General features: G+C 73.4%; 52 protein-coding genes (2 of these 52 only partly in view). 34 read left to right on the plus strand and 18 right to left on the minus strand.

From position 1 onward, the window contains the following. The 5 genes in view from A8711_RS03705 to A8711_RS03725 are tightly spaced (at most 40 nt apart) and all read left to right on the plus strand, a layout consistent with a single transcriptional unit that may run on beyond the window. Nucleotides 1–729 carry the 3' portion of an FAD-binding oxidoreductase gene (locus A8711_RS03705; RefSeq protein WP_069087440.1) on the plus strand. It extends 693 nt beyond the left edge of the window, so the window shows 729 of its 1,422 coding nt (coding positions 694–1,422); its start codon lies beyond the left edge, outside the window; it ends in the stop codon at nucleotides 727–729. Further along, nucleotides 729–1,931 carry a saccharopine dehydrogenase family protein gene (locus A8711_RS03710; protein ID WP_069087441.1) on the plus strand — a complete coding sequence of 401 codons (1,203 nt, stop codon included), beginning with the start codon at nucleotides 729–731 and terminating at the stop codon, nucleotides 1,929–1,931. The genes A8711_RS03705 and A8711_RS03710 overlap by 1 nt, the downstream gene beginning before the upstream one ends. Further along, a complete protein-coding gene (gene speB / locus A8711_RS03715; RefSeq protein ID WP_043326451.1) occupies nucleotides 1,928–2,941 on the plus strand; it encodes an agmatinase in 1,014 nt (337 codons plus the stop codon). The genes A8711_RS03710 and speB overlap by 4 nt, the downstream gene beginning before the upstream one ends. A 40-nt stretch (nucleotides 2,942–2,981) precedes the next feature. After that, nucleotides 2,982–3,374, plus strand: coding sequence for a type II toxin-antitoxin system RelE/ParE family toxin (locus A8711_RS03720; protein WP_043326449.1), 393 nt, complete (start codon nucleotides 2,982–2,984; stop codon nucleotides 3,372–3,374). Further along, a complete protein-coding gene (locus A8711_RS03725) occupies nucleotides 3,371–3,682 on the plus strand; it encodes a helix-turn-helix domain-containing protein (RefSeq protein WP_013284175.1) in 312 nt (103 codons plus the stop codon). Before A8711_RS03720 ends, A8711_RS03725 begins: the two co-directional genes overlap by 4 nt. A gap of 19 nt (nucleotides 3,683–3,701) precedes the next feature. Here the strand turns inward: A8711_RS03725 and A8711_RS03730 are convergent, their stop codons facing one another. From A8711_RS03730 to A8711_RS03745, 4 genes are all read right to left on the minus strand, one after another. Beyond that, nucleotides 3,702–4,145, minus strand: a complete 444-nt coding sequence (locus A8711_RS03730) for a hypothetical protein (RefSeq protein ID WP_069087442.1) — start codon at nucleotides 4,143–4,145, stop codon at nucleotides 3,702–3,704. A 97-nt stretch (nucleotides 4,146–4,242) separates the two neighbouring features. Continuing rightward, a complete protein-coding gene (locus tag A8711_RS03735) occupies nucleotides 4,243–4,590 on the minus strand; it encodes a DUF779 domain-containing protein (protein ID WP_069087443.1) in 348 nt (115 codons plus the stop codon). Further along, entirely contained in the window at nucleotides 4,590–6,095 is a 1,506-nt protein-coding gene (gene adh, locus A8711_RS03740; protein ID WP_043326441.1) for an aldehyde dehydrogenase, read from the minus strand. The genes A8711_RS03735 and adh overlap by 1 nt, the downstream gene beginning before the upstream one ends. A 40-nt stretch (nucleotides 6,096–6,135) precedes the next feature. Beyond that, the gene (locus tag A8711_RS03745) at nucleotides 6,136–7,419 is read right to left on the minus strand and encodes a hypothetical protein (protein WP_064447716.1); all 1,284 of its coding nucleotides are present in this window, start codon (nucleotides 7,417–7,419) and stop codon (nucleotides 6,136–6,138) included. A 235-nt stretch (nucleotides 7,420–7,654) separates the two neighbouring features. Between A8711_RS03745 and A8711_RS03750 the strand changes: the two genes are divergently transcribed. The 6 genes from A8711_RS03750 (at nucleotide 7,655) to A8711_RS03775 (ending at nucleotide 14,085) form a co-directional block, all read left to right on the plus strand. After that, nucleotides 7,655–8,320, plus strand: coding sequence for a response regulator transcription factor (locus A8711_RS03750; protein WP_069087485.1), 666 nt, complete (start codon nucleotides 7,655–7,657; stop codon nucleotides 8,318–8,320). After that, complete coding sequence (locus A8711_RS03755; protein WP_069087444.1) at nucleotides 8,317–9,369, plus strand: HAMP domain-containing sensor histidine kinase; 1,053 nt, start codon at nucleotides 8,317–8,319, stop codon at nucleotides 9,367–9,369. Before A8711_RS03750 ends, A8711_RS03755 begins: the two co-directional genes overlap by 4 nt. A 116-nt stretch (nucleotides 9,370–9,485) precedes the next feature. Next, on the plus strand, nucleotides 9,486–11,588 hold the full coding sequence (locus A8711_RS03760; protein ID WP_069087445.1) for a pyridoxal-phosphate dependent enzyme: 2,103 nt from the start codon (nucleotides 9,486–9,488) through the stop codon (nucleotides 11,586–11,588). After that, nucleotides 11,585–12,718: a D-alanine--D-alanine ligase family protein gene (locus tag A8711_RS03765; protein ID WP_069087446.1), complete on the plus strand. Its 1,134-nt coding sequence runs from the start codon at nucleotides 11,585–11,587 to the stop codon at nucleotides 12,716–12,718. The genes A8711_RS03760 and A8711_RS03765 overlap by 4 nt, the downstream gene beginning before the upstream one ends. Beyond that, entirely contained in the window at nucleotides 12,715–13,350 is a 636-nt protein-coding gene (locus tag A8711_RS03770; protein WP_069087447.1) for a M15 family metallopeptidase, read from the plus strand. The genes A8711_RS03765 and A8711_RS03770 overlap by 4 nt, the downstream gene beginning before the upstream one ends. Before the next feature lie 75 nt (nucleotides 13,351–13,425). Continuing rightward, nucleotides 13,426–14,085, plus strand: a complete 660-nt coding sequence (locus A8711_RS03775; protein ID WP_064447721.1) for a hypothetical protein — start codon at nucleotides 13,426–13,428, stop codon at nucleotides 14,083–14,085. Nucleotides 14,086–14,151: 66 nt separating this feature from the next. Here the strand turns inward: A8711_RS03775 and gabT are convergent, their stop codons facing one another. Both gabT and A8711_RS03785 read right to left on the minus strand, forming a co-directional pair. Further along, on the minus strand, nucleotides 14,152–15,423 hold the full coding sequence (gabT, locus tag A8711_RS03780) for a 4-aminobutyrate--2-oxoglutarate transaminase (protein ID WP_069087448.1): 1,272 nt from the start codon (nucleotides 15,421–15,423) through the stop codon (nucleotides 14,152–14,154). 5 nt (nucleotides 15,424–15,428) lie between these two features. Then, the gene (locus tag A8711_RS03785; RefSeq protein WP_069087449.1) at nucleotides 15,429–16,865 is read right to left on the minus strand and encodes a gamma-aminobutyraldehyde dehydrogenase; all 1,437 of its coding nucleotides are present in this window, start codon (nucleotides 16,863–16,865) and stop codon (nucleotides 15,429–15,431) included. A gap of 142 nt (nucleotides 16,866–17,007) precedes the next feature. Here A8711_RS03785 and A8711_RS03790 point away from each other — a divergent pair, with 142 nt between their 5' ends. Beyond that, nucleotides 17,008–18,447 carry an aldehyde dehydrogenase family protein gene (locus A8711_RS03790; protein ID WP_069087450.1) on the plus strand — a complete coding sequence of 480 codons (1,440 nt, stop codon included), beginning with the start codon at nucleotides 17,008–17,010 and terminating at the stop codon, nucleotides 18,445–18,447. Nucleotides 18,448–18,457: 10 nt separating this feature from the next. Here A8711_RS03790 and A8711_RS03795 read toward each other — a convergent pair whose 3' ends face one another. Then, nucleotides 18,458–19,693, minus strand: coding sequence for an SUKH-3 domain-containing protein (locus A8711_RS03795; protein WP_069087451.1), 1,236 nt, complete (start codon nucleotides 19,691–19,693; stop codon nucleotides 18,458–18,460). A gap of 78 nt (nucleotides 19,694–19,771) precedes the next feature. Between A8711_RS03795 and A8711_RS03800 the strand changes: the two genes are divergently transcribed. From A8711_RS03800 to efeB, 14 genes are all read left to right on the plus strand, one after another. Further along, nucleotides 19,772–20,185: a YbaB/EbfC family nucleoid-associated protein gene (locus tag A8711_RS03800; protein WP_043326418.1), complete on the plus strand. Its 414-nt coding sequence runs from the start codon at nucleotides 19,772–19,774 to the stop codon at nucleotides 20,183–20,185. A 3-nt stretch (nucleotides 20,186–20,188) separates the two neighbouring features. After that, nucleotides 20,189–20,545 (plus strand): hypothetical protein, encoded by a 357-nt coding sequence (locus A8711_RS03805; protein WP_069087452.1) that lies wholly within the window; start codon nucleotides 20,189–20,191, stop codon nucleotides 20,543–20,545. A 24-nt stretch (nucleotides 20,546–20,569) separates the two neighbouring features. Then, nucleotides 20,570–24,790 (plus strand): toxin glutamine deamidase domain-containing protein, encoded by a 4,221-nt coding sequence (locus A8711_RS03810; RefSeq protein WP_233607682.1) that lies wholly within the window; start codon nucleotides 20,570–20,572, stop codon nucleotides 24,788–24,790. After that, on the plus strand, nucleotides 24,787–25,230 hold the full coding sequence (locus A8711_RS03815) for a hypothetical protein (protein WP_069087454.1): 444 nt from the start codon (nucleotides 24,787–24,789) through the stop codon (nucleotides 25,228–25,230). The genes A8711_RS03810 and A8711_RS03815 overlap by 4 nt, the downstream gene beginning before the upstream one ends. Before the next feature lie 6 nt (nucleotides 25,231–25,236). Then, nucleotides 25,237–25,956, plus strand: a complete 720-nt coding sequence (nfi, locus tag A8711_RS03820; protein WP_069087455.1) for a deoxyribonuclease V — start codon at nucleotides 25,237–25,239, stop codon at nucleotides 25,954–25,956. A gap of 105 nt (nucleotides 25,957–26,061) precedes the next feature. Then, nucleotides 26,062–27,033, plus strand: coding sequence for a hypothetical protein (locus tag A8711_RS03825; protein WP_069087456.1), 972 nt, complete (start codon nucleotides 26,062–26,064; stop codon nucleotides 27,031–27,033). Between the two features lie 199 nt (nucleotides 27,034–27,232). Then, entirely contained in the window at nucleotides 27,233–27,439 is a 207-nt protein-coding gene (locus tag A8711_RS03830; RefSeq protein WP_030501390.1) for a Trm112 family protein, read from the plus strand. After that, nucleotides 27,436–28,632 carry an SIS domain-containing protein gene (locus tag A8711_RS03835; RefSeq protein WP_043326408.1) on the plus strand — a complete coding sequence of 399 codons (1,197 nt, stop codon included), beginning with the start codon at nucleotides 27,436–27,438 and terminating at the stop codon, nucleotides 28,630–28,632. The genes A8711_RS03830 and A8711_RS03835 overlap by 4 nt, the downstream gene beginning before the upstream one ends. A 28-nt stretch (nucleotides 28,633–28,660) precedes the next feature. Next, entirely contained in the window at nucleotides 28,661–29,683 is a 1,023-nt protein-coding gene (locus A8711_RS03840) for a cation diffusion facilitator family transporter (protein WP_069087457.1), read from the plus strand. 3 nt (nucleotides 29,684–29,686) lie between these two features. Beyond that, nucleotides 29,687–30,847 (plus strand): mannose-6-phosphate isomerase, class I, encoded by a 1,161-nt coding sequence (manA, locus tag A8711_RS03845; protein ID WP_043326406.1) that lies wholly within the window; start codon nucleotides 29,687–29,689, stop codon nucleotides 30,845–30,847. Between the two features lie 299 nt (nucleotides 30,848–31,146). Beyond that, nucleotides 31,147–32,646 carry an adenosylhomocysteinase gene (gene ahcY / locus A8711_RS03850; RefSeq protein ID WP_043326405.1) on the plus strand — a complete coding sequence of 500 codons (1,500 nt, stop codon included), beginning with the start codon at nucleotides 31,147–31,149 and terminating at the stop codon, nucleotides 32,644–32,646. A gap of 175 nt (nucleotides 32,647–32,821) precedes the next feature. Then, nucleotides 32,822–33,709 carry an iron uptake transporter permease EfeU gene (gene efeU / locus A8711_RS03855; protein ID WP_069087458.1) on the plus strand — a complete coding sequence of 296 codons (888 nt, stop codon included), beginning with the start codon at nucleotides 32,822–32,824 and terminating at the stop codon, nucleotides 33,707–33,709. Between the two features lie 27 nt (nucleotides 33,710–33,736). Continuing rightward, entirely contained in the window at nucleotides 33,737–34,867 is a 1,131-nt protein-coding gene (gene efeO, locus A8711_RS03860; RefSeq protein WP_069087459.1) for an iron uptake system protein EfeO, read from the plus strand. Then, entirely contained in the window at nucleotides 34,864–36,186 is a 1,323-nt protein-coding gene (efeB, locus tag A8711_RS03865) for an iron uptake transporter deferrochelatase/peroxidase subunit (RefSeq protein WP_069087460.1), read from the plus strand. Before efeO ends, efeB begins: the two co-directional genes overlap by 4 nt. A 26-nt stretch (nucleotides 36,187–36,212) precedes the next feature. Here the strand turns inward: efeB and A8711_RS03870 are convergent, their stop codons facing one another. Continuing rightward, nucleotides 36,213–37,205 carry an RDD family protein gene (locus tag A8711_RS03870; RefSeq protein WP_069087461.1) on the minus strand — a complete coding sequence of 331 codons (993 nt, stop codon included), beginning with the start codon at nucleotides 37,203–37,205 and terminating at the stop codon, nucleotides 36,213–36,215. Between the two features lie 23 nt (nucleotides 37,206–37,228). Here A8711_RS03870 and A8711_RS03875 point away from each other — a divergent pair, with 23 nt between their 5' ends. Continuing rightward, nucleotides 37,229–38,182, plus strand: a complete 954-nt coding sequence (locus A8711_RS03875; RefSeq protein WP_064447730.1) for a stage II sporulation protein M — start codon at nucleotides 37,229–37,231, stop codon at nucleotides 38,180–38,182. Here A8711_RS03875 and A8711_RS03880 read toward each other — a convergent pair. Genes A8711_RS03880 through A8711_RS03900 form a run of 5 tightly spaced genes read right to left on the minus strand, consistent with a single transcriptional unit; the run spans nucleotide 38,160 to nucleotide 43,177 of the window. Further along, nucleotides 38,160–39,470: a DUF58 domain-containing protein gene (locus A8711_RS03880; protein ID WP_069087462.1), complete on the minus strand. Its 1,311-nt coding sequence runs from the start codon at nucleotides 39,468–39,470 to the stop codon at nucleotides 38,160–38,162. The genes A8711_RS03875 and A8711_RS03880 overlap by 23 nt on opposite strands. Continuing rightward, complete coding sequence (locus tag A8711_RS03885; RefSeq protein WP_030501401.1) at nucleotides 39,467–40,444, minus strand: MoxR family ATPase; 978 nt, start codon at nucleotides 40,442–40,444, stop codon at nucleotides 39,467–39,469. The genes A8711_RS03880 and A8711_RS03885 overlap by 4 nt, the downstream gene beginning before the upstream one ends. Next, complete coding sequence (locus A8711_RS03890) at nucleotides 40,441–41,739, minus strand: DUF4350 domain-containing protein (protein ID WP_069087463.1); 1,299 nt, start codon at nucleotides 41,737–41,739, stop codon at nucleotides 40,441–40,443. The genes A8711_RS03885 and A8711_RS03890 overlap by 4 nt, the downstream gene beginning before the upstream one ends. Beyond that, entirely contained in the window at nucleotides 41,736–42,335 is a 600-nt protein-coding gene (locus A8711_RS03895) for a DUF4129 domain-containing protein (RefSeq protein ID WP_064447734.1), read from the minus strand. Before A8711_RS03895 ends, A8711_RS03890 begins: the two co-directional genes overlap by 4 nt. Further along, a complete protein-coding gene (locus A8711_RS03900; RefSeq protein ID WP_069087464.1) occupies nucleotides 42,332–43,177 on the minus strand; it encodes a hypothetical protein in 846 nt (281 codons plus the stop codon). The genes A8711_RS03895 and A8711_RS03900 overlap by 4 nt, the downstream gene beginning before the upstream one ends. Nucleotides 43,178–43,391: 214 nt before the next feature. On the opposite strand from A8711_RS03900, the gene mtrA reads away from it, so the two are divergent. The 5 genes from mtrA to hpf all read left to right on the plus strand — a co-directional run bounded on the left by mtrA (nucleotide 43,392) and on the right by hpf (nucleotide 49,251). After that, complete coding sequence (gene mtrA / locus A8711_RS03905; RefSeq protein ID WP_030501405.1) at nucleotides 43,392–44,081, plus strand: MtrAB system response regulator MtrA; 690 nt, start codon at nucleotides 43,392–43,394, stop codon at nucleotides 44,079–44,081. Nucleotides 44,082–44,097: 16 nt separating this feature from the next. Continuing rightward, nucleotides 44,098–45,849, plus strand: a complete 1,752-nt coding sequence (mtrB, locus tag A8711_RS03910) for an MtrAB system histidine kinase MtrB (protein ID WP_369830099.1) — start codon at nucleotides 44,098–44,100, stop codon at nucleotides 45,847–45,849. Next, entirely contained in the window at nucleotides 45,846–47,645 is a 1,800-nt protein-coding gene (locus A8711_RS03915; protein ID WP_069087465.1) for an LpqB family beta-propeller domain-containing protein, read from the plus strand. The genes mtrB and A8711_RS03915 overlap by 4 nt, the downstream gene beginning before the upstream one ends. A 6-nt stretch (nucleotides 47,646–47,651) precedes the next feature. Then, nucleotides 47,652–48,356 carry a ComF family protein gene (locus A8711_RS03920; protein ID WP_043326388.1) on the plus strand — a complete coding sequence of 235 codons (705 nt, stop codon included), beginning with the start codon at nucleotides 47,652–47,654 and terminating at the stop codon, nucleotides 48,354–48,356. A gap of 250 nt (nucleotides 48,357–48,606) precedes the next feature. Next, complete coding sequence (gene hpf, locus A8711_RS03925) at nucleotides 48,607–49,251, plus strand: ribosome hibernation-promoting factor, HPF/YfiA family (protein ID WP_043326386.1); 645 nt, start codon at nucleotides 48,607–48,609, stop codon at nucleotides 49,249–49,251. 45 nt (nucleotides 49,252–49,296) lie between these two features. On the opposite strand, the gene A8711_RS03930 is transcribed toward hpf, so the two are convergent. Together A8711_RS03930 and A8711_RS03935 are read right to left on the minus strand one after the other, a co-directional pair. Next, nucleotides 49,297–50,403 carry a GNAT family N-acetyltransferase gene (locus tag A8711_RS03930; RefSeq protein ID WP_069087466.1) on the minus strand — a complete coding sequence of 369 codons (1,107 nt, stop codon included), beginning with the start codon at nucleotides 50,401–50,403 and terminating at the stop codon, nucleotides 49,297–49,299. Next, on the minus strand, nucleotides 50,400–51,557 hold the full coding sequence (locus tag A8711_RS03935; RefSeq protein WP_069087467.1) for a GNAT family N-acetyltransferase: 1,158 nt from the start codon (nucleotides 51,555–51,557) through the stop codon (nucleotides 50,400–50,402). Before A8711_RS03935 ends, A8711_RS03930 begins: the two co-directional genes overlap by 4 nt. 169 nt (nucleotides 51,558–51,726) lie before the next feature. On the opposite strand from A8711_RS03935, the gene secA reads away from it, so the two are divergent. Beyond that, complete coding sequence (gene secA, locus A8711_RS03940; protein WP_069087468.1) at nucleotides 51,727–54,624, plus strand: preprotein translocase subunit SecA; 2,898 nt, start codon at nucleotides 51,727–51,729, stop codon at nucleotides 54,622–54,624. 219 nt (nucleotides 54,625–54,843) lie between these two features. On the opposite strand, the gene A8711_RS03945 is transcribed toward secA, so the two are convergent. Both A8711_RS03945 and A8711_RS03950 read right to left on the minus strand, forming a co-directional pair. Next, nucleotides 54,844–55,422: an Rv3235 family protein gene (locus tag A8711_RS03945; protein WP_043326379.1), complete on the minus strand. Its 579-nt coding sequence runs from the start codon at nucleotides 55,420–55,422 to the stop codon at nucleotides 54,844–54,846. A gap of 95 nt (nucleotides 55,423–55,517) precedes the next feature. After that, entirely contained in the window at nucleotides 55,518–55,745 is a 228-nt protein-coding gene (locus A8711_RS03950; RefSeq protein WP_030501414.1) for a helix-turn-helix domain-containing protein, read from the minus strand. A 195-nt stretch (nucleotides 55,746–55,940) separates the two neighbouring features. Here A8711_RS03950 and A8711_RS03955 point away from each other — a divergent pair, with 195 nt between their 5' ends. Further along, nucleotides 55,941–56,450, plus strand: a complete 510-nt coding sequence (locus tag A8711_RS03955) for a hypothetical protein (RefSeq protein ID WP_043326377.1) — start codon at nucleotides 55,941–55,943, stop codon at nucleotides 56,448–56,450. A 9-nt stretch (nucleotides 56,451–56,459) separates the two neighbouring features. On the opposite strand, the gene A8711_RS03960 is transcribed toward A8711_RS03955, so the two are convergent. After that, nucleotides 56,460–57,325 carry the 3' portion of a hypothetical protein gene (locus A8711_RS03960; RefSeq protein ID WP_069087469.1) on the minus strand. The gene runs 268 nt beyond the window's last position, so the window shows 866 of its 1,134 coding nt (coding positions 269–1,134); the start codon falls outside the window, past its right edge — the gene reads right to left on this strand; its stop codon occupies nucleotides 56,460–56,462.

The raw sequence follows: 57,325 nt of genomic DNA on the forward strand, positions 1-57,325 counted from the left end.
AGCACGGCGGGCGGCGCGGACGCGGCGCCCGGCGCGGTACGGGCGCGGCAGGTCGTGCTCGCCACGAACGCGTTCCCGCCGCTGCTGCGCCGGCTGCGCTCCTGGATCGTGCCGGTCTACGACTACGCGCTGATGACCGAGCCGCTGACCGCCGCGCAGCGCGACGCGATCGGCTGGCGGCACCGGCAGGGGCTCGCCGACACCGGCAACCAGTTCCACTACTACCGGCTCACCGCCGACAACCGGATCCTGTTCGGCGGCTACGACGCGATCTACCACTACGGCAACCGGGTGGCGCCCGCGCTGGAGCAGCGCGAGGCCACCTTCACCACGCTCGCCTCGCACTTCTTCACGACGTTCCCGCAGCTCGCCGATGTGCGCTTCAGTCACCGCTGGGGTGGCGTCATCGACACCTGCACCCGGTTCTGCGCGTTCTTCGGCACCGCGTACTCCGGACGCCTGGCGTACGCGGCCGGGTTCACCGGGCTCGGCGTGGGCGCGACGCGATTCGGCGCCCGCGTGACGCTCGACCTGCTCTCCGGCACCGACACCCCGCTGACCCGGCTCGACCTGGTGCGCCGCAAGCCGCTGCCGTTCCCGCCGGAACCGGTCCGGTCCGTGGGCATCAACCTCACCCGCTGGTCGCTCGCCCGCGCCGACGCGCGCGACGGACGGCGCAACCTCTGGCTCCGTACTCTCGACCGTCTTGGACTGGGGTTCGACTCCTGATGCGTATCCTCCTCGTCGGCGCCGGTGGCGTCGGCTCCGCAGCCGTATCCATCGCCGCCCGCCGTACCTTCTTCGAGCTCATGGTGGTCGCCGACCACGACCCGGCGCGGGCGGCGCGGGCCGTCGCCGGGCACGGCGACCGGTTCGTCGCCGCCACTGTGGACGCGTCCTCCGCCGACGCTGTGGCCGCGCTGTGCCGGGAACACCGGATCACGCACGTCCTCAACGCGGTCGACCCGCGTTTCGTCATGCCGATCTTCGACGGCGCGTTCGCCGCCGGGGCCGACTACCTGGACATGGCGATGTCGCTGTCCCGGCCGCACCCCGAGCGTCCCTACGCCCAGACCGGGGTCAAGCTCGGCGACGAGCAGTTCGCCGTCGCGGAGCGGTGGGCCGCCGCGGGGCGGCTCGCGCTCTGCGGCATCGGCGTCGAACCGGGCCTGTCCGACGTCTTCGCCCGCTACGCCGCCGACGAACTCTTCGCCGAGATCGACGAGATCGGGGTACGCGACGGCGCGAACCTGACGGTCGCCGGCTACGACTTCGCGCCCTCGTTCTCCATCTGGACCACCATCGAGGAGTGCCTCAACCCGCCGGTGATCTGGGAGGCCGGGCGCGGCTGGTTCACCACCGAACCGTTCAGCGAGCCGGAGGTCTTCGACTTCCCGGCCGGGATCGGCCCGGTCGAGTGCGTCAACGTCGAGCACGAGGAGGTGCTGCTCATCCCGCGCTGGGTCCAGGCGAAGCGGGTCACCTTCAAGTACGGCCTCGGCGCCGAGTTCATCGAGGTGCTGCGCACGCTGCACAAGCTCGGGCTCGACTCGACCGAGCCGGTGCGGGTACGCGGCGTCGACGTGTCGCCGCGCGACCTGGTGGCCGCCGCGCTGCCCGACCCGGCCACGCTCGGCGACCGGATGAGCGGCAAGACCTGCGCCGGCACGTACGTCACCGGCACCGGCCCGGACGGGCAGCCGCGCCGGGTCTACCTGTACCACGTGGTCGACAACGAGTGGTCGATGGCCGAGTACGGCCACCAGGCGGTGGTCTGGCAGACCGCAGTCAACCCGGTCGTCGCGCTGGAGCTGCTCGCCACCGGCGCCTGGTCCGGCACGGGCGTGCTCGGTCCCGAGGCGTTCCCGCCGACCCCCTTCCTGGATCTGCTCACCGGCTACGGTTCGCCGTGGGGGATGGAGGAACGATGACCCGGTACGGCCCGATGTACGGCCCCGACATCACGTTCCTCGGCGTGCCGCCGTGCACGGTCGAGGAGCCGGTCACGTACGCCGACGCGGACGTGGTGATCATCGGGGCGCCGTTCGACGGTGGCACCTCGCACCGGCCCGGCACCCGGTTCGGGCCGTCCGCCATCCGGCAGGCCTGCTACCTGCCGCACGACGGCTCCCGCCCGTCGCTGGCGCTGCGCGTGGACGGGCTGAAGGACCTGTGCGTCTACGACGCCGGCGACGTGGAGATGTTCAGCGGCGACATCGAGCGTTCGCTCGCCGCGCTGGAGACCGCCGTGCACGCGGTCGCCGCCGCCGGGGCGATCCCGGTGGTCCTCGGCGGCGACCACTCCATCGCGCTGCCCGACGCCACCGGCGTGGCCCGGCACCACGGGCTCGGCCGGGTGTCGCTGGTGCACTTCGACGCGCACGCCGACACCGGGGACGTCGAGTTCGGCTCGCTGCACGGTCACGGCCAGCCGATGCGCCGGCTCATCGAGTCCGGTGCGGTACGCGGCGACCGCTTCCTCCAGATCGGGCTGCGCGGCTACTGGCCCGGCCCGGACACGCTGGCGTGGATGGCCGAGCAGCGGATGCGCTCGTACGAGATGACCGAGATCGTGGCGCGCGGCCTGGACACCTGTCTGACCGAGGCGTTCGGGATCGCGACCGACGAGTGCGAGGGCGTGTTCCTCTCCGTCGACGTGGACGTGGTCGACCCCGGCATGGCCCCCGGCACCGGCACGCCCGAGCCGGGCGGGTTCACCTCCCGGCAACTGCTCGACGCGGTCCGCCGGGTCTGTTACGAGCTGCCGGTGGTCGGGTTGGACGTGGTCGAGGTCGCCCCGCCGTACGACCACGCCGACATCACCGCGTACCTGGGCAACCGGGTGGTGCTGGAGGCGCTCTCAGCGATAGCCCGCCGCCGCCACGACGCCGAAACCGGAACCCCGTGGAACCCCACCCAGCCGCTCCTGGATGACCGCTGACTGGTAGGCCGGGATGTTTAGCCCGGGCTATAGTCAGGGCATGGGTGCGGACGGGAAGCGCTGGTCGGTCCGGGTCACCGGAGAGGTCCGGCACTGGCTGCGCGACCTGCGGGACCACGACCCGGCGTCGTACGAGAGCGTCCGGGTGGCGGTGGACAAGCTGGCCGAGGTCGGGCCGGGGCTGGGCCGCCCGCTCGTGGACACGCTGCGCGGAAGCAGTCTCCGTAATCTCAAGGAGTTGCGGCCCCGCTCCGGTCGGGACGTGGCTATCCGGGTGCTGTTCGTCTTCGATCCGTGGTCGCAGGCGGTCCTGCTGGTCGCCGGCAACAAGGCGGGCGACTGGAGTCGCTGGTACCGGCAGCACATCCCGGCGGCGGAGGTTGCCTACAAGGCTTGGCTCGACAGCGAGCGCGAGCGAAGGGGGGAGTCGTGACGGAGTTCTATCACTGGGACGAGGTCCGCGCCGAACTCGGCGGCGACGACGAGGCCTACGAGGCGGAGCGCGCCCGGACCGACGCCTGGGTGAGCGCGTTCCACCTGGCCGAGGAGCGCAAGCGGCTGGGCCTGACCCAGCGGCAGGTCGCCGAGATCATGGGGGTCACGCCCGGCCGGGTGAGCCAGATCGAGAACGGCGACCTCGACGTCAACGAGGTGGCAACGCTGAGCCGGTACGCCAATGCCCTCGGAGCCCGGCTGCGGATCATCTTCGACTACGGCGACGACCTCCGGCAGATCGCCTGACCGGAGGCCGCCGAGACGGTCAGGGGCGGGCGCAGCGGGGGCGCAGGCGTACGGGCTCGGTGGTTTCGGTGATCGAGTTGGGCTCGATCACCAGGCGGGCGATCGTGGTGGCCGGGCCGGGGCGGAACCTGCCCTGGTCGGCGGGGATGGTCGCGGTCCAGGTGCCGGCGGTGCGCTCGTCGGTGCACGCGCCGATCACGCCGAACCCGAAGCCGTTGACCGAGCCGCGCCGCTGCTCCAGGTGCACCTCGATGTACGCGAGGCCGCGCTCGGCGCCGCAGTCGAACCGGCCGCCGACGGTGGCGGTGTGCGCCCGCCCGTCGGCCGTGCCGAACCAGTTGACGGAGATGCTCGGAGAGGCCGCCGGGGCGGCGACGGCGGCGCCGGGTGAGAGCCCGAGCGTGGCGGCGGTGGCCAAGGCGGTGAGGCCGGCGGCGAGCACTGGCTGTCGGACCGGGTGCATGGGCGGTCTCCTGTCGGGCGGTGGGATGCGACTCCGAAGTGGACGGCGTCAGCATCCCACCGCCGCGATGCCCGCGAGCTGCAAGATCTCGGACAGATCAGCGGTTCAGGTGGGACCGGATGAGGAACCGGACGCCCTCCGGGGCCTCCAGGGAGAAGCCGCTGCCCCGGCCGGGCACCACGTCGACGGTGAGCCGGGTGTGCTTCCACAGCTCCCACTGGGCCTTCGACATCCAGAACTCCACCGGCTCGGGCACGCCGTCGACGGCCAGCGAGGCGAGCAGCACGTCCGAGCCGCCGGTGCGGAACTCACCGGCCGGGTAGCACATCGGGGCGCTGCCGTCGCAGCAGCCGCCGGACTGGTGGAACATCAGCGGGCCGTGCTGCCCCCGCAGCGACCGGATCAGGTCGGCCGCCGCGGGGGTCACTGTCACGGTGTCGCCCATCAGAAGAAGCCGAGCTTCTTCGGCGAGTAGCTGACCAGGAGGTTCTTGGTCTGCTGGTAGTGCTCCAGCATCATCTTGTGGTTCTCCCGGCCGATGCCTGACTGCTTGTAGCCGCCGAACGCCGCGTGCGCCGGGTAGGCGTGGTAGCAGTTCGTCCAGACCCGGCCGGCCTGGATGGCGCGCCCGGCCCGGTACGCGGTGTTGAGGTCCCGGGTCCACACGCCCGCGCCGAGCCCGTACAGCGTGTCGTTGGCGATCTTCACGGCGTCGTCCAGGTCGGCGAAGGAGGTCACGGACACCACCGGGCCGAAGATCTCCTCCTGGAAGATCCGCATCGAGTTGTCGCCCTCGAAGATCGTCGGCTGGACGTAGTAGCCGCCGGACAGCTCGCCGCCGAGGTCGGCCCGCTCGCCGCCGGCCAGGACGCGAGCGCCCTCCTGCCGCCCGATGTCCAGGTAGGACAGGATCTTCTCCAACTGGTCGTTGGAGGCCTGCGCGCCGACCATCGTGTCGGTGTCCAGCGGGTGCCCCTGCTTGACCGCCTTCGTCCGCTCGACGGCGGCGGCGAGGAAGTCGGAGTAGTGGCCCTGCTGGATGAGCGCCCGGGACGGGCAGGTGCACACCTCGCCCTGGTTGAGGGCGAACATGGTGAAGCCTTCGAGAGCCTTGTCCAGGAAGTCGTCGGAGGCGGCGCTGACGTCGTCGAAGAATATGTTCGGGCTCTTGCCACCGAGTTCCAGCGTGACCGGCTTGATGTTCTCGCTGGCGTACTGCATGATCAGCCGCCCGGTGGTGGTCTCGCCGGTGAACGCCACCTTCGCCACCCGCGGCGAGGACGCCAGCGGCTTGCCCGCCTCGACGCCGAAGCCGTTCACCACGTTGATCACGCCCGGCGGCAGCAGGTCGCCGATCAGCGAGAGCAGGTAGTGGATCGAGGCGGGCGTCTGCTCGGCCGGCTTGAGCACCACCGCGTTGCCGGCGGCCAGCGCCGGGGCGAGCTTCCACACCGCCATGAGGATCGGGAAGTTCCACGGGATGATCTGCCCGACCACGCCGAGCGGCTCGTGGAAGTGGTAGGCGACGGTGTCGTCGTCGAGTTCGCCGAGCGAGCCCTCCTGCGCCCGGATCGCCCCGGCGAAATAGCGGAAGTGGTCGATCGCGAGCGGGATGTCGGCGGCGAGCGTCTCGCGTACCGGCTTGCCGTTCTCCCACGTCTCGGCGATCGCCAGGGACTCCAGGTTGTCCTGCATGCGGTCGGCGATCCGGTTGAGGATCAGCGAGCGTTCGGCGACCGACGTGCGGCCCCACGCGTCGGCCGCGCCGTGTGCCGCGTCCAGCGCCTTCTCCACGTCCTCGGCGGTGCCCCGGGCCACCTCGCAGAAGGTCTGCCCGGTCACCGGGGTCGGGTTCTCGAAGTACTTGCCACCGTGCGGCTTCACGTACTCGCCGCCGATGTAGTGGTCGTAGCGGGACTGCCAGTGGGTGGGGGCGTCGTAGCGCGTCATGGGTACCTCCGCCGTCCGTCTGGGGTGGATGGCGGGCAGGCTAGTTTCCAGGACGTTGCAGGAACGTTGCGCGCGGCAGCGCGTACTCCTCGGCGAGCTGGCGGGCCCGCGCGAGCGCGAGCGGCCGGCGGGGCGCGCCCGGCGGCAGCGCCCGCGCCAGGGCCTGCCAAGCGGCCAGGTCGTCGGCGCCGGCCGCCGTCGCGGTCCAGGCCGCGAGCAGCCCCGGGTCGCCGCCGGCCAGCACGGCGGCGCGCAACTGGCCGTCGACCAGGCGGCGCAGTCGCGCGACTCCCGGTGCGTCCGACAGGGGCAGCAGGGGCCCACGGTACGCGCGCAGCGCCGCCGCCGGATCGCCACGTTCCAGCAGTTCGGTGACGGTACGGAAGTCGGCGCGCACGGTCGGGCGCAGCCGGTACGGGCGGGAGTCGAGCAGCTCCTCGCCGAGCACGCGGCGCAGCCGGGACAGCTCGGCGCGCAGCGTGACCGGGTGCCGCCTGTCGTCGCCGTAGAGGTCGAGGCCGAGCTGTTCCCCGGTGCGCCCCTCGGGATGGTCGACGAGCAGCACCAGCAGCTCGCTGTGCCGGCGACCGAGCCGGATGCGCCGGCCGCCGACGCGCAGCTCCGCCTCGTCGCGGCCGAGCGCCGACACGTACGCGACGTCCGGCGCGGCGGGCGCGACGCCGGCCAGGAACGCCTCGGCGGCCCGGGCGGTGGCCCGGACCAGAGCCAGGCTCTGCGGGTTGGCCAGGTGGTCCCCGCCGGTGATGTCGACGGCGCCCAGCAGCGCGCCGCTGACCGGGTCGTGGATCGGCGCGGCGGCGCAGGTCCAGCGCTGCACCGGCCGCACGAAGTGCTCGGTGGCGAAGATCTGCACGCCGTGGTCGACGGCGAGGGCGGTGCCGGGCGCGTTCGTGCCGGCGTGCGCCTCGTCCCAGCGTGCGCCCGGTACGAAGTTCATCCGCTCGGCGTGCCGCAGCACCCCGGGGTGGCCCTCCACCCAGAGCAGCCGCCCGGCGGCGTCGCAGACCGCCATCAGGTGCGCGCCGTCCTGCGCGATGCCGCCGAGCAGGTCGCGGAAGAGCGGCATCACCCGGGCGAGCGGGTGCGCGGCGCGGTACGTCTCCAGCGCGTCGTCGGTGAGGTCGACCGGCGCGGTGGCCTCCGGGTCGAGCAGCGCGGACCGCTCCCAGGAACGGGCCACCACCTCCCGGACCCGGCCGGATGTGGTGCCGGCGGTGAGGAACGCCTCGTGGGCGGCACCGACCTGCGCGATCCGCTCCGCCGGATCCGCGCCGAACTCCAGGGCGAGCCACGGGTCAGCCACCAGCGCCTCCTTCCACCCATCGTGACCCACCTCACGCCCGAGCGCCAATGCGTGATCCGGGTCACTTCAGCGGTGCTCGCGCCGCCCGCGGACCGGACGAACGGCCCAGACGGCCCGACGCCGGTTGTCGCAGCGTGGCCCGCGTGGAGGATGGCTGCTGCGGACGCTTACAGAACCCTTAACTCCGGCCTGCGAAGGTGTGCCGGACGACGAGGGAAGACACGGGGAGCGCAAGGTGCGGGTGCTGGTGGCGGACGACGAGCGGCTCTTGGCGGACACGGTCGCCGAGGGGCTGCGACGGTTCTCCATGGCTGTCGACGTCTGCTACGACGGCGACGGCGCGCTGGAACGGATCGGGGTCAACCGGTACGACGTGGCGGTGCTGGACCGGGACATGCCCGGCGCCACCGGCGACGAGGTGTGCCGGAGCCTGGCCGGGTCCGACGCCGGCACCCGGGTGCTGCTGCTGACCGCAGCCGCCGGCATCCGGGACCGGGTCGCCGGCCTCGGGCTGGGCGCCGACGACTACCTGACCAAGCCGTTCGCGTTCGCCGAGCTGGTGGCGCGGGTCCAGGCGCTGGGCCGCCGGTCCACGCCGGCGCTGCCGCCGGTGCTGGAACGGCACGGCGTGGTACTCGACGTGGCCCAGCACACCGCTACCCGGGACGGCCGCCCGCTCGGGCTGAGCCCGAAGGAGTTCGCCGTCCTGCACGTGCTGATGCGGGCCGGCGGCCGGGTGGTCAGCGCCGAGGAGCTGCTGGAACAGGCGTGGGACGAGTTCGCCGACCCGTTCACCAACGCGGTCCGGGTGACGGTGATGACCCTGCGCAAGAAGCTCGGCCAGCCGTCGGTCGTCCACACCGTGCCGAAGGCCGGCTACCGGATCGGCGAGCCGGAATGAGCCCCCGTCGCCGCATCCTGCTGGTCGGGCTGCTCGCCCTGCTCGCCGGGTTCTTCGTGCCCAACATGGTCAAGTCGCTGCTCGAACTGGTGTGGGGGCAGGCCCAGTGGTTCTGCGGCCTGGCCACCATCGGCGCGGTGTGCGAACCGGGCCGCCCGTTCGTCCCGCTGTTGCCGCTGCTGGTCCAACTGCTGGTGCTGGTGGCCGCCGGATTCGCGGTGTGGGGAGCGGCCCGCTGGTGCCTGCGCCCGGTGCGCGACCTGGCCGCCCCGATCGCGAACCTGGGCCCGCAGAACCTCGGTTACCGCATCCGGCATCGCGGCCGGGACGAGCTGGCCGGGCTCGCCCGCGCGATCGACGCGATGCTGGACCGGGTCACCGCCGGGTACGAAGGGCAGCGGCGGTTCGCCGCGAACGCCTCCCACGAACTGCGTACGCCGCTCGCGGTGCAACGCACGCTGATCGAGGTCGGCATGGCGCAGTCGCTCACCGGTGAGCAACTGGAGCTGCTGACCGCGCAACTGCTCGCCACGAACGAACGCAACGAGCGGCTCATCGAAGGGCTGCTGGCGCTCAGCGAGAGCGACCAGGGCCTGCGGTCCTCCACCCCGCAACGCCTCGAACAGATCGTCAGCGGCGTGCTGGCCGCGTACGCCGACCGGGCCGCCGAGGCCGGCGTGACGGTCGAGACCCGGCTGTCGCCCCGGATCGTGACCGGCGAACGGGTGTTGCTGGAACGCCTGGTCACCAACCTGGTGGAGAACGGCATCAAGTACAACCGCCCGGGCGGCCGGCTCGTCGTCACCGTCGGCGGCGACCCCGCGCTGACCGTCACCAACAGCGGGCAGGCCGTGCCCGCCGAAGCGGTCGACGGGCTGTTCGAACCGTTCCGGCGCCTCGCCCGGGACCGGACCAACCAGGGCGGCGGCGCCGGGCTCGGCCTGGCCATCGCCCGCTCCATCACCCAGGCGCACGGCGGCATCATCGCTGCCCGCCCAGGTGACGACGGCGGCCTGCGGGTCGACGTCCACCTGCCCCACGTGGGCTGACCACCCCACATACGACTCCGGGAGCCGCCGTCGCGGCATCCCGCGATGACACCTGCCCGAGGACCGGACCGGCGGCACCGCCGCCTGCCCCGGAGAGGGCCGGAGAGGAGACCGCAGTGCCGACGCGTACCGAGGGGAGCGCACCACCCGGTGACCGGGTGGCCTGGGCCGACGTGGCGAAGGGCGCCTGCATCGTGCTCGTGGTGCTGTGGCACGTCGTCGTCAAGGACTACCTGCGCATCGACTGGCGGGCCGGCCTGCCGGTGCCGGGCGCGTGGGGGCTGCTCGGCGAGCAGCTGCTGCCGCTGCGGATGCCGTTGTTCTTCGCGATCTCCGGCATCTTCGCGGCGAACGCGGTGGCCCGCCCGTGGCGGGTGTCCGGACGGCCCCGGATCGCGCGGAACCTCTACCTGTACGCGATCTGGCTGCTGATCCACACCGCGCTGCTGGCGCTGGCGCCCGGCTTCCCGACCGACCGGGCCACCGACCCGGGTGAGCTGCTGGCCCAGCTCACCGTGACGCCCTCGAACCTGTGGTACCTGTACGCGCTGGCGCTCTACTTCGTGCTCGCCAAGGCGCTGCGCCGGGTCCACCCGGCGGTGCTGCTGACCGCCGCGGGCGCGCTGTCCGCCGTGGCGGCCACCGGGCTGCTGGACAGCCCCGGCAACCGGGGGCAGGTCTACCAGAACCTGGTGTTCTTCCTGGCCGGGGTGCGCCTGAAGCCGTACCTCACGCGGTGGGCGGACGGCGCGAGCACCCGGCGGCTCGCCGGCACCGGCGCGGCGTACGCGATCGGGCTGGCCGCCATGGGCCTGGCCGGCGTGCAGAGCTGGCCCGGCGCGTACCTGTTCGTCTCGGTGCTCGCTGTGGCGTTCGGGCTGACCGCCGCCGCCCGGCTGGCCCGGCACCGCCTGGCCGGTCCGGCGCTGGCCCGGCTGGGCCGCCGCACGCTTGGTGTCTACGTGATCCACATGCCGGTGCTGGCGCTGCTGGACCGGCTCCTCGCCGCGCCGGTGGCCGGTCTGGGCGGACCCGGCCGGGCGCTGCTGGTGACCGTCTACCCGGTCGTGCTCACCGCGCTCGTGTTGGCGCTCAGCCTCGCCGCGCACCGCGGCCTCACCGTGCTCGGCGCGCGCTGGCTGTTCGACCTGCCGCGCCGCCGCGTCCACTCGAATCCCGAAGGAGAGACCATGCCCCGAATCGACGGGCCGGCGCTGCCGGACCGCACACATGTCGAGGAGGCCGCCCGCGCGCTGTCCGGCCGGGTGGTGCGTACCCCGGTGCTGCACAGCCCGGTGATCGACCGCCTGGCCGGCGCCCGGATCCTGCTCAAGGCGGAGAACCTGCAGGACGGGGGCTCGTACAAGATGCGCGGCGCGATGCTGGCGGTGGGCCGGCTCGCCGCCGCCGGGCACACCGGCGTGGTCGCGCAGAGCACCGGCAACCACGCCGTCGCGGTGGCGCTGGCCGCGCGTCGGCACGGGCTGGCCGCGACCGTCGTGCTGCCGGTGGACGCCGCGCCGGTCAAGGTGGACCGGGCGCGGGCGGCGGGCGCCCGGGTGGTCCGGGCGGGCACCACGGTCGAGGAGCGCCTCGCCGTCGCCCGGCGGATCGCCGAGGTGGAGGGCCACCCGCTGGTCGACGCGTACGACCACCCGGACGTGGTGGCCGGGCAGGGCAGCGCGAGCCTGGAGCTGATCGAGGAGGCGGCGCGGCGCGGCACACCGCTGGATGCGCTGGTGGTGCCGGTGGGCGGGGGCGGCGGCATCGCCGGTGCCTGCCTGGCGGCGGCCGGAACGCCGATCCAGGTGTACGGCGTGGAGCCGGTCGGGTGCGACTCGCTGGCCCGCAGCCTGGCCGCCGGACGGCCCACACCCGTCGCCCCGGCGCCGAGCCTCGCCGACGGGCTGCGCCCCGGGTGCGTCGGCGACCTGCCGTTCGCGGTGGCCCGCACCGGTGTGCGGGGCGTGGTCCGGGTCGACGACGACGCGATCGTCGAGGCGTTCCGGCTGCTCCTGCTGGAGCTGAAGGTGCTCGTCGAGCCGTCCGGCGCGGCTGGGCTGGCCGGCGCGCTGCGGCTGGACGGGGTGACCGGTCCCGGCGGCTCGGGCGCCGGACGGCGGCGGACGGTCGGCGTGGTGCTGACCGGCGGAAACGTGGAAGCGGACCTGGTGGCCCGGTTGGCGGGCGACCCGATGACTGTGGGAGTGGCGGCATGAGGTCGACAGTGCGGATCGGTGTCCTGTTCGGAGGCCCGTCGGCGGAACACGAGGTCTCCTGCGCCTCGGCGCTGGGCGTGGCCCGGGCCCTGGCCGGGCAGGGGCACCGGGTGGTGGCGCTCGGCCTCACCCGTACCGGCGGAATCCGGCTGCTGCCGGAGCCGGTGCTCGCGCAGCACCTCGGCACGGTGGCGGCCGGACGGGCGATCGACGACCGGCTGCCGGTCACCGGCCCGGCGGTGGAGCTGCGACGCGGGGCAGCCGCCGGCACGGTCGCGGTCACCGCCGCCGACTCCCCGGCCACTGTGCACGCCGAACTGGACGTGGTGTTCCCGGTGCTGCACGGCCCGTACGGCGAGGACGGCGTGGTGCAGGGGCTGCTGGAATCACTCGGCGTGCCGTACGTCGGGTGCGGCATCCTCGCCTCCGCCGTCGGCATGGACAAGGTGGCGATGAAGCGGGCGCTGCGCGCCGAGGACGTGCCGACGACGCCGTACGTCTGGTTCGACGAGCCGACCTGGCGGGCCGCGGCGGACCCGGAGAAGCTGGTCGTCGGGCTGCGCGGGCCGCTGTTCGTCAAGCCGGCCCGGATGGGCTCCTCGATCGGCATCTCCCGGGTCGCAGGCGGCGACGACCTGGTCGCGGCCGTGGAGGAGGCGTTCCGGCACGACCACGTGGTGCTGGTCGAGCAGGGCGTGACCGGCCGGGAACTGGAGTGCGGCGTGCTCGGCGGCTGGCAGCCCGAGGCGTCTGCGGTCGGCGAGGTCCGGGTCGCGGGCGGCTGGTTCGACTACCGGCAGAAGTACTTCGGCGACGCCGACCCGATGATCGTCCCGGCCCCGCTGCCGGACGAGGTCACCGAGCGGATCCGCGAGCTGTCGGTACGGGCATTCACCGCGATCGGCGGCTGGGGCCTGGCCCGGGTCGACTTCCTCTACGACGAGACCGCCGGCGACCTTTACGTCAACGAGCTGAACACGCTGCCCGGCTTCACCGCGCACTCGATGTACCCGAAGGTGTGGGCCGAGTCCGGCGTCGCGTACCCCGAGGTGGTGGACCGGCTGGTCGCGCTCGCCTTCACCCGGCACGCGGCCCGGCCGTCCACCGCACACCCCGGGGGTACGCCGTGATCCTCCTCTCCGACCCCCGCGTCGCCGCCGTGTCCAGCCGGGACGACGGCGAACCCCTGGTGGACCTGCGCGAGGTGCCCGGGCTGCGGGTGGACGAGCGGGCCGCCGACCCCGCCGGGGCGTACGCGCGGGTGCGGCGCGGTGTCGCGGACCGCCTGCTGGCCGCGCAGCGCGCGCTGCCGGCCGGGCTGCGCCTGCTCGTGGTCGAGGGCTACCGGCCGTACCGGGCGCAGCTCGACATCTTCACCGGCTACCGGGACGAGCTGCGGCGGCGGCACCCGGACTGGCCGGCGGACCGGCTGCACCGGGAGACCACCAAGTTCGTGTCGCCGGTCGAGGTGGCCCCGCACAGCACCGGCGGAGCAGTCGACCTCACGTTGTGTGACGCCGACGGGGTGGAGTTGGACATGGGCACGGCGCTCGACGCCACCCCCGAGGAGAGCGCCGACGCCTGCTTCACCGCGGCCCGGCACATCCCGGTGAGCGCGTGGCGCAACCGGAACGTGCTGGTGGCGGCGTTGAGCGGCGCGGGGATGGTGAACTACCCGACGGAGTGGTGGCACTGGTCCTACGGCGACAGGTACTGGGCGCTGATGACCGGGGCGCCGCACACCCGTTACGGTCCGTTGTAGCCCGTCGGTTCAGGTGAACGTTCCGGCCCTCCCGTCCGTACCACGCGGGGAACGACAGCGACGACGGGAGAGAACGTGAGGGTGCAGCGTAAGCACGCGATGGCGGCAATCGTGGCGGTGACCGCCACGGTGGCGGTCTCGGTGGGAACCGGACTGGGATTCGCGGACACCGCGCCGGTCGGGCGGTCGGCCTGCGCCGGGTCGGTGACCTTCTCGGCCGAGAGCGGCCCGCCGGCCGCGACGAGCGACAGGTTCCCGGTGGGCACACGCCTGCGGGTGACGAACCTCGACAACCGCAAGGTGGCCACGGTGACGGTCACCGGGCCGTCCGGTAGCTGCGTGCTGCTCAACGCCGCCGCCATGGACCTGGTACGCGAGCCGGGCAAGAACGTCATCCGCCGCAACGTGGTGGAACGCCTCGACGGCGGCGCCGCTCCGGCCCCGGGCGCGCAGCCGGGCGAGACCCGGCCCGGCGCCGCGCAGCCGATCGGCGGCAGCGTCTGCTCCGGCGCGCTCACGTTCTTCGCCGAAGGTGGGGCGCCAGCCGCCACCAGCGGTCAGTTTCCGCTCGGCACCCGGCTGCGGGTGACGAACCTGGACAACAACAAGGCGGTGACCGTGACTGTCACCGGGCCGTCCGGTAGCTGCGTGCTGCTCAACACCGCCGCCATGGACGCCATCCGGGAACCGGGCAAGAACCTGGTCCGGCGCAACACCGTCGAGCTGATTCGCTGAATTCCGGGGTGGGACACCATGGGCCGGTCCTGGGGATGATCGGCCCATGGTGTTCCACGTCCGGGGTCAGCCGAAGGCGGCCGCCAGGATGTCCAGCCCTCGGCCCAGCTCGTCGTCGGAGATGACCAGCGGCGGCAGGAACCGCAGCACGTTGCCGTAGGTGCCGCAGGTCAGCGTGAGCAGCCCGGCCGCGTGGCAGGCCGCCGAGATCGCCGCCGTGGCGGCCGGGTCGGGGGTCAGCGTGCCCGGTACGACGATCTCCACGGCGAGCATCGCGCCCCGGCCGCGTACCTCGGCCACGCGCGGGTCACCGGCGGCGATCGCGCGCAGCCGCTCACCCATCACCGCGCCGATCCGGCGCGCGGCGGCGGCCAGGTCCAGCTCCCGCATCGTCTCGATCGACGCGAGCGCGGCGGCGCAGGCGATCGGGTTGCCGCCGTACGTGCCGCCCAGACCGCCGACGTGCACCGCGTCCATCAGCTCCGCCCGGCCGGTCACCGCCGCCAGCGGCAGCCCGCCCGCGATGCCCTTGGCCAGCGTGATCAGGTCCGGCTCGACGCCCTCGTGCTCGCAGGCGAACCAGTCGCCGGTGCGGCAGAAACCGGTCTGGATCTCGTCGGCGACGAACACCACCCCGGCCGCCGTCGCCCACTCGCGCAGCGCCGGCAGGAAACCCTCAGCGGGTACGACGAAACCGCCCTCGCCCTGGATCGGCTCGATCAGCAGCGCCGCAACGTTCTCCGCGCCCACCTGCTTCTCGATCATCTCGATCGAGCGGGCCGCCGCGGTGGCGCCGTCCAGCCCGCCGTCGCGCAGCGGGTACGACATCGGCACCCGGTAGACCTCACCGGCGAACGGCCCGAACCGGTGCTTGTACGGCATGTTCTTCGCGGTCAGCGCCATGGTCAGGTTGGTCCGGCCGTGGTACGCGTGGTCGAACACCACCACCGCCGGCCGCCCGGTCGCGTGCCGGGCGATCTTCACCGCGTTCTCCACCGCCTCGGCGCCGGAGTTGAACAACGCCGAGCGCTTCCCGAAACCACCCGGGGTCAGCGCGTTGAGCTGCTCGCAGACCGCCACGTACGACTCGTACGGCGCGACCATGAAGCAGGTGTGGGTGAACCGCTCGACCTGCGCGCGTACCGCCTCGACCACACGCGGCGCGGAGTTGCCCACGTTGGTGACGGCGATGCCGGCGGCGAAGTCGATCCACTCCCGCCCGTCCACGTCGGTGATCGTGCCGCCGCCCGCCCGGTCCACGTACGCGGGAATGGTGCTGCCGACGCCCCGCGCCACCGCCTCGACCCGGCGCTTGTGCAGCTCCTCGCTGGTGGCCATCGCGATCAGCCCTCGATGTTGTGCATGACGTGCTTGACCCGGGTGTAGTCCTCCAGGCTGTAGACCGACAGGTCCTTGCCGTGGCCGGAGTGCTTGAAGCCGCCGTGCGGCATCTCCGAGACGAACGGGATGTGCGTGTTCACCCAGACGCAGCCGAAGTCCAGCCGCCGCGTCATCCGCATGGCCCGGCCGTGGTCGCGCGTCCACACCGAGGCGGACAGGCCGTAGTCCACGCCGTTGGCCCAGCGCACCGCCTCGTCCTCGTCGGAGAAACGCTGCACGGTGATGACCGGCCCGAACACCTCGTCCTGGATGATCTCGTCGGCCTGGCGTACGCCGGAGACCACGGTCGGGGCGTAGAAGAAGCCGCGCTCGCCGACCCGCGACCCGCCGGTGGTGACGTTCGCGTGGTCCGGCAGGCGGTCCACGAACCCGCTCACCCGGGCGAGCTGGTTGGCGTTGTTCAGCGGGCCGTAGAGCACGTCGGCGTCGTCCGGCGCGCCGGTACGGGTGTTGCGGGCCTGCTGGGTCAGCGCGGCCACGAAGTCCTCGTGGATGCCCGGCCCGGTCAGCACCCGGGTGGCCGCCGTGCAGTCCTGACCGGCGTTGAAGTAGCCGCCCATCGCGATCGCCTCGGCCGCCGCCGCCACGTCGGCGTCGTCGAAGATCACCACCGGGGCCTTGCCGCCCAGCTCCAGGTGCGTCCGCTTCAGGTCCGGCGCCGCCGCGGCGGCGACCTCCATGCCCGCGCGGGTCGAGCCGGTGATCGACACGAGCTGCGGGGTCGGGTGGGAGACCAGCGTACGGCCGGTGTCGCGGTCGCCGCAGACCACGTTGAACACACCCGGGGGCAGGTGCTCGGCGGCGATCTCGGCCAGCAGCAGCGTCGACACCGGCGTGGTGTCCGACGGCTTCAGCACCACCGCGTTACCCGCCGCCAGCGCCGGGGCGATCTTCCAGACCGCCATCATCAGCGGGTAGTTCCACGGCGTCACCTGGGCGCAGACGCCGATCGGCTCGCGCCGCACGTACGAGGTGTGCCCGGCCATGTACTCACCGGCCGAGCGGCCCTCCAGCAGACGCGCGGCGCCGGCGAAGAAGCGCAGCTCGTCCACCGCCGGCGGCAGCTCCTCCTCGGTGGTGAGCTGCCGGGGCTTGCCGGTGTTGCGGACCTCGGCGTCGACCAGCTCGGCGGCCCGCGCCTCCACCGCGTCGGCGAACTTCAGCAGCGCCCGCTGCCGCTCGGCCGGGGTGGTGTCGCGCCAGGTCTCGAACGCGGCGGAGGCGGCCTTCATCGCCGCGTCCACGTCCGCCGCGCCGGAGACCGGGGCCTGGGCGAAGACCTCGCCGGTGCACGGGTCGATCAGGTCGGCGTAGCCGCCGTCCACCGGGTCGACGTACTCGCCGTTGACGAAGTTGCGCAGCTGCTGCTGGTCGCTCATCAGAAGTCTCCGTGAAGGTGGCCGGGGAGAGGGTCAGCGGAGGTTATCGCAATCTGACTGCCATCTTGGCTACTAAATCCGAGGCAGACAAGGGTTTGAGCAACTGTTTCCGCGTGGGCACCTGTGGTCTAGGCTGCCGGTCGTGGAGCCGAGAGCCTTCTACGTCGCCGGTCGCCCCGCCCACGGCGAGGACGAGCTGACAGTCACCCACCCGTACGACGGGCAGCCGGTGGGGCGTACCACGCTCGCCACGGCCGACCAGGTCGAAGCCGCAGTCGCGGGGGCCGCCCGGGTAGCAGCGGAGGCCGCGACCCTGCCCGCGCACGCCCGCGCGGCCGCCCTCGACCACGTCTCCCGCCGGCTCGCCGAGCGGGCCGACGAGGTCGCCGCGCTGATCACCGCCGAGAACGGCAAGCCGGTCAAGTGGGCCAAGGCCGAGGTGGGGCGCGCGGTCTCCACGTTCCGCTGGGCCGCCGAGGAGGCCCGGCGCTTCTCCGGCGACCTGCAACGACTCGACACCGACCCCGCCGCCACCGGCCGGATCGCCCTGGTCCGGCGGGTGCCGCGCGGGCCGGTGCTCGGCATCACGCCGTTCAATTTCCCGCTCAACCTGGTCGCCCACAAGGTCGCCCCGGCGCTCGCCGTCGGTACGCCGATCGTGGTCAAGCCGGCCCCGGCCACCCCGCTCACCGCGCTGCTGCTCGGCGAGATCCTGGCCGAGACCGACCTGCCCGAGGGCATGTTCTCGGTGCTGCCGCTACCGAACGAGCGCGCCGCCGAACTGGTCGCCGACCCGCGCCTGCCGGTCGTGTCGTTCACCGGCTCCGGGCCGGTCGGCGCGGCCATCCGCCGGGCCGCCCCGGACAAACACGTCACGCTGGAACTCGGTGGCAACGCCGCAGCGGTCATCTGCGCGGACTGGTCGGCGGACGACGACCTGACGTTCGCCGCACAGCGCATCGCCACGTTCTCCAACTACCAGGCCGGGCAGTCGTGCATCGCCGTGCAGCGCGTCTACGTGCACGAACGGCTCTACGACAGCTTCCTGCCCCGGCTCGTCGCGGCGGTGCGGGCCCTGCGTACCGGCGACCCGCGCGCCGAGCTGACCGACGTCGGCCCGCTGGTGTCGGTCGAGGCGGCGCAGCGCGTCGAGACCTGGGTGGACGAGGCGGTCGCCGCCGGCGCCGTTGTCGAGACCGGCGGGCGGCGCGACGGCGCGACCTACCCGCCCACAGTGCTCAGCGGCGTACCGGCCGACGCGAAGGTGTGCGCCGAGGAGGTGTTCGGACCGGTGCTGGTGGTCGCCCCGGTCGCGGACGACCGGGCCGCGTTCGCCGCCGTCAACGACTCCGCGTACGGCCTGCAGGCCGGCGTCTTCACCCACCGGCTCGACGTGGCGTTCGACGCCGCCCGCACGCTCGAAGTGGGCGGTGTGATCGTCGGGGACGTGCCGTCGTACCGGGCCGACCAGATGCCGTACGGCGGGATGAAGGGCTCCGGCGTCGGGCGCGAAGGGCTGCGCAGCGCCATGGACGACTACACCGAGCCGCGGGTGATGGTGCTGACCGGCGTGCCTCTCTGATCGCTCGGCCTCACCAGGTGCCGTCGTCGCGGACCCGGGCGGGGGCGCGGCCGAGCAGCAGGGTGGTGAGGGCGGCGTCGATGTCGGCGCCGAGGAACCACTCGCCGGCCTGGTCGAGGGCGAAGATCCGGCCGTGCTCGTCGACGGCGAGGATGCTCTCCTGACGTTCGCTGCCGAGCGGGAAGAGGCGCGCGCCGATGACCGCGCCGAAGTCGGCGAGAGAGTCGGCGCTGTGCGCGGCCCGGAGCGGATTCGTGGTGAAACGACTGATCCAGACCTGCTCCCCGGGGCCGCGTCGCCGGCTCAGGACGGCCGGGAACGCGGTGAGCGCCGCCTCGGCGGCAGGGAAGGGCTCATGCCGGTGATGCTGCCCCGCGATCTCTCTCGTCTCCGTCATCGCGCCCATCGCGAGCGCCTCGTTGAACATGCTGATCTGCCAGCCGCCGTCCATGAGCGTGTGGGCCACCTCGTCGGGAAACCTCCCGGGTTGAATGACCTCGCGTGGTTCCGGGCGCCATTCCTCGACGAAGGCGAGGTCAGGCCACGGCAGTACCCCGAAGCGCACCAGGAACTTGACGCACGAGTCGCAGGGAAGGTCGGCGAGTCCGCCAAGCGGATCACCCGGCTCGCGGCTGCGGTAGACCTCGATCCGGCTGGTGCCGAGCAGGTCGCGGGCGTCCTCGATGGTCAGTGGTGGCAGACCTTCGGCGGTCCGGCAGTGGTCGTGCTCGTACAGCGCGTCGGAGACCACGATCATCTCGGCGTGCCGCTCGCCGCCCCGCACCAGATGGCCCGGGGTCAGGTCGTCCAGGTAGGACTGCACCAGCGGATGGTGCCGGACCTCGACATCTCCTTTGGCACCCTGCGCGACGTGCCGGCGGCCGTCGAGCGTGAGGTGCGCCGCCGCGCCCGGCGTGGGCAGCCGGGTCAACTCGCGCAGCAGTTGGGCGGCCGGGTCGACGGCGCGCGGCGCACGGGGCGCACCGGGCCGCTGCTGCCGGTACAACGCCTCGACCGCCGGCGCCGGAATCCGCGGCCAGGTGGAGACCTCGCCGGTCTCCTTGTCGATGACTGTGGTCGGCAGGTCGCCGGGCAGCGCCCGGGCATCGGCGGACACGGTGGACAACACCACGTAGCCCAGGTCGAACTCCTCGACCACCGGCGTGCAGGGAAAACCGAGGCGGTCGGAGTCCCGCCGGGCCCATACCGAGGCGATCTGCTCGGCCTGCTGTCGCTCGATCACCACTTGAAATTACCGGACCCCACGGATTTCGTGGCACCCGGTATGGTCGGGCCTACCCACGGTGACGGAAGGGGTGCGGCGGTGGCCGAGAGTGCGGACCGGGATGCGAACCGTGCACTACGCGCGCGATTCGACGAGGTGTACGGCCAGTACCAGCGGTTGCGGTCCGGTCTGGACGAACTTCAGGTCAAACTGGCCGAGCTGCGGGTCACCGAACGCTCCGACGACGGTCAGGTGACCGCTGTGGTCGGCGCGCGAGGCGAGCTGATCAGCGTCGAGGTGAGCCCTGCCGTCTTCCGGGACCGGGATGCCGGAGGGCTGAGCCGGAAGATCACCGAGACCGTGCTGCGCGCCTCCACGGCCGCTGTCACCGCCACCCGCGAGCTGGTCTCCGGCTATCTGCCCCCGGGCTCGCCGTCGGTCGAGTTCCTGCGTACCAATGACTTCGGCGCGCTGCTCGGCCGGGCCGACGCCGTGCTGGCACGCGGCGAGTGACAGGTGGCCGGGGGAGAGATCTGGCTGGACCCGGACCGGGCCCGGCGCGGCGGCGCCGACCTGACCCTGTCCGGTAAGGCGATGAGCGCGGCCCGGCGGGAGACAGGCGACCCGATCGCGACTGCGAGCGCCCAACGACCCTGGGGCCGCGACGACATCGGCGCCGCCTTCGACAAGCACTACCAGGGCTACGCCGAGACGCTGCTGCGGGCGTGGGAACAACTCGGCCGGTCGCTGGAGGTCCTCGGGTCGGATGTCGTCCGCTCGGTCGCGGCCACCTTGGAGACGGACCTGAGCAACGCCCGTGACCTCGGAAAGATCCCCCAGCAGGGCCACAACCCGCGTCGGCCCTGGCGCTGACCACCGGAGGATCCGCGCGTGAGCATGCTGCCCAGCCCGATCCCGCACCCGCTCGACTTCTGCCCGTGGGACGTGCCCGGCTGGATCTACGAAGCGCTCGACTGGGTCGTGGGCGTCGAGTGGCCGGAGGGCAACGAGCGCTCCGTCTGGGACCTGGCCGACCAGTGGTACGGCGTCGCGGGCGTCCTGACCGGTCCGCGCGACGACGCCACCGCCGCCGCCGGTGAGGTGAAGAGCGGATACGGCGGCGTCGGCCTGGTCGCCGGCGCGTTCGACAGGGCATGGCACAAGCTCGCCGAAGGTGAGGATGCGCCGCTGCACGTCCTCGTGGCGGCCACCGACGAGTTGGGCCGGCTGGTCGACTCCTGCGGCTGCGACATCGAGGGCGCGAAGCTCGAAGCCTGGATCGAGCTGGGCATCCTGGTGGTGGAACTGCTGGCCCTGGCGGTGGCCGCCGTGCTCACCCTGGGCGCCGCCTCCCCGGCGGCCGCCGCCGCGATCACCGCGACGAGGGTCGTCGTCCAGCAGATCTTCAAGCGCCTGGTGGCCCAGCTCGCCCGCAAGGCGGTCAAGCAGGGGCTCAAGGAGGCGGGTGAGCGGGCCGCGAAGGAGGCGGCGAAGGCCGGTGCCCGTGGACTGGCCCGACGGGCGGCGCTCGGCGGCCTGGTGGAGGCCGGTCAGGAAGCGGGCACCAGCCTCGCGACGCAGGCGTATCAGAACACCACCGGCCGACGTGACGGCCTGGACCTGACCGACGTGAGCACGTCGGCTCTCGGCGGCTTCGCCGGTGGGGCGGTCGCGCCGCTCGCGGGTCTGGGCCGTCATGCGAGCGGGCGGTTCGCCGAGATCGGCGAGCGGTTCGGCCGGGAGATGGCCGGGGAGACTCTGGCCGAGACCGCGGCCGGATTGGCCACCGGTCACGGCCCGTCGCTGGAGGATCTCGCGCGCGCCGCGGCGTCCGGCGCGACCGGCTCCGCCACCGGCCAGACCGACTCCGCGCTGCAACGCCGCCTCGACGGGCAGTTGAGCGGGCTGACCGTTCCGCCGGTCGGGCTGGACGTGCCACCCGTCGGCGACCCCGTCGGGCTCATCCCGGCCCAGCGGGTCGCCGAGCCGGTCGTCCAGGGCGGCGATGCGATCGCGGGCGCCGTTCCCGTGACATCGACGCACGTCTCGCCCCAGGTCGTCGGCCCGCACCCGCTCGCCGTGGACCTGCCCCGCTCCGCGCCGGAACCCCCAACGACGCCGCTCGGCGATGCCGTCCCGCACGACGTGGCACGTCCGACGGTCGCCGCGAGCCCCACGTTGTCCTCGGTGATCACGGACGCGCCCGTCGCCACGCCCTCGTCGACCGCGCCCGGCGTCCACAGCGGCGCGGGTCCGGTGGCGGCGCCGATCGACCACCCCACGCCGTCCCCGACCAACTCGATTCACACAGCAGCAGTGCCGACGACACTGCCAGCATCCCCTGCCGACCACCCGCAGGTCGCGACGCCACCCGCGGTGGACCGGGCCGTTCCCACCAGCAATGGAGGTCAGGCAGGACCGCCTCCGGCCTCACCGGTCAGCGCTCAGCCGGGACCGCATCCGGGAGCGCCGGCCGTGGGGCCCGACCCCCGGCCGGGGCCGAATCCCCGTTTCCCGCTGCTGGAGTCCTTGGCTCCGCATCGCCCTCCCACCGACTCCCCAACGCCCCATCCCGGCCCGTTCGATGTCCAGCCGCGGCTCCGCGAGACCGCCGAGCAGCGTGCCGCGCGGCTGAAAGCTGATCGGGAGGGCCTCGACCGGCGGCGCTACCAGGGCTATCTGCAGTCTCAGCGTGCCCTGCACGAGGAGAACCGGCAGCAGGCGCAGATCAAGGAACTGCGTGACCTCGCCGAACAGCATTACGAGGCGGCGCGTTGGCTCCTCACGCAGGCACACGAGCTGCGCCAAGCCGGGCAACACGACCTCGCTGACCGGCACGTGCGGGAAGGGCGGCGGCGAGAGCGCCTGCACTACCGGGCCGTCGACGAGGTGGAGGCGGTGCGTGCAGGCCAGCGTCTGCCGCGCGAGGTGATGGTCGAGGACGACCTCGACTTCTACCGGATCAACGACGACGTGGCGGACCTGGCCGTCGGCGCGGTCGAGACGGCCGACCATTCCGCGCTCACCGGCCACGGCCACCCCGAACCGGTCGACAGGTCCCGGCCCTACGGCCGCCGGGGAGGGCTCCGGCCACCGCTCGCACTGCATCAGACCGACCTGGAACGGCAGATGCCCCGCAACCCGGACGGCAGCGTCGCGCGTACCGCCGATCCCCGGCGTGGCGGATGGTTCCGCCTGGCGAACGACGGCGGACCGGCGGCGGACGCGACCCGGGGCATCAACTGCCTCGACTGCACCCTGTCGCTGTTCGAGACATGGGTCCACGGACGGCCGCGGGTCGCCGCTCCGCGTACGTTCGACGGCTACCTCGGCGGTGACGTGCTCCGCCCGGTGGGCGGCGAGGCGGACGGACCGCTGCGGGTCGAGCAGACCACTGGCGGCCGGTTCCAGAACCTGTGCCCGGTCGACCGGCCCGGCATCACCGGCCCGCAGCGCCAGTGGCTGGTGGATTGCGGCTACCGCGACCTCTATGCGCAGCTGGCGTCGGGCGGCCACGGCAGCTACGCCTTCCTCATCACCAGCTTCGAGGGTGGCGGATCGCATGCCTGGGTGGCGTTGAACCAGAACGGCACGGTCCTCTTCCTCGACCCGCAGTCGGGCGCCGTCGCCGACCGGCCGCTCTACCACCACAGCGGTCGCCCGTTCGAGGGCAACGTGGTCGGCGTCGACGCGCTGGTGCTCGGCCCTGACGGACGGCCGATGCCGCTCACCGGCCGCCCGCCCGGCACGTTCAACGTCCTGCCCGAGCCCTTACCCCGCCCGGCGCCGCCACGCCTGTCCGAGCCGCCGCCGGCCGACGACGGGAACGCGCCGGACTTCAATCACGTCCACCTGCTCGGCGAGTCCACCACTTTCCACACCCGGGCGGACGCACCCCCGCCGGGCAGCGCGCCGCCCGTCGAGCCGCAACCCGACCGGGTACGCGAGGAACACCGGCAGGCGCACGCCGACCGGATAGCCGGCGGGCTCTACGTACGCGACGTGCTCGCCGAGAGCGGAAGCCTCGACGCGGCCTTCGCCGCCGGAGTGACACCCGTCGAGCTGGCGCAGGCCGCCGACGCGCCGACGCTGCGGCGGCTCGCACCCGGGCTGGACGATGCCGCAGCGGCCGACCTCAGCCGGTTGTTCGCCGACCCGCGCGTGCAACGGATGCTCGACCAGAGCTGGGAGGCGCCGCCGCGACGGGAGGAGTTGCTGGCCGAGACGCTGGTACGGCAGCTCGCCGAGCGGCCCGACCTGGTCCGGATGATCCTGGCGACACCGGAACTCGCGAACTCGCTGACCGCGCGACCGCTGACCCTGCATCACCTGGCCAGCCACCAGCAGGCCATCGACGTGCTCGGCGAGGTCATCAACGACATAGCCGTCCGCGGGGCGGAGGCGGTGATCGCGCCAGAGCCGCTGAAACCCCACCCGACGCCTGTCAGCGAAGAGCAGCGGGAACTCGGCGAGCGGGTCGCGAGGCGCGGCCAACGGCGGTTGCAGCTCGGATTCGATAGGGCCCGCCGAAATGACGAGGTGTATCGGCTCGCTTACGTGGACCGGCTGTACGCGGATGCGGCGGTAGCCCAACAGGAGCTGAACACGCTTGCTGTTGTGCTGGCCGCTGATCAAGGCAGGCCTGGTTGGAGGAAGGAGCCCAAGAATCGCGAACGCGTACTCGACAAGTTGGTCGAGTACGAGAACGACGCGTCAAAGCTCAAGGATTTGGCGGGCGCAAAGGTGCAATTCGACACTCTTGACGCTGTTTACCATGCGCTCGGACGACTGGCAGCCGACCCGAAGGTAGTGATCCTGCATGTCAAGGACCGGTTCCTCGATCCGCAGGACAGCGGTTACCGGGATATCTTGCTCAACCTTCGAATGTCGAACGGCCACATGGCGGAACTGCGACTGCAGCTCGCGGCGATCGAGGGGGTCGCGGAATGGGAACATGCGCTGTACGAAGTCCGACGCGACCTGGAAGCGGTCTCAGAGAGTGAAGGCAGGTCGTTGACACACACAGAACGCGCCATCCTCGACGGACTCCTCCGGCGAGCGCAAGGCACTTACTGGAGCAAGGTGCGGGAGGACATCGGAGAGGTGCCGCCGCAGTGAGGCCGGCAGAGGGTTTGACGCTCCCCAAGTTCTTCAACTACTACGACTCCCCGGTGAAGTTGGTCGCCACCGCTGACGGTGGCATGGCTGGCTGGAGGCTGTCGAAGGACACCGGGGGTTGGCGTGAGGCCAACAACCTCATCAACAAGGTGCTGTTCGTGGGCGGTGACGAGGTCTATGAGATTTCGCCTGAAGAGTTCGTGCAGCTCACGGAGCTTGAGAGGAGCCTCTACCTTCGTGGCGACGGGCCGATCTTTGCCCTCTACGAAACCGTCCGGGCTATTGAGGACACGCTCCAGGTGGAACGCCGATATCCGACGCCGCAGGAGCAGGCGCTGATCAGGGGAGTCAGGCGGCGGACCTTCGTGATGTTCGAGGAGCAGCTCCAGCAGGCCGGTGACCCCGCCGCCGACCCCACCATCGCCGCCACCCCCTCCTGACACGCCATGTCCGTCGACGAAGATCCGGCCGTGCCGTACGTGCCGCCCGCCGACGCGACGGAGGCGAGGCGCGTACAGGAGGAGCTGCGGTCGCGGGTGGACCTGGTGGGGCCCGGTCCCGCCGCGCCCGCGACGGTGGCCGGCCTGGACGTGGCGTACGCGCAGGACGGTGTTTTACTCGCCGCCGCCGTCACGGTGCTGGACGCAGTCAGCCTCGCCGTGGTGGACGAGGCGGTGTGCGTGGGGCGGCCCGCCTTTCCGTACGTGCCGGGGCTGTTCGCCTTCCGGGAGATGCCGGCGCTGCTGGCCGCGTTGGACCGGCTGACCGTCCGCCCGGAACTGCTGGTGTGCGACGGGCACGGGCTGGCGCACCCGCGCCGGTTCGGGCTGGCCTGCCATCTGGGTCTGGTGACCGGGCTGCCCGCGATCGGCGTGGGCAAGACGCCGCTCGTCGGCTCGTGGACCGGGCCGGGCCCCGAGCGTGGTGACAGCGCCGACCTGTGTGACGAGGGCGACGTGGTCGGGCGGGTGCTGCGTACCCGGGAGGGCGTCCGGCCGGTCTTCGTCAGCGTCGGGCACCGGATGGGGTTGGACAACGCGGTCGAACGGGTACTGGCACTGACGCCCCGGTACCGGCTGCCGGAGACGACCCGGACGGCCGACCAACTGTGCCGCCGGGCGCTCGCCTCGGCCGTCGTCTCCGGCGGTGACCTGGACCGGCGGTGATCGCGTGGCGCGGCACACATGTGGCGTGGTCGATGCGAAGGTGCCCTGCGGGCCCGGTAGTAACCTGACCGGCGGATCCGGTCCGGACGCAACGGTGAGGTGGGGATGTCGGTGGGGCGGCACGCGGCGCGGTGGGCCATGGTCGGCGCGCTGCTGGGTGGCCTGATCGCCGTCCCGGCGTCGCCGGCGTCGGCCCGGGACGACCGGGTCGGGCTGCGCTCGGCGGGCAGCTTCACCGCCGGGGGTTCGCCGGGTGGCGTGACTGTCGAGGTGCGCAAGCGCACCGACGGCTGCGTGCAGCTGCGCACCGCGATCGGGCTCCGGTTGGAGGGCCTTCGGGCGGACCAGGTGCGGGTGCAGGTGGCCGCCGGGGACGGCTGGACGCCGGTGCCGGTCTCCGGTGGTGACGGCGCGGTCGCCACCGCCCAGGTCGCGCCGGTCGACCGGCCGCTGTGCAAGGGCAAGGGCGCCACCGTGCGCTACCGGGTGTCCTTCCTGGCCGGCGTCGTCGGCGGGCGGTTGGAACTGGCGGGCGAGGCGAGCGCCGCGAACGGTGACGTGCTCGGCCGGGCCGGTGGGTCGGCCCGGCTGGTGGGCGCGCCGCGTACGCCGAGCCCGAGTCCGTCCCGTAAGCCCTCGCCGACGCCCAGCGCGAGCGAGACCACACCGGCCGAGGCGACTGACACGTCGCCGGTCGCCGCTGCCGTCGCCCCGGCCACCGCCGCGGCCGACGACTCGTCGTTCGGAGGTTCCATGATCATGTGGTTCGGTATCGGGCTGGTGCTCGTCGGCGCCGCGCTCATCGTCCTGCTGCTGCGCCGCAGTCGCGCCGACCGCAGCGGCGGCGGGCCGGTCGCCGACCAGCCGCCGGTCCCGCTGCCACGCAGCACCACCACCTACCGCTCCGGCGCCACCGGGCCGGCCCCCACGGTGTACGGCGGCACGCCGGCGCCCCGTCCGGCGGGCAGCGTGTACGGCGCGCCTTCGTCCGGTCCGACCCCGCCCGTCTCCGGGTCGACGCCGCCCGCGCCCGCGGGCGGGGACGCGACGAGCCTCCTGCCCCGCTTGCCGGACTGAGGCCGAACCCGACCGGCTCCCGGGGTTACCGTGACGGTGGGTGGTCACGCCGTGACCCGGTGGCCGCCACCTGCCCGGCCGGAGGACCGGACACCGGGGCCGAACGGGGCCCGGTGCCGGGGCTGGTTGGCCGATAAGATCGCGTGCGCCGATCGGCACCGCCGACCGGTGAGACCGCATACGTGGAAGGAGCCGCGCCGTGGCCCTGGACCCGCAGTTGCTCGAGATCCTCGCCTGCCCGGACACGCATCACGCCCCGCTCGACTACGACGCGCAGGCGCAGACGCTCACCTGCACCGAGTGCGGTCGCATCTTCGAGGTCCGCGACGACGTACCGGTGCTCCTGCTGGACGAGGCGCGCGGTGGACCCGCCGCCGACGAGGCGCGGGGCGGGTCGTCGCGGTGATGGAGGGTACGGCCGGGGTCAGCGGGCACCGGCACGCCGATGAGGCCCTGCTCGACGACGCGGCGCTGCTGGCCGAGCGGGACCCGGGCGGCATGCTCCGGCACACCGCGTCCGCCGGCGCGCAGGTGCGTGAGTCGGCGGCGCTGGCCGCCGAGGCCAACCTGTCAGTGCTCGCCGACGACGGCCGGCCGCGCGCGGTGGTCATCGCCGGCATCGGCACCGCCGGGCGTACCGGTGACGTGCTGGCCACTGTCGCCGGGCCGCGCTGCCCGGTGCCGGTCATCCCGCACCGCAGCGCCGGCGTGCCGGGCTGGGTGGGCGCGGCGGACGTGGTCATCGCGGTGAGCGCGTCCGGGCGCAGCCCCGAGGCGCTGGGCGCGGCCGAGGCGGCGCACCGCCGTGGCGCCCGGCTGGTGGCGGTGGGCGCGCCCGACTCGCAACTCCAGTCGGTGGCGGAGCGGGCCCGGGCGCCGTTCATCCCGGTGCCCCGGCGCGCGCCGGCGAGGGCCAGCCTCTGGGCGCTCACCGTGCCGGTTCTGCTCGCCGCCCGTACCCTCGGGCTGGTGAAGGTCAACGAGGCCGACCTGGCGGAGACGGCGGCCCGGCTCGACGCGGACGCCGATCGATGCCGGCCGACCGCGGAGTCCTTCGTCAACCCGGCGAAGTCGCTGGCGCTGGGGCTGTCCGGCTCGATCCCGATCGTCTGGGGCTCGTCCCCGCTGGCGACCGTCGCGGCCCGGCGGTTCGGCGACACGTTGTCCGCCAACGCCCGCTACCCGGTGGTCGCCGGCGCGCTGGGCGAGGCGGGCCGGGGTCGTGTCGGCCTGCTCGACGGCGTGTTCGGCGGCCTGGCCGAGGGCGAGCGGGACATCTTCGCCGACCCGGGCGACGACGAGTCCGACGGCACCCGGCTGCGGCTGGTGCTGCTGCGCGACGGCGGGCTCAACGCCGACGACGACACCGACGAGCCGCTGGCGGTCGAGGAGCGCCGCGCGGACGCGGTGCAGACGCTCGCCGAGCGCCGTGGGGTGCGCTGCGACGTGGTGACCGCCGAGGGCGGCTCCGCGCTGGAGCGGCTCGCGTCGCTGGTGGCGGTCCCCGACTTCGCCTCGATCTACCTCGCCCTGGCACACGGCCTGGACCCGATGGCGGTACCGGCCATCACGGAGATGAAGGAGCTGGCGAACCAGTGAGCACACGGGGCATCGAGCGAGGCGGGGAATGAGCGCGAACGGGGGCACGAAGGCGATCGTCGCCGCCCTGGCGGCGAACCTCGGTATCGCCGTCACCAAGTTCGTCGCGTTCGCCCTCACCGGCTCGTCGTCGATGCTGGCCGAGTCGATCCACTCGGTGGCCGACTCGGGCAACCAGGGCCTGCTGCTGCTCGGTGGCCGGCGGGCCAAGCGGCAGGCCACGCCGCAGCACCCGTTCGGGTACGGCCGGGAGCGCTACATCTACGCGTTCATCGTGGCGATCGTGCTGTTCAGCCTCGGTGGCCTGTTCGCGCTCTACGAGGCGTACCACAAGGCGTCCGATCCGCACCCGATCGAGAGCTGGCAGTGGGTGCCGGTGGCGGTGCTGGTGGCCGCGATCGTGATGGAGGGCTTCTCCTTCCGTACCGCGATCAAGGAGTCCAACCTGATCCGGGGCAACCAGACCTGGGTGCGGTTCATCCGCCGGGCCAAGGCCCCGGAGCTGCCGGTGGTGCTGCTGGAGGACTTCGGCGCGCTCGTCGGTCTGGTCTTCGCGCTGTTCGGCGTCGGCATGACGCTGATCACCGGAAACGGCATGTGGGACGCGGCGGGCACCGCGATGATCGGTGTGCTGCTCGTGGTCATCGCGGTCACGCTGGCGATCGAGACCAAGAGCCTGCTGCTCGGCGAGGGCGCGGAGCAGGGCGAGCTGGCCAAGATCGAGCAGGCCGTCACGAACGGTCCCGAGGTCGAGCGGATCATCCACATGAAGACGCTCTACCTGGGCCCCGAGGAGCTGATGGTGGCCGCGAAGATCGCGGTGCCGGCCTGGGAGACCGCCGAGGACCTGGCCCGCGACATCAACGCGGTCGAGGCCCGGATCCGGCGTGAGGTGCCGACCGCCCGGGTGATCTACCTGGAGCCGGACATCTACTCGCCGGAGGCGGAGCGGGCGGGCACCGGGCAGGCGGCGGCGACCGCCGTCCCGGAGGCCGCGACCACCGGCGAGGCGCACGCGGCCGACGAGGTGGCCGGGCGGCCCGGGAGCTGACCGATGGAGCTGTTGCAGGGCCGGATCCGTGACTACGCCTGGGGCTCGCGCACCGCGATCGCCGAGTTGCAGGGGCGGCCGGTGCCGAGCAACGGGCCGGAGGCGGAGCTGTGGCTGGGCGCCCACCCGGGCGCCCCGGGCACCGTTCAGCGGGACGGCCGTCCGGTCAGCCTCACGGAGCTGCTGGTGGCCGAGCCGGGCCACTGGCTGGGTGAGCGGCTGGTCGGCCGGTTCGGCACCCGGCTGCCGTTCCTGCTGAAGGTGCTGGCCGCCGACTCCCCGCTGAGCCTCCAGGCCCATCCGGACGCCGAGCAGGCCCGCGCCGGGCACGCCGCCGACGTGGAGCGGATCAACTACGTGGACCCGTACCACAAGCCGGAGCTGCTGGTGGCGCTCTCGGAGTTCGACGCGCTGTGCGGCTTCCGCGATCCGGGGGAGTCGGCGGCGGCGATCGCCGCGTTCGGCGTACCCGCGCTGGAACCTGTGGTGGCGGCGTTGCGCGCCGGGCCGGCGGGGCTGCGGGAGGCGGTACGCCTGCTGTTGAGCTGGCCGCGGGCGGAGCGCGCCGGGCTGGTGGCGGCCGTGCTGGCGGCGGCGGACGCCGGTCCCGGGTCGGCGGACGCCGAGCTGGTACGCACGCTGGCGGCCGGCTATCCGGAGGATCCGGGCGTGGTGGTGGCGTTGCTGTTGCACCACGTCCGGCTGGCGCCCGGCGAGGGCATCTGGATGCCGGCCGGGAACCTGCACGCCTACCTGCGCGGCACCGGCGTGGAGATCATGGCGGCCAGCGACAACGTGCTGCGTGGCGGGCTGACCCCGAAGCGGGTGGACGTGGACGAGCTGCTGCGGGTGCTCCGGTTCGAGGTGCTGACCGAGCCGGTGCTGCGGCCGGAGACGGTGGCGCCCGGGGTGCTGACGTGGCCGGTGCCGGTGGAGGACTTCGCGCTGCACCGGGTCGAGGTCGCCACCGGGTCGCCGGGGGCGCGGTTGACGCTGCCCGGGCCGCGGGTGGTGCTCTGCCGGACCGGGAAGCTCACCGTTGACGACGGGGTGGGCGTGGTCACGCTCGGCGCGGGACAGGCCGCTGTGGGCACGGCGGCGGGAGGTCCGCTGACGCTGAGCGGGGACGGCGAGGCGTTCGTCGCCACCTGTGGCCTGCGCTGAGCGCTCAGCAAAAAGCCGCAAGTCCGACTTTCCCGAAATAGCTTGACGGTCCACTGGCGTGGTGTGACCCTATGGGTACGCAGCGTTGTCGCGACGAAGGTCCGATGACGTGCGGGGGAACCAAACCGGGGGGATGCACGGGGCGGCCGGGCCGTGGACGGAAAGTCCGTCCACGACCGACCGCCCCGTGCGCTGTCCGCCGACCGGCCGATTGTGTGCTCGGTCAACCGGGCACCGGCCGGGTGGGTCGCGCGCGTAAGGTGGAAGGCTGCGCACCACATCGTTCGACAGGAGCTTCCATGACCAGCACCCTCCCCGCGGCCTCCAGCGGCGCGTCGTCGCAGGCTCGGCCGAGCACCCTCGCCGAGGGCGACTACAAGGTGGCGGATCTGTCGCTCGCCGCGTTCGGTCGCAAGGAGATCCGGCTCGCCGAGCACGAGATGCCCGGCCTGATGGCGATCCGGCGTGAGTTCGCCGAGGCCCAGCCGCTGGCCGGCGCCCGCATCACCGGCTCGCTGCACATGACCGTCCAGACCGCCGTCCTGATCGAGACCCTTGTCGCGCTCGGCGCGCAGGTCCGCTGGGCGTCCTGCAACATCTTCTCCACCCAGGACCACGCCGCCGCGGCGATCGTGGTCGGCCCCGAGGGCACCCCGGAGGCCCCGGCCGGCGTGCCGGTCTACGCCTGGAAGGGCGAGACGCTGCCGGAGTACTGGTGGTGCACCGAGCAGGTGCTCGCCTGGCCGGACGGGCAGGGCCCGAACATGATCCTGGACGACGGCGGCGACGCCACCCTGCTCGTCCACAAGGGCGCCGAGTTCGAGAAGGCGGGCGCCGTACCGCCGGTCGAGTCCGCCGACTCCGAGGAGTACGCGGTCATCCTCGAACTGCTGCACCGCTCGCTGGCCGAGGACAACCAGCGCTGGACCCGGATCGCCGCCGGCATCAAGGGCGTCACCGAGGAGACCACCACCGGTGTGCACCGGCTCTACGAGATGCACCGCGCCGGCACGCTGCTCTTCCCGGCCATCAACGTCAACGACTCGGTGACCAAGAGCAAGTTCGACAACAAGTACGGCTGCCGCCACTCGCTCATCGACGGCATCAACCGGGCCACCGACGTGCTGATCGGCGGCAAGATGGCAGTGGTCATGGGCTACGGCGACGTGGGCAAGGGCTGCGCCGAGTCGCTGCGCGGCCAGGGCGCCCGGGTCGTGGTGACCGAGGTCGACCCGATCTGCGCGCTCCAGGCGGCGATGGACGGCTACCAGGTCGCCACGCTGGACGACGTGGTCGAGCAGGCGGACATCTTCATCACCGCGACCGGCTGCTTCGACGTCATCACCAACGAGCACATGGCCCGGATGAAGCACCAGGCCATCGTGGGCAACATCGGCCACTTCGACAACGAGATCGACATGGCTGGCCTGGCCAAGCGCAGCGACGTGACCCGGGAGAACATCAAGCCGCAGGTCGACGTGTGGCGCTTCGACGACGGCCACGCGATCATCGTGCTCTCCGAGGGCCGCCTGCTGAACCTGGGCAACGCCACCGGCCACCCGAGCTTCGTGATGTCGAACTCGTTCGCCAACCAGACGATCGCCCAGATCGAGCTGTTCACCAAGACCGAGGAATACCCGATCGGCGTCTACGTGCTGCCCAAGCACCTGGACGAGAAGGTTGCCCGGCTGCACCTGGACGCGCTCGGCGCGAAGCTGACCACGCTCACCAAGGAGCAGGCCGCCTACCTGGGCGTCTCCACGGAGGGCCCGTTCAAGCCCGACCACTACCGCTACTGAGTTCACACTCCGGAAGGGACCGGGGTCGGCCGCCGCGCGGCCGTCCCGGTCCCTTTTCGCGTACGGGGTGGGCCGGCGGGTGCCGAACCGGGTGACGTTACCGCGATCAGCTTGACGTTTGCTGTGAACAGGAGGAAGGTATGCCTGCCCTAAGTTAGCGACCACGGAGCAGCTGATGTTCGCCACGTACCTGATCGGCCTGCGCGAGGGCCTGGAAGCGACACTTGTGGTCAGCATCCTCGTCGCGTTCCTGGTGAAGTCGCAGCGCCGGGACCGGCTGCCGCAGGTGTGGACCGGCGTCGGCCTGGCCGTGGCGCTCTCCGTCGGCTTCGGCTCGCTCATCCAGTACACCTCGACCTCGCTGCTGCGCACGTCGGAGTCGCGCGAGCTGTTCGAGGCGGTCACCTCGGTCGCCGCCGTGGTGTTCGTGACCTGGATGATCTTCTGGATGCGCCGGGCCGCCCGCACCATCGCGGGTGAGCTGCGCGGCAAACTCACCGACGCGCTCGCGGTCGGCTCCCTGGCGGTCGCCGGCATGGCGTTCCTCGCGGTCATCCGGGAGGGCCTGGAGACCGCGCTGATCTTCTACGCCGCCGCCGAGAGCGCGGCCGGCGGCACCGGGCCCGGCTCGCTGCTCGCCCTGGCCGGCGGCATCGCCACCGCCGTGGTGATCGGCTTCCTGCTCTACCGCAGCGCCGTCCGGATCAACCTCAGCCGGTTCTTCACCTGGACCGGGGCGCTGCTCATCCTGGTGGCCGCCGGCATCCTCAAGTACGGCGTGCACGACTTCCAGGAGGCGGGCGTGCTGCCCGGCCTGAACGACCTGGCCTTCGACATCTCCACCACGCTCGACCCGAACGCCTGGTACGGCGCGCTGCTCGCCGGCATGTTCAACGTCACCGCCGCGCCGACGGTGCTGGAGCTGGTCGCCTGGGTCGCGTACGCGGTCCCGGTGCTCGTGCTCTTCCTGCGCAAGCCCGCCCGGTCCGCCAAGCCGGTTCCGGCCGCCGCCACACCCAGCGCGCCGGCCGACGTCGCCGCTGTTCCGTCCCCCCGCGCCTGAACCACCCGTTCCCGAGGAGACCGCACGATGCGTACCACCCGACTCGTCGCGCCCGCCGCCGCCGGGCTGCTCGCCGTCGCCGGACTGACCGGCTGCGGGGGCGGTGACGACGCCGACGCCAAGAACGGCGGGCCGATCGCCGTCAAGGCCACCGACACCGTCTGCGAGGTCGCCGACACCGAGATCGACGCCGGTCAGGTTACGTTCAAGGTGACGAACAACGGTTCCAAGGTCAACGAGTTCTACGTCTACGCCGCCGGTGACCGGGTGATGGGCGAGGTGGAGAACATCGCCCCCGGGCTCAGCCGGGAGCTGCGCGTCGAGCTGACCGCCGGCACGTACGAGACGGCCTGCAAGCCGGGAATGAGCGGCCGGGGCATCCGGGGCGCGCTGAAGGTGAGCGGCACCGCCGCGACTGTCGCCCCCGACGCCGCGCTGACCCAGGCCACCGCCAGCTACCAGCGGTACGTGCGCAGCCAGACCGCCGCGCTGCTGACGAAGACCGAGGAGTTCGTGGCCGCGGTCAAGGCGAACGACGTGGCGAAGGCCAAGGCGCTCTACCCGGTGGCCCGCACCTACTGGGAGCGGATCGAGCCGGTCGCGGAGAGCTTCGGCGACCTCGACCCGAAGATCGACGGCCGCGAGGAGGTGGTCGAGGAGGGCATGGAGTTCACCGGCTTCCACCGGATCGAGAAGGACCTCTGGACCACCGGCGACGTCAGCTCCGACGGCCCGATCGCCGACCGGCTCCTGGCCGACGTCAAGGCGATCGTGGCCAAGGCGGACGCCGAGAAGCTCACCCCGCTCCAGCTCGCCAACGGCGCCAAGGCGCTGCTCGACGAGGTCGCCAGCGGGAAGATCACCGGCGAGGAGGAGCGCTACTCGCACACCGACCTCTGGGACTTCAACGCCAACCTGGAGGGCTCCAAGGCGGCCGTCGCCGCGCTGCGTCCGGCGCTGGAGCAGCGCGCGCCCGACCTCGTCAAGCAGCTCGACAGCGAGTTCGCGAACGTGGAGACCACGCTCGGCAAGCACCGCGCCGGCGACGGCTGGAAGCTGCACACCCAGCTCGGCAAGGACGAGCTGAAGGAGCTGTCGGACGCGGTCAACGCGCTGGCCGAGCCGGTCAGCAAGGTCGCGGCGGCAGTCGCGCGATGACCGGCCCGGCCGGCGGTGACGCGACGAGCGAGCCGAACCGCGAGCGGACCGGCCGCGGCCTGTCCCGGCGCCGGGCGATGACCCTGGCCGGCGTCGGCGTGGCCGGTGTCGCCGGGGTGGCGGGTGGCGCGGGCGCGCTGCTCGCCGGCGGGAACGAGGCATCAGCGACCGGATCGGCCGCCGGTTCCGTGCCGTTCCTCGGCGAGCACCAGGCCGGCATCACCACCCCGGCCCAGGACCGGCTGCACTTCGTCGCGTTCGACGTGGTCACCAAGGACCGGGACCGGCTCGTCGCCATGCTCCAGGAGTGGACCGCCGCCGCGGCCCGGATGACCGCCGGGAAGGACGCCGGGGTGATCGGCGCGGTCGGCGGCATGCCCGAGGCTCCGCCGGACGACACCGGCGAGGCGCTCGGGCTGCCCCCGTCGCAGCTCACCCTCACCGTGGGCTTCGGACCGACGCTGTTCCGCGACGCGCAGGGCCGGGACCGTTTCGGCATCGCCGCCCGGCGTCCGGCCGCCCTGGCCGACCTGCCGCACTTCGCCGGGGACGCGCTGCGGCCGGAACTGTCCGGCGGCGACATCTGCGTCCAGGCGTGCGCCAACGACCCGCAGGTCGCGGTGCACGCCATCCGCAACCTCGCCCGGATCGGCATGGGCGTGGTGAGCGTCCGCTGGTCGCAGCTCGGCTTCGGGCGTACCTCGTCGACGTCGCGGGACCAGGCCACGCCGCGCAACCTGTTCGGCTTCAAGGACGGCACCGCCAACCTCAAGGCCGAGGACGCCGCCCTGCTCCGCGACCAGCTCTGGGTGCAGCCCGGTGACGGCCCGGACTGGATGACCGGCGGCTCCTACCTGGTCACCCGGAAGATCCGGATGCTGATCGAGACGTGGGACCGCAGCCCGCTGGCCGAGCAGGAGATGATCGTCGGCCGGACCAAGGGCAGCGGCGCGCCGATCGGCCGCCAGGACGAGTTCGACGAGCCGGACTTCGCCGCCAGGGGCGACGACGGTGAGCCGCTCATCGCCGACACCGCGCACGTACGGCTGGCCCACCCGGACACCAACGACGGCGCCCGCCTGCTGCGCCGCGGCTACAACTTCGTGGACGGCTCGGACGGGCTGGGCCGGCTCGACGCCGGGCTGTTCTTCATCGCCTACCAGCGCGACCCGCGCCGGCAGTTCGTGCCGATCCAGACCCGGCTGGCCCGCAACGACGCGATGAACGAATACCTGCGGCACGTCTCCAGCGGCCTGTTCGCCTGCCCGCCCGGCCTGCGCGACGCAGCCGACTGGTGGGGGCGCGCGCTGTTCTCCTGAAGCCGGCTCAGCTCACCCGAGGCGGCTCAGCGGCGTACCGGATCGGGTTCGACCTGCGGCGCGGCGGGCCGCAACCGGCCCGCGCCCGGCCCGGCGGGGCCTGGCAGGACGGCGCCCGGCCCGGTGGAGCCCGGCACCACGGCGGGCGCCGGGACCAGCTCCGGCCAGAGCGTGGCGGCGACCGCCCGGCTGCGGCCCAGCCGGTGCGCCGCCCGCCGCCCCCGCTCGGCGAGCACCGCCGACAGGTACGCCCACTCCGGCGCGGCCCACGGCGGAGGCGGCGAGGTGACCGCCGCGACCTCCGTCCACAGCCCCCGGCCCAGCCGGAACCGGTCCGGTTCGGCGAGCTGGGGCAGCCGGTCCAGGTACTGCCGCACGGCCAGCGCCAGCCCGTCGTCGAGGCGGGTCAGGTCGAGCGTGCCGGCCCAGGCCAGCAGCGGCGGCGCGGCCGGCGGCAGCGGCCGCCACAGCGTCGCGCCCCGGGTGTGCACCACCAGCGTGCCGGCGACCAGGTCACCCAGCCGGCGTCCGCGCGGGTCGGTGAGCATCACCATGACGCTCGCCGCCCAGCTCAGCAGCGGCAGCACCAGCCCGGGCCACTCCACCGCGACGCCGACGAGCGCCCGCGTCAGCGACTGGCCCACCCCCACCGGGCCGCCGTCGGCCCGGACCACCCGCAGCCCGACGGCCAGCTTGCCCACCGTCCGGCCACCGGCGAAACGTTCCATCACCACCGGATAGCCGATCAGCACCAGCACCAGCAGCACGATCTGCAGCGCCCCCGCCAGGGCGGCGTCGAGGTAGTCCCCGAGCAGGGCGAGCGCCACCATCCCCAGCACCGCGCCGAGCACGAGCGCCAGCGCGAGCTGGATCACCGCGTCGATCAGCAGGGCCAGCACCCGGGAGCCCAGCCGGGCCGCCCGGACGTCCAGCTCCACCGCCTCGCCGCTGACCAGACCGGCGTCGGCCCACCGGGGCGGTGGGGGAGGTTGCGCGCGCACCCCGACAGTGAACACCATGGACGCCGAACGGGGGAGGGCGAGTGGATCTCGATGCGTACGTGGCCGAACACAACGCCGAATGGCGGCGGCTGGAGTACCTGACCGGGCGGCGTCGCCTCGACGCGGCAGAGGTCGACGAGCTGGTGGCGCTCTACCAGCGCAGCGCCACGCACCTGTCCGCCCTGCGCGCCCGGGCGCCCGAGCCGGCGCTGGTCAACCGCCTGTCCCACCTGGTCCTCGCGGCCCGCGCCCGGGTCACCGGCCGTCAGCGGTTCTCCTGGGCGGCGGTGGGCCGGTTCCTGGCCGCCGACCTGCCCGCCGCCCTCTACCGGGCCTGGCCGTGGTGGTGCGGCGTGGCCACCGGGTTCAGCCTGCTCACCGCGTTCCTCATCTGGTTCGTCGCCGGCAACCCGGACACCGCCGCCGCGTTCGTCGGCGACGAGGCCGCCCGGGAACTCGTCGACTCCGGTTTCGCCGGCTACTACACCGAGTTCGCCGCGCCCACCTTCGCGTTCCACCTGTGGACGCACAACGCCTGGCTGGCCGCCCAGTGCCTGGCCGCCGGCGTGCTCGTGGTGCCGGTGCTCTGGCTGCTGTGGCAGAACGCGCTGAACATCGGCGTGGTCGGCGGCGTGATGGTCGCCTACGGCCGGGGGGACGTCTTCTTCGGCCTGATCACACCGCACGGCCTGCTGGAACTGACCGGCATCTACGTCGCCGCCGGGGTCGGACTGCGTACCGCCTGGGCCTGGATCGCCCCGCCCGCGGACCTCGGGCGCGGCCGGGCGGTCGCCGAGGCGGGCCGGCTCGCCGTCGTGGTCGCGGCCGGGCTGGTCGGCCTGTTCGCGGTCTCCGCGCTGGTCGAGGCGTTCGTCACCCCGGCGCCGCTGCCGGTCGCGCTCCGGGTGGCCGCCGGCGCCGCGGTGTGGCTGGCCTTCCTCGCGTACGCGCTGGTGCTCGGCCGGCGCGCGGTCAGAGCTGACCGAGGGACTTGAGCCGCAGGTAGGTGTCCGCGACGGCCGGGGCGAGCCGGTGCGCCGGCACGTCCACCACCGTCACCCCGTAGCGGGACAGCGCGGCGCGTACCCGGTCCCGCTCGGCCAGCGCCCGCCACGCCGACGCGGCCGCGTACGGGTCGTCCGGGCCGGTCGGGGTGGCAGTGGCGAGCCTGCTCAGCACCGGGTCGCTGCCGGCGGCCAGCACCACCCGGTGCCGGGTCGCCAGCCGGGGCAGCACCGGCAGCAGCCCTTCGCCGATCGCGCCCGCCTCCAGCGCGGTGAACAGCACCACCAGGCTGCGCTGCCGCTCCCGGCGCAGCACCTCGCCGGCGATCAGCTCGAAGTCGGTCTCGGCGAGCGTCGGCTCCAGCGGCGCCACCGCCTCGACCAGCCGGGCGAGCAGGGCCGGACGGCCGCTGCCGGTCACCCGCGCCCGGATCTCGGTGTCCGCCGCCAGCAGGTCCACCCGGTCACCGGCGCGGGCCGCGAGCGCGGTGAGCAGCAGCGCCGCGTCGATGGCGGTGTCCAGCCGGGGCTCGTCGCCCAGCCGGACCGCCGAGGTGCGGCCGGTGTCCAGAACGCAGACCAGGCGCCGGTCCCGTTCCGGGCGCCAGGTGCGGACCAGGATGTCGGCGCGCCGGGCACTGCCCCGCCAGTCGATCGAACGGACGTCGTCGCCCACCGCGTACTCGCGCAGCGTGTCGAACTCGGTGCCGTGGCCGCGCCCCCGGGTCACCTGCACACCGTCGATGACCCGCAGCCGGGCCAGTTTCTCCGGCAGGTGCCGGCGGGAGTCGAACCGGGGCAGCACCCGCAGCGTCCACGGCGGGGTGGCGGGCTGCCCGGCGCGCTGCCGGGCGCCCAGGCGCATCGGCCCGAGCGAGCGTACGGTCAGCGCCACCGCCGGCCGGTCGCCGCGCCGGGTCGGGGTGAGCCGGACCGGCAGCGTGGCGACGCCACCGGGCGGCACGGTGAGCAGGCGCTGCGGCGGCACGTCCGAGCGGGCCCCGGCCGACGGCACCCAGGCGTCGCGCACCTGGGCGTACAGCGTGTGGTGGGTCGGGTTGGTCAGGTGCAGCGTGACGGTGGCGGTGCCGCCGAGCCGCACCGTACGGTCGCCGGAGCGGGTCACCGTGAGCGCGTGCGGCGGGGCGGCCATCGCCCGGTCGAGCGCCACCAGCAGCAGCACCACGACGGTCAGCACGGCCATCCCGACGAACGGCGCCGGCCAGAACGGCAGCGTCAGCGCGCCCACGCCGAGCAGCAGACCCGCCCGCCAGGTCATCGCGGCGTCGGCACGGTGGCCAGCACCGAGTCCAGCACCGCGTCCACGGTCACGCCCTCCAGCTCCGCCTCCGGGCGCGGCCGCAGCCGGTGCCGCAGCGTGGGCCGGGCCACCGCCTTCACGTCGTCCGGCGTGACGTGGTCCCGGCCGGCCAGCCAGGACCACGCCTTGGCGGTGTTCAGCAGCGCGGTGGCGCCCCGGGGCGACGCGCCCAGCTCCAGCGCCGGGGCGGAACGGGTGCCCCGGCACAGGTCCACGATGTAGCCGAGCACCGGCTCGGCCACGTGCACCCGCTGCACCTCGGCCCGGGCCGCGGCCAGGTCCGCCGCACCGGCCACCGGGCGTACGCCCGCGGCACGCAGGTCGCGCGGGTCGAAACCGGCGTGGTGCGCGCGGAGCACACCCAGCTCCTCCTCCCGCTCCGGCAGCGGCACCGTCAGCTTGAGCAGGAAGCGGTCGAGCTGCGCCTCGGGCAGCGGGTAGGTGCCCTCGTACTCGACCGGGTTCTGGGTGGCCGCGACGATGAACGGGTCGGGCAGCGGACGGCGCTCGCCCTCGACCGAGACCTGCCGCTCCTCCATCACCTCCAGCAGCGCCGACTGCGTCTTCGGCGGGGTCCGGTTGATCTCGTCGGCGAGGAGCAGGTTGGTGAAGACCGGCCCCTCCCGGAACGTGAACGCGGCGGTGCGCTGGTCGAAGATCAGCGAGCCGGTGACGTCGCCGGGCATCAGGTCGGGGGTGAACTGCACCCGCTTGGCGTCCAGGTCGAGCGCGGCGGCAAGCGTCCGCACCAGCAGCGTCTTGGCCACCCCCGGTACGCCCTCCAGCAGCACGTGCCCCCGGCAGAGCAGCGCGATCACCAGCCCGGTGACCACGGCGTCCTGCCCGACGACGGCCTTGGCCACCTCGGCGCGCAGCCGGTGCAGGGCGGCGCGGGCGCCGGACGGGGCGGTGGTCGTGACGGGTCCGGTCACCGGGTGTCTCCTTCGCTCGGATGCGGGGCCAGGGTACGGGTCAGGGCGTCCAGTTCGCGGGCCAGCTCCAGCAGCTCGCGGTCCTTCTCCGGGGCGGGGCCGTAGAGCAGTTCGGTGACCCGTTCCGGGTCGGCGCCGGCACGCTCGGCGATCCGGGCGGCCACCTCGTCGTCGGGCGTGTCCGGAGGCAGGTTGAGCCGGGGCAGGAGCCGGTCCAGCGCGGCGGCGCGCAGCGTCTCGGCGACCGTGTCCCGCGCGCCCGCCCGGCGGTAGAGCCGCGCCCGGCCGCGTACCGTCTCGGCGGCCCGCACGGTAACCGGCAGCGGCTCCGACACCGGCGGCCCGAGCCGGCGGGCCCGCCAGAGCACGACGAGCAGCCCGGCCAGGGCGAGCTGCGCCAGGAGCGCCCAGAACCACTGCGGGAAGGCGCCCCAGAGCGGGTTCTCCCACGGCGGGTCGGCGCGGTCGGGCGGGTCGGGCCGTTCCGACCGTTCGCCGTCGCCGCCCTGGGCGGGCTCCTCGGTGAAGGGTTCCGGGGACCAGCTCGGGCGGGTCGGGGCCGGTACCGGCTCGGGCAGGTCGAGCCAGACGAGCGGGCGGTTCCCGCCGAGCATTCCGGTGGCGAGGGCCTCGTTGCCCCACTCGCCGATCCGGTCGTTGCGGAACGGGTCGCTGGCGCCGGCCAGCACCACCTCGACCCGGCCGGGGACGCGCAGCAGCGCGCCGCCGTAGCAGTGGTCGACCTCGGCCGGCCCGGCGTAGCGCTGCAGGTCGATCGCGGCGGTGCCGGCCCGGACCGCCTCGGGCAGCGGGCACGGCGTGCCGTCCGCGTCCGGCGGCACGGCCCGCGCGGCCCAGCGCCGGGCGGCCGGCTCGACCGGCGTGTCCAGTTCGGCGAGCACCCGCGGGGAGGGCTCGACGAACACCAGGCGGGTGCCCGGGGGCAGGGCGGTCAGGCGGTCGAGCAGGTCCGGGTGCACCAGTCCGGGCGCGGGCACGAAGACGGTGCTCGGTGCGATGCCGGCGGTCTGCAGCACCCCGTCGAACGCCGTCTCCCGGCGCACCGGCACACCCTGCGCGCGCAGCGCCTCGGCGAGCCGGCTGCCCCCGTCGTCGTCGGTGGCGACCGGGGAGAGGAAGCCGGGCTCGTCGGTGTCGGGCCGGTCGACGGCGTGCAGCACGAGCGTGGTCACGATCAGCAGCACGGCCAGCCCGAGCGGGACGAGCAGCCGGTGCCGCCGACGGCGCGGCGTCGCGGCGGTGGCCGTCTCCGCCGGCGTCACGGTGGCGGTCATCGCGGCTCCTCCCCGGTCAGCTCGCGACGCAGGTCGGCGGCGAGTTCACGCATCCGGTGGTCGTGCGCGGCGGTGGCGGGACGCTGGGCGTACCAGAGGTCGGAGAAGATCGCCCCGGCGGTGTGCAGCGTCGGCCGCACCTGGGGCCGGGCACGGGCCGCCGCCTCGGTCAGCTCGACCACTGTGAGCCCGGGGCGGGGCTCCACGACGTGCCGCGTGACCAGGAGCCGGACCATCTCGCGCAGCCGTTCCCGGACCGCCTCGGCGTACCGGCCCTCGGCCGCGAGCCGGTCGGCCAGCCCGGGCGCGCCGGCCGGCACGGCCTCCGGGGTCCGGGGCTCGGGCACGCGTACCGGCGGCGGATCGGAGCGGCGGCGGCGCGCGGGCCGGCGCAGGCGGGGAAGCCGCAGCCGGGGCAGGCGCGGCAGGCGCAGCCGGGGCAGTGAGAACCGGGGCAGCCGGCGGGGCACCCAGGCCGGGAAGAAGTACCAGCCCAGGGCGGCCAGCAGCGCGACCGCCAGCAGGATCAGCGCGGCCAGCGGCAGCGGCAGCAGGTCACCGAGGGCCGCGACCGTCTCGGTCCACCACCGGCTCACCGCTGCGCCGCCAGCAGGACCGGTTCCGGTACGCCCGCCGGCGCGCGGGAGAGCCGGATGTCCAGCCCTTCGGTGCGGATCCGGGTCTCCAGGTGCAGCACCGCGTCCAGGCAGGCCAGCGCCGGGTACGCCAGCGCGTTCACCGCGGCGAAGGCGGCGACGGTCACCGGCAGCGCCCAGGCGGACACGTCGAACAGGCCCAGCATGCCGAGACCGTGATAGACGCCCAGCCCGATGCCGAGCCGGATCAGCCACCAGCCCAGGTAGCCCAGCAGCCGGACGGCGGCGGCCCGCGCGCTCACCCGGCCCGCCAGGCGGATCGCCCGCCACGGGGCCCGGTGTCCGGGCACCCCGTCCAGCACCAGCACCGGCACCACCAGGCCGAGCAGCCCGTACGCCAGGAACCAGCCCGGCCCGGTCAGTGCGGCGAGCGTGACGACGGGGCCGATCGCGACGGCGGCCAGCACCACGGGGCCGGGCCGGGAGCCGCGCAGCAACTCGGCCGGCCCGGGACGGCGCCCCAGCAGGGCCGCGCCGGCGCCGCGCGCGGCCGGGCCGCCCAGCAGCGCGATGATCGCCGCCTCGGTGCCGGCGCCGGTCGCCAGCAGCAGCCAGTACCAGGGCAGCGAGTCACCGAAATCCGCCGGCCACCACTGCGGCGGGTCGGCCTCGACCAGCAGCCGCAGCGGGTGGAGCACCGCCTGCTCGGCGAGGGCCAGCACGAGGGCGAGCGGGACGAGCACCCGGGCGTGGTCGCGCAGCAGCAGCACTGCCGCGTCGAGCAGTTCGCCGACGGTCAGCGGACGGCGCGGCAGCACCGCGGTCGGGCCGGCGTCGGGCACGCGTACTCCTGGCGGGCAGGGCGGAGGTGGCGGGCGGCGCGGCGCCCGAGGGATCATGGTTGCACGGCGGGTCCGCATCCGGTGGACCCGTCCGCCCTGACGCGCCACGCTGTGCGGCCACGCCGCTTGCTGTGGTGCGCGGGCCCGCTCGGCGCTACCGTGCCGTGGAGACGCCGAACCCCTCCAGACGAACGGGGATGGAACGATAAACCCCATGAGAGCCCGGGTACTCGTGGTCGACGACGACCCCGCCCTCGCCGAGATGCTCGGCATCGTGCTGCGCAGCGAGGGCTTCGTGCCGTCCTTCGTCGCTGACGGCGAACGGGCGTTGGCCGCCTTCCGCGACAACCGACCCGACATCGTCCTGCTCGACCTGATGCTCCCCGGYATGAGCGGCATCGACGTGGCCCGCGCCATCCGGGGCGAGTCCGGCGTGCCGATCGTGATGCTGACCGCCAAGAGCGACACCGTGGACGTGGTGCTCGGCCTGGAGTCCGGCGCCGACGACTACGTGGTGAAGCCGTTCAAGCCCAAGGAGCTGGTGGCCCGGATGCGGGCCCGGCTGCGCCGGGGCGAGGACGTGGCCCCGGAGATGCTGACGATCGGGCCGCCCGGCAACCAGATCACCATCGACGTGCCGGCGCACACGGTCAGCCGCGACGGCGACGAGGTGAAGCTGACCCCGCTGGAGTTCGACCTGCTGGTCGCGCTCGCCCGCAAGCCGCGTCAGGTCTTCACCCGCGAGGTGCTGCTGGAACAGGTCTGGGGCTACCGCCACGCCGCCGACACCCGCCTGGTGAACGTGCACGTGCAGCGGCTGCGCGCCAAGATCGAGCCGGATCCGGAGCGACCCGAAATCATCCTGACCGTGCGGGGCGTGGGTTACAAGGCGGGTACCGGATAGCCTGGTCAGCACTGTGGTGACCACCCCGCTGCCGGACACGCCGACCGCCGAGCCCCGCCGGCTCCACGCCGTGCGGGCGCTCTGGCTCGCCCTGAGTGGCCGGGTCGCCCGGCTGGTCGCCGCGGTGCACCAGGCCTGGCGGCGGTCGCTCCAGGTGCGTGTGGTCACCATCACGCTGGTGGCGTCGAGTCTGCTGGTGGGCGGTTTCGCCTACCTGATCGCCGACAAGATCACCAGCATCCTGCTGGAGAACGCCGAGACCGACGTGCGGCTGCGGCTGAGCAACGGCAGCGAGTACGCGGCGAAGCAGTTCAACCTCTACAGCCAGCCGCAGGAGGCGCAGCTCCAGAACACCATCGACGGCACGGTGAACTATCTGGCCGGCGGTGACCCGACGCAGACCAGCGGCGTCGTGGTGGCGATCACCGCCGACAACTTCGCCGAGTTCATCGAGCCGCGCACCACGCCCGAGGTGCCGGTGGGCACGGTGATCGGCGACGAGCTGCGGGCCGCCGTGGCCTCCGGCAAGGTCGCCCACCAGATCCGCACCGGGTCGCTCGGCGGCGAACGCACCAAATACCTGGTCTACGGCTCCCCGGTGCCCACCAAGTTCGGGCAGGTCGAGCTCTACTACCTCGTACCCCTGGCCCGGCAGGACGCGACGGCGGCCGACGCCCGGGCCACGGTGGTCGCCACCGGCGTCGCGCTCGTGCTCCTGCTCGGCCTGCTGGCCGCCCTGGTCACCCGCCTGGTGGTGACGCCGGTACGGGTGGCCGCGCGCACCGCGCAGCGGCTCTCCGCCGGCCTGCTCGACCAGCGCATGGTGGTGAACGGCGAGGACGACCTCGCCCTGCTGGCCGCCTCGTTCAACCAGATGGCGACGAACCTGCAACGGCAGATCCTCCGACTGGAGGAGATGTCCCGGCTGCAACGCCGGTTCACCTCGGACGTCTCGCACGAGCTGCGGACGCCGTTGACCACGGTCCGGATGGCCGCCGACCTGATCTTCGCCGAGCGGGACGAGTTCGACCCGGCGGTGGCCCGCAGCGCCGAGCTGCTCCAGGCCGAGCTGGACCGGTTCGAGGAGCTGCTCACCGACCTGCTGGAGATCAGCCGGTTCGACGCCGGCTTCGCGGTGCTGGACAGCGAGCCGACCGACCTGGTGCCGGTGGTGCACCGGGTCACCGAGCGGCTGGCCGGGCTGGCCGAGCGGGTCGGGGTCACGATCGAGCTGGACCTGCCGGACACTCCGGTGATCGCCGAGGTCGACCCGCGCCGCGTCGAGCGGGTGCTGCGCAACCTGGTCGGCAACGCGGTCGAGCACGGCGAGGCCAAACCGGTACGGATCACCCTGGGCCAGGACCGCAGCGCGGTGGCGATCACCGTGCGGGACCACGGCGTCGGCCTCAAGCCGGGGGAGGAGAAGCTGGTGTTCAACCGCTTCTGGCGGGCCGACCCGTCGCGGGCCCGGCAGACCGGCGGCACCGGGCTCGGCCTGTCGATCAGCCTGGAGGACGCCCGCCTGCACGGCGGCTGGCTGGAGGCGTGGGGCGCGCCCGGCCAGGGCGCCCAGTTCCGGCTCACGCTGCCGGCCCGGGCCGGGGACCGGCTCACCACCTCCCCGCTGCGGCTGGTGCCGGCCGACGCCACGGTGCCGTTCGGCGGTCCCCGCGACGGCGGCCTGCTCGCCATCGGCCCGGGCACCGACGCCGGAACGCTGACCGTGGAGCCCGCCACCGACGGCGACCGGGCGGAGGTCCGGCCGTGAGCCGCCGCGCCCTGGCCCTGCTGCTGGCCGGCGCCCTGCTTCCGGCCGCGCTCGTCGGCTGCGGCATCCCGGGTGAGACAGACGTCCAGATCGACGGCTCGGTGCCGGCCGCGCAGGGCGGAGCGCTCAACGGCAGTCCGGCCCGGCCGCCCGAACCGGCCGACAGCAGCGAGCCGGTGCCGTTCATCGAGAACTACCTGCGGGCGGCGGCGGCCGGGGAACGCGACCAGGCGTACGCCCGGGCCCGCAAGTTCCTCGCCGAGGAGTCCCGCGACCTGCTCCCGGGCAAGCCGCAGACCAGCGAGGTCGAGCTGACGGTGGTGCGGCTGCGGGAGAAGCCGGAGAGCACGCCGCCGAACAACCAGGGCACCAGCACCGTGACGCTCAAGGTGCAGCAGGTCGGCGTGCTGCGGGCGGACGGCACGCTCGGCCCGCCGGTGGCCAGCGACACGCAGTACGTCTTCGAGCTGCGCCGCGCCGAGCCGGCCGGGACCGGACTGCTGATCACCGAGGCGCCGAACGTGCTGCTGGTGAGCGACTCGGCGATGCGTGAGTACTACCGTCCGCGCACCGTCTACTTCTGGAACTCGGACCAGACCCGGCTGGTGCCGGACCAGCGCTACCTGCTCTCCTCGGCGCCGACCGAGCGGCGGATCACCGAGGTGATGAAGTGGCTGGCGGACCGCCCCTCGGATTGGCTGGCCGCCGGCGTGACCGGGTTGCCCGACGGCACCCAGCTGATCAACAACGCGACCGGGACGGACGGGCACTGGGAGATCAACCTGAACATGCCGGGGGCCAACGAGCAGCGGCTGAACCGGCTCGGCACCCAGTTGGCCTGGTCCCTGTCGGACCTGGACGGCGTGGTCGACCTCAAGATCCAGAACCAGAAGCGGCTGACCGTCGACCTCCGGCGGGAGCGCGTCTCGGTCGTCGCGTACCCGCGCGGGGCGAACCCGATGCGGTTGGGCGTCTACGACGGCGCCGTACGCCCACTGGCGTTCGGCAACGAGCCGCGGGCCGCCGTGCCGCTGCCGCCGGAGGAGAACCGCAACGTGGTCTCCGCCGCGCTCGCCCGTGCCGAGGAACAGGTGCTGGCCGCGCTCGTCGTGACCGGCGCCGACAACCGCAAGCGGCTCAAGGTGGGCTCCGGCGCGGAGCCGGTGGCCACGCTCAACGCGAGCGACCGCACGTTCCGCGCGATGAGCCGCCCGACCTGGCTGCGGTCGCTGACCAAGGCCCGGCCGGGTGGCCTGGTGGCGGCAGACGGCAAGCTCTACCGGTTCGACGGGTCGGGCCGGATGAGCGAGATCGCGCTGTCCGTGTCCGGCCCGGTGACGGCGGTCGCCGGTTCCCTCGAAGGCCACCGGGTCGCACTGGTCAGCGGCGGCGCGCTCTACGTCGCCGCGGTCAGCGTCGACGGCGGCGTGGTCAACCTGGGACAGCCGCGCCGAGTGGCCACCCTGCTCACCGGCGTGACGGTGGTGGACTGGGTGGCGGAGAACGAACTCGTGCTGGCCGGCAACGAGGCGGACCGGCGTTCGGCGATCCACCAGCTCAGCGTCGACGGCGTGTGGGAGACCCCGCTGGCGGTGGAGATCGGCGCCCCGGTCACCCAGCTCGCCGGGTATCCGGGCGGCAGCGACCGGGGCCTGGCCGCGTTCTCGTTCATGTTCGAGACGGACGGGGCGGCCTGGCGGAACAACCCGTTCGACTTCGTCAAGCGGGAGCAGGTGCTCGACGTGCCGGCCGGCAGCCGGGCGACCAACCCGACCGCCCCGTTCTTCCTCTACTGAGCCGCCGTGCGTGACCTGGGCGGGCTCTGGTCGGACCTGACCGACCTGGTGCTGCCCGCCGGGTGCGCCGGCTGCGGCGGGGGAGCGGCGCGGCTGCGGCAGGGCTTCTGCCCCGGCTGCGTACGCGAACTGGAGTCGCTGCGCCCCGCGCCCACCCGGCCCGATCCGGCCCCGCCCGGCCTGCCGCCCTGTGTCGCGCTCGGCCCGTACGGCGGGGCGCTGCGCGAGGCGCTGCTCGCGTACAAGGAACGGGGCCGGCACGGGCTGGCCCGGCCGCTCGGCGCGCTGCTGGCGGAGGTGGTCGCCGAGGCGGTGGGGCCGCCCGGCCCGGTGACGCTGGTGGCGGTGCCGGACACGGCCCGCGCCGCCCGGGCCCGCTACGGCGACCACCTGGACCGGCTGGTCCGCCCGGCGGCGTCCCGGCTGCGCGCGGCCGGCTGGCCGGTGCGCGTGCTGCGACCGCTGCGGGCACTGTCCCGGCCCGACTCGGTGACGCTGGACAGCGCCGGACGGGCCACCGCGGCCGAGGCGGCGTTCCGGTTGCGCCGCCCCGTGACCGGACACCGCCCGGCCGGGACCGTGGTGCTGCTGGACGACATCGTCACCACCGGCGCGACGCTCGCGGCGGTGAGCCGGATGTTGCACCGCGCGGGAATGACGCCAAAGGCCGCGGCCGTGCTCGCCGCAACGCAAAAGCGGCACGTTCGGTGACGCTTCGTGTATCCGTTTCACCCCATGGTGTATGAGGTGTTAAATTCCGCAACCCCTTTCGGCAACCAGGGGTGACGGTTGGCGGTACAGGAGTTAGCGTTTCGGTGTCGGGGGTAGAGAGGATGCCAACCTTCCCCCGGCGCTGGAAGGAGGCGTAGCCGAACACCACCGGTCGACGCCGAGCGGGGCCCTCCCGGGCGGGTCGACCGGATTCTCCGGACCGAACGACCGTCCGAACAAGGGAGGTCACGTGGACATCGTGGTCAAGGGCCGTAACGTCGAAGTGCCGGACCATTACCGGGTGCACGTAGCCGAGAAGCTCGCGAAGATCGAACGCTACGACCAGAAGCTCATTCGCGTGGACGTCGAGTTGTTCCACGAGCGCAATCCACGCCAGGCGGACCACTGCCAGCGAGTGGAGATCACCTGTGTCACGCGCGGCCCGGTGATCCGGGCCGAGGCCTGCACGAGCGACTTCTACAGCGCGCTCGACGCCGCAATCGCCAAGTTGGACACCCGCTTCCGCCGCGCGGCGGACCGCCGCCGGGTGCACCGGGGGCGGCACGCGCCGATCTCCGTGGCCGCCGCGACCGCCGGACTGCCGGTGGCCGAACTCGACGGGCCCGGCCTGGCGGCGCGCGACGGCCACGGCGCCGCCACCGCCGTCGCCGAACGTCCCGACGAGGACGGTCACGTCGAACCCGACGACCAGCCGTGGCACATCGCCCGGGCGAAGGTCCACCCCGCCGATCCGATGACCGTCGACGACGCGCTGTTCCAGATGGAACTGGTCGGCCACGACTTCTACCTGTTCCAGGACAAGGAGTCCGGCCGCCCGAGCGTGGTCTACCGGCGGCACGCGTACGACTACGGGATCATCCAGCTCGACACGTGACCCCTTGACCGGTGAGACGGGCCCCCGCATGCGCGGGGGCCCGTCTCAGTTCTCGTCGGTGGCGAGCCGGCCGTAGACCACCGAGTCGACCCGGGCGCCGTCCGGGCCGGGCAACCGCCCGCGCAGCAGCCCTTCCCGCCGGAAGCCGGCCCGTTCCAGCACGCGCTGCGAGGCCACGTTGTCCGGCCGGGTACCGGCCCAGAGCCGGGCCACCCCGATGCCGAACGCCCACCCGGCGACCAGCCGGACCGTACGCGCGGCCAGCCCGCGCCCGCGCGCCTCCGGCAGCAGGCTGTAGCCGATCATCGCCTGGCCGGTGGCGGGCTCGTCGTAGAACAGCGCGCACCCGCCGACGACAGCGCCGGTCACCGCGTCGACGATCGCCAGGTCGGCGGCCTCGCCGGCCAGCCAGCGGCTCGCCGCCAGCCGGCAGCGCCGCGCGAGCGCGGTCCGCTCCGGCGCCACCGGCGGCACCCGGTTCGCCACCACCTCCGGCAGCGAGTGCAGCCGGTGCAGCACGTCGGTGTCCGCCGGCCCCACCGGCCGCAGCGTCACCACGCCGTCGGTGAGCCGGCCGCCGGGCAGGTCCGGCAGCAGACGGGCGACCGGTCCCGGCGGGTCGTCGGCCAGCCGCACCCAGGCGATCAGATCCTCGCGTACGCCGCCCGCGCTCGCGCCCGCCGCCCGGCGTACGCCCTCGTGCCGGTAGCCGCAGGCCAGGGCGATGCGCTGGCTCGGCACGTTGTCGACGCGGGTGAGCAGTTCCAGCCGGGCCGCCCCGGCGGCGAACGCACGCTCGGTCAGCAGCCGGGTGGCGGCGCTCGCCACGCCCCGGCCGCGCGCCGCGGGACCCACCCAGTAACCGATCTCGTAGCTCGCCCGCTCCGCGCTGAGCCGGCTCAGACCGATGCTGCCGAGGAGCCGGTCGGTGGCCGGGTCGGCGATCGTGTACGCGGCCCCACCCGCCGCCCACGCCGCCGGCGAGCCCTCGGTGATCCACCAGCGGGCGGCGTCCTCGTCGTAGGGATCGGGCAGCAGGGGCATGAACCGGCGGGTCTCCGGGTCGGCGCACCCGGCCACCATGTCCGGCACGTCCCCGAGGTGGCACGGCCGCAGCCGTACGCCGTACCCCTCGATCGTCTCCGGCGTCACACCAGGTCCTCCGGCAGCAGCGCGCCGATCCACGCGTCCTGGCGCTCGCCGCGGTGCTGGACGCCGCCGCGCAGCGTGCCCTCGACGGTGAAGCCGGCCTTCTCGGCGGCCCGCCGCGAGGCGGTGTTGCCCACGTTGGCCCGCCACTCGATCCGGGCCAGGCCGAGCGTGGTGAAGCCCCAGGCGCACACGGCGGTGAGCGCGGCCGGCAGATAACCCCGGCCGCGCGCGTGCGGCGCGGTCATGTAGCCCACGTCGGCCACCAGCGGGTCGTTGGGGAGGATGCGCAGGTCGATCGAGGCGACGTAGCTGTCGTCCGGGTCGGCCACGGCGAACGTCGCGGCGGTGCCCCGGGCCCAGGCCGGGCGGACCAGGTCGTGCAGGAAGCCCTCGGCGTGCTCCGGCCGGTACGGGTGCGGCACCGTGGTCCAGCGGATCGTCTGCTCGTCCTGGCAGGTGCGGGTCACCGCGGGCAGGTCGCGCTCCTCCAGCGCGCGCAGCCGCAGCTCGGTGTCCCCGGCGGTGGCGAACAGGACCGGCTGCGGCCGGCCGAAGACCGCCGCGCGGCGGGCCTGCAGCGTGTCCGGCCCGTAGGGGACCGGGTCGCCGGGCGCGGCCAGCTCGGCCGGGAACAGGGAGCCGATCCAGCCCTCCGGACGGCCGCCGGGGCTGGGGTGGGCCAGCCGCAGTTCACCCTCGACGCGGAAGCCGGCGCGCAGCGCGACCAGCCGGGAGGCGTGGTTGCCGATCTCGGCCTGCCAGGTGAGCCGGCGCAGCTTGAGCGCGTCGAACGCCCAGCGGGCGAGCGCGCGGGTGGCGCGGACCGCGACGCCCCGGCCCCGGGCCCACGGCGCGGTCCAGTAGCCGACCTCGGCCGAGTCCAGCTCGCGGTCCACGGAGACCAGGCCGCACGAGGCGAGCAGCTCCCCGGTGCCGGCGTCGCAGACCGCGAACGGTGCGCCCGCGCCCTCGGCCCAGGCGGTCGCGCTGAACGTGGTCACGAACTCGGCGGCGTGCTCCGGCAGGTACGGGCGAGGTACGGTGGTCCAGCGCTGGATGTCCGGATCCTGGCAGGCACGGTGCACCGCGTCGGCGTCTTCCGCACGCCAGGGGCGCAGCAGCAGGCCGTCCTCGATGATCTCCACAGGCTCCATCCGAGCCATCGTGCCGGATCGTTCGCGCACGGCGTAACCCGATTAGCGGCCGGTGGCGCACGGTCGCGGCGTTATGTCGGGTTCCGGAGCCCGGACCGCCGCCACCAGTGACCATCGTCGCCTCCGAGCGCCTACGATGGTTCGAGACCGTCTAGGGGAGCGTTGATCCGTGTCGATTCTGGAAAAGGTCCTTCGCGCCGGCGAGGGGCGCATGGTGCGTCGGCTCAAGGCCATCGCGGCCGCCGTCAACTCGATCGAGGACGACTACGTCAACCTCAGCGACGACGAGCTACGCGGCATGACCGACCAGTTCAAGGAGCGGCTCGCTGACGGCGAGACCCTCGACGACCTGCTGCCCGAGGCGTTCGCGGTGTGCCGTGAGGCGGCCTCCCGGGTGCTCGGCCAGCGTCCCTACGACGTCCAGGTCATGGGTGGCGCGGCGCTGCACTTCGGCAACATCGCCGAGATGAAGACCGGTGAGGGCAAGACGCTCACCTCGGTCATGCCGGTCTACCTGAACGCGCTCGCCGGCAAGGGCGTGCACGTGGTCACCGTGAACGACTACCTGGCCGAACGCGACGCCGCCTGGATGGGCCGGGTGCACGAGTTCCTCGGCCTGCGCGTCGGCGTGGTGCTGCCCAACCGGCCCGCCACCGAGCACCGCGCGGCCTACGAGTGCGACATCACCTACGGCACCAACAACGAGTTCGGCTTCGACTACCTGCGCGACAACATGGCCTGGTCGAAGGACGAACTGGTCCAGCGCGGCCACTTCTTCGCCGTGGTCGACGAGGTCGACTCGATCCTCATCGACGAGGCGCGTACCCCGCTGATCATCTCCGGTCCGGCCGAGCACTCCGCCCGGTGGTACCAGGAGTTCGCCACCGTGGTGGCCCGGCTCCAGCCCGGCACCGACGGCGAGGGCGACTACGAGGTCGACTACGCCAAGCGCACCATCGCGATCACCGAGCGCGGCGTGGCCAAGGTGGAGGACCGCCTCGGCATCGACAACCTGTACGAGTCGGTGAACACCCCGCTCGTGGGCTACCTGAACAACGCCATCAAGGCCAAGGAACTCTACAAGCGCGACAAGGACTACATCGTCAACGACGGCGAGGTCCTGATCGTCGACGAGTTCACCGGCCGCATCCTGCACGGCCGCCGCTACAACGAGGGCATGCACCAGGCGATCGAGGCCAAGGAGGGGGTGGAGATCAAGCAGGAGAACCAGACCCTGGCCACCATCACCCTCCAGAACTACTTCCGCCTCTACGACAAGCTCTCCGGCATGACCGGTACCGCCCAGACCGAGGCGGGCGAGTTCAACAAGGTCTACAAGGTCGGCGTCGTGACCATCCCGACGCACCGGCCGATGGTCCGGCTCGACCGGCCCGACGTCATCTACAAGACCGAGAAGGCCAAGTTCAACGCCGTCGTCGAGGACATCGCCGAGCGGCACGAGCAGGGCCAGCCGGTGCTCGTCGGCACCGTCTCGGTGGAGAACTCCGAGATCCTGTCGCACATGCTGCGCCGCCGCGGCATCCCGCACTCCGTGCTGAACGCGAAGTTCCACGCCAAGGAGGCGGAGATCGTCGCCCAGGCCGGGCGCAAGGGCGCGGTCACCGTCGCGACCAACATGGCCGGCCGCGGTACGGACATCCTGCTCGGCGGCAACCCCGAGTTCCTCGCCGCGAACGAGCTGCGCCAGCGCGGGCTCGACCCGGTCGAGCAGCCGGAGGAGTACGCCAAGGCGATGGAGGAGATCCTCCCGACCTGGAAGCAGGCGTGCGACGTCGAGGCGGAGGAGGTCGCCGCCGCCGGTGGCCTCTACGTGCTGGGCACCGAGCGGCACGAGTCCCGCCGGATCGACAACCAGCTGCGCGGTCGCGCCGGCCGGCAGGGTGACCCGGGCGAGTCCCGCTTCTACCTGTCGCTGCAGGACGAGCTGATGAAGCGCTTCCGGGCCGGCGCGGTCGAGGCCGTGATGGACCGCTTCAACATCCCCGAGGACGTGCCCATCGAGTCGAAGATGGTCACCCGGCAGATCAAGAGTGCCCAGGCCCAGATCGAGGGCCAGAACGCCGAGATCCGCAAGAACGTCCTCAAGTACGACGAGGTGCTGAACAAGCAGCGCCAGGTGATCTACRCCGAGCGTCTGCGGGTGCTCAACGGCGAGGACCTGTCCGACCAGGTCCGCAACATGATCGACGACGTGGTGACCGCGTACGTGGTCGGCGCGACCAGCGACGGCTACGCCGAGGACTGGGACCTCGATCAGCTCTGGTCCAGCCTCAAGCAGCTGTACCCGGTCGGCGTCACAGTCGACGAGCTGGAGGAGGAGGTCGGTTCCCGCTCGGGCATCGACCAGGACTTCCTGCTCGCCCGCCTGAAGGAGGACGCGCACGCCGCGTACGACAGGCGCGAGGAGAGCCTCGGCGAGGAGGCGGTCCGCCAGCTCGAGCGGATGGTCCTGCTCCAGGTGATCGACCGCAAGTGGCGCGAGCACCTCTACGAGATGGACTACCTGCAGGAGGGCATCAGCCTGCGGGCGTACGCCCAGCGCGACCCGGTCATCGAGTACCAGCGCGAGGGCTTCGACATGTTCGCCACCATGATGGACGGCATCAAGGAGGAGACGGTCGGCTTCCTCTACAACCTGGACGTGCAGGTCGAGGAGGCCGAGCCGGAGGCCGAGGAGGTGCAGCTGCTGGAGAAGCCGGTGGAGATCCGGGCGAAGGGTCTCAACCGCGCGCCGCAGCAGCAGGGCCTGCAGTACTCCGCTCCCGCCGTGGACGGCGAGGCCGGTCGCGGCGCTCCGGTGATCGAGCGGCCCGAGCAGCAGGCGCCGGCGCTCGGCATCGGCCAGCAGTCGGAGCGCCCTGCCGCCGCCGGGCCGCGCCGGGCTCCGGCCGGTGCGAGCGGCCAGGCGGTCGCGGCGAGCACCGCCCGGCGGGCCGCCCCGGGCCAGGTCGACGGCGGCGAGGGCCCGTCCCGTAACGCGCCCTGCCCGTGTGGCTCGGGCCGCAAGTACAAGCGCTGCCACGGCTCGCCCAACGGCGGCAACTGACCCCGAACGCCCACGACGGGCCCCGGCCTCCCGGCCGGGGCCCGTCGCCGTCCCTGGGTTCCCCCAGGGCCCTCGCTCTCTCCCGCGATCTTGCAGTTCCGGCCCTCATCATGCCCGATTTATGCCGTTATCTACGGGACGGAAGTGCAAGATCGGCGCCGGTGGAGGCGCGGGTGGCCGCGGCGCGGTCGAGCCAGGTCGGGGGGCCCACGACCGGGCTCAGAGGACGTCCAGGACGAGGCACAGCCAGGTGCCTCGGCGGCGTTCCAGGCGTATCGCAACGGCCCAGCTCGTGCCTCCGACGCCGGCGAACACGGCGGTGGCCTCGACCGCGCCCGCGCGGGGCTCGCAGACCCGCAGACGCCGCAGGAGCAGAGTCGGCCGGGCGGTACGGCGGCGGACCGGGGTCACCCGGCGGGCTGCTCGGGTCAGCTCGGCCGCGACCGGGCCGGCCGACTCGGGCACGCAGAGCGGCCGGAGCTGGCCGGGTGGCCGGAAGCCGTTGACGATCTCCAGGAAGGTGCGGACGAACCGGTGTGCGGCCCGCGTTCCCTCGGGTGCGGCGGACGCGAGGGCTGACGCGGGGGTGCCGGTCCAGCGTGGCCAGGCGGGTGCCGGGTCCGGGGCGCGGCCGGCGGGGCGTGCGGCGGCACCGCGGCGCGGATCGCTCAGGTCGAGGGTGAGCTGCCCGACGGGACTCCACAGCGGCTCCTCGTCGACGCACGGCGGGTCGAGTGGCGGGGCGGGCCGGAGACGGACCGGCGGGCGGGGTGCGCGGGGACGGCGGGTATCGACCATCTCGAATCCTTGCGTTTGCCTTCGTTTGCCTCCGACAGGGCTTCATCTTCCCGGAATGGCGTCACCGGCGTCAATGGCCGACGGTCCTCGGGTGGTCACTCCTCGTCGCGCTCACCGAGCGGGTTCCCGCGTACCCACTCCGCCGTCTCGGCGTACTTCCGCTCGATGTATTCCTCCAGCCGGGAGCGCTCGACCCGCCACTGCCCCCGACCGCCGATCTTGATCGCCGGCAGCTCGCCACTGCGAACCATGTGGTAGACCTGCGAGTCCGAGACGTTCAGCTCGGCGGCGACGTCGGACAGCAGCAGGAACCTCGACTCCACGGTGACTCCCGGGGTTGGCTTCGTTTGCCTTAGTTTGCCATCACCGGCTGACATCGCCCCATGCCCGTTCGCCTGACACACCGGCGGGAGACTTCACCCGCGCGGATGCCGGGTGTATGACGGTCCTGGCGTACGGCATGATCGGCGCCCGGAGCCGGCGTCCGCCGGTGAGTGGCCTGAATGCGGGAGTGACCGGTGACCGACGAGCTTGTCCGGGTGTACCTGCCGGCGACCGTACCCATGCTCGCCCGGCTGCGCGAGGAGGGGCTGACCGCCGAGGCGGCGCACGCGGTCACCCCGGAACTGCGCGAGTGGTACGCCGAGGGCGACGAGGAGGAACTGGAGTACGTGGCCTTCACCCGGGCCGCCCAGGACGCGCTGTTCCTGCTCCGGAGCGACCCCGCCGCGCCCCGGCGACGGGTTGTCGTCTCGGCCGACCTGCCCGCCCGGGCGGTCGGACGGGTCGGCGGCGAGCTGGGGTCCAGCGTGGTCCGGCCGGCCGGACCGGTGCCGGTGAAGTCGGTCGCCGCGCTGCACGTCGACGGCGCGGAGGCGGTCGAGGACGTGGCCGCTGCCGTCGAGGTGGTGGCCGAGGCCCAGGCCGGCGACCCGGACGCCCAGTTCACCGTCGACGGCGCCGAGGACCACGAACTGGAGTGGTACGACGTGACCGAGCTGGACCTGCTGCTGCGCGAGGCCGGCTGAGCCGGCGGCTCAGGACGCCGCCGGCTCGTCCGTCTCGTCCTCGACCGGGCGGGGGCCGAGCGTGCGGCCGAACACGATGAGCGTGGTCAGCGCGCCCACGAAGAGCACCCAGATCCCGTTGTCCACCCGCGAGGTGCCGAGCGCGGTCTGCGCCACCTCGTCGGCCTCGCTGAGCGCGGCGGCCAGGTCGAGCAGCCCGCGGCCGCCGATCCGGATGATCACCTCGGTGAGCAGCAGGAGCAGGCCCGCGCCCGCGCCGGCCACCAGGTACGCCGGCCAGCGCAGCGGCGACGCCACGCCGTCGCGGCGCTCCGCCCGGCGGCGGGACCAGGTCAGATAGAGGTACGCGGCGAGGCCGGCGAGCAGGCCGGCGAGCAGCGATTCGGTACGCGAGACCCACTTGGCGGCGTCGAGCACCGACTGCTGGGTCTCCCCGGCGCCGAACAGGTCGGACAGCGGGTCCCGGGCGCGGCTGAACAGCACCACGAAGATCTGCGCGGTGAGCGTCGCAGCGGTGATCGCACCCACCACCCGGGCCTGACGCGCGCCCGCCATCGCGCCGCCGATGATCGCGGCTGCCGCCGTGGTCCCGGCGATCGTGTTCGTGGTGGCGTTGTCGGCGTACGTCAGGTTGATCGCCACCGCGGCGAGCAGCCCGACCACCAGGCCGGTCCCGACGGCGGCCAGGAACCGCAGCGTGGCCCGGCCGAGCCGGTTGGTCGCGGCCAGGGCGACGGTGGCGCCGGTGACCAGCGCCGCGGTGATGACGCCGGGCAGCGCGTACGCGGAGAGGCTGATCGCGGTCACGCCGGCCGCGGTCGAGTGGATCGCCTCGCGGGTCGACCAGAGCATGGCGGCCAGCCATCCGAGCGAGA

Origin of the sequence: Micromonospora sp. II (genome assembly GCF_001709195.1) — a bacterium.
GTDB classification, from domain to species: Bacteria; Actinomycetota; Actinomycetes; order Mycobacteriales; family Micromonosporaceae; genus Micromonospora; species Micromonospora chalcea.

What these genes read in the sequence shown, in the direction of transcription:
- A8711_RS03765 (WP_069087446.1), top strand. Translation starts at nt 11,585, where the DNA reads ATGAGGTCGACAGTGCGGATCGGTGTCCTGTTCGGAGGCCCGTCGGCG.
- ahcY (WP_043326405.1), top strand. Translation starts at nt 31,147, where the DNA reads ATGACCAGCACCCTCCCCGCGGCCTCCAGCGGCGCGTCGTCGCAGGCT.
- A8711_RS03870 (WP_069087461.1), bottom strand. Translation starts at nt 37,205, where the DNA reads ATGGTGTTCACTGTCGGGGTGCGCGCGCAACCTCCCCCACCGCCCCGG.
- A8711_RS03810 (WP_233607682.1), top strand. Translation starts at nt 20,570, where the DNA reads ATGCTGCCCAGCCCGATCCCGCACCCGCTCGACTTCTGCCCGTGGGAC.
- A8711_RS03945 (WP_043326379.1), bottom strand. Translation starts at nt 55,422, where the DNA reads ATGGTCGATACCCGCCGTCCCCGCGCACCCCGCCCGCCGGTCCGTCTC.
- A8711_RS03935 (WP_069087467.1), bottom strand. Translation starts at nt 51,557, where the DNA reads ATGGAGCCTGTGGAGATCATCGAGGACGGCCTGCTGCTGCGCCCCTGG.
- efeO (WP_069087459.1), top strand. Translation starts at nt 33,737, where the DNA reads ATGCGTACCACCCGACTCGTCGCGCCCGCCGCCGCCGGGCTGCTCGCC.
- speB (WP_043326451.1), top strand. Translation starts at nt 1,928, where the DNA reads ATGACCCGGTACGGCCCGATGTACGGCCCCGACATCACGTTCCTCGGC.
- A8711_RS03730 (WP_069087442.1), bottom strand. Translation starts at nt 4,145, where the DNA reads ATGCACCCGGTCCGACAGCCAGTGCTCGCCGCCGGCCTCACCGCCTTG.
- A8711_RS03840 (WP_069087457.1), top strand. Translation starts at nt 28,661, where the DNA reads ATGAGCGCGAACGGGGGCACGAAGGCGATCGTCGCCGCCCTGGCGGCG.
- A8711_RS03785 (WP_069087449.1), bottom strand. Translation starts at nt 16,865, where the DNA reads ATGAGCGACCAGCAGCAGCTGCGCAACTTCGTCAACGGCGAGTACGTC.
- gabT (WP_069087448.1), bottom strand. Translation starts at nt 15,423, where the DNA reads ATGGCCACCAGCGAGGAGCTGCACAAGCGCCGGGTCGAGGCGGTGGCG.
- adh (WP_043326441.1), bottom strand. Translation starts at nt 6,095, where the DNA reads ATGACGCGCTACGACGCCCCCACCCACTGGCAGTCCCGCTACGACCAC.
- manA (WP_043326406.1), top strand. Translation starts at nt 29,687, where the DNA reads ATGGAGCTGTTGCAGGGCCGGATCCGTGACTACGCCTGGGGCTCGCGC.
- A8711_RS03735 (WP_069087443.1), bottom strand. Translation starts at nt 4,590, where the DNA reads ATGGGCGACACCGTGACAGTGACCCCCGCGGCGGCCGACCTGATCCGG.
- A8711_RS03825 (WP_069087456.1), top strand. Translation starts at nt 26,062, where the DNA reads ATGTCGGTGGGGCGGCACGCGGCGCGGTGGGCCATGGTCGGCGCGCTG.
- A8711_RS03710 (WP_069087441.1), top strand. Translation starts at nt 729, where the DNA reads ATGCGTATCCTCCTCGTCGGCGCCGGTGGCGTCGGCTCCGCAGCCGTA.
- A8711_RS03890 (WP_069087463.1), bottom strand. Translation starts at nt 41,739, where the DNA reads ATGACCGCCACCGTGACGCCGGCGGAGACGGCCACCGCCGCGACGCCG.
- A8711_RS03720 (WP_043326449.1), top strand. Translation starts at nt 2,982, where the DNA reads ATGGGTGCGGACGGGAAGCGCTGGTCGGTCCGGGTCACCGGAGAGGTC.
- efeU (WP_069087458.1), top strand. Translation starts at nt 32,822, where the DNA reads ATGTTCGCCACGTACCTGATCGGCCTGCGCGAGGGCCTGGAAGCGACA.
- efeB (WP_069087460.1), top strand. Translation starts at nt 34,864, where the DNA reads ATGACCGGCCCGGCCGGCGGTGACGCGACGAGCGAGCCGAACCGCGAG.
- A8711_RS03880 (WP_069087462.1), bottom strand. Translation starts at nt 39,470, where the DNA reads ATGACCTGGCGGGCGGGTCTGCTGCTCGGCGTGGGCGCGCTGACGCTG.
- A8711_RS03755 (WP_069087444.1), top strand. Translation starts at nt 8,317, where the DNA reads ATGAGCCCCCGTCGCCGCATCCTGCTGGTCGGGCTGCTCGCCCTGCTC.
- nfi (WP_069087455.1), top strand. Translation starts at nt 25,237, where the DNA reads ATGTCCGTCGACGAAGATCCGGCCGTGCCGTACGTGCCGCCCGCCGAC.